Genomic DNA, 57671 nt, shown 5'->3' on the forward strand with positions numbered 1-57671 from the left:
TTGACGACAATAGAGCATTGGAACCACCTGACCCCATTCCGAACTCAGTAGTGAAACGATGCATCGCCGATGGTAGTGTGGCTTGCCCATGCGAGAGTAGGTCATCGTCAAGCGCCTAATACGAAGAACCCCAGCACAATGTGCTGGGGTTTTTTCGTTTCTGTAGGTTGCACGGCGCGTGGGTTTGCGCCGGGCAACAGTCATTCCCGCGTAGGCGGGAATCTAGTCACCACATTCAAAACAGAAAACTAGACACCCGATAAAAGCACTCGGGTGTGACGCTAAGTTGAAACAACAAACTAGACACCCGATAAAAGCACTCGGGTGTGACGCTAAGTTGAAACAACAAACTAGACACCCGATAAAAGCACTCGGGTGTGACGCTAAGTTGAAACAACAAACTAGACACCCGATAAAAACACTCGGGTGTGACGCAGAGACTTTTTTCCCAAACCTACGGTTTGTAAAACCTACACCCAACCAAAAAAATCACCCAAACAAAAAATCTCACACCATCTATGGCAAATCTCCTACAAACATCCGAGCTAATGTCTCTAACGCCGACACCAGCAATCCGACTATAGTTACTCACGTCGACAGGATGATGACACAGGGAAATGATCGAACTGGATGGTTCGCAAAGGAATATAGGAAAGCAAGGATGATTGTCTGCTGGATAGCAGAGTTTAAGGATTAAATAGGGAAAGGAACTGCTAGGACCCGCAGGGTGGATGCCACGAAGGCGCTGCTAGGACGCTTACCGATATGGATGATTGGGTAGAAAGCCAGCATTTTGCTGGTTTTTTTACGTTTGTTGCTCTGCATTTTTCTTGTAAATCTTATCTAGCGAAAAAATGTTGACCACTGCGCTAAATCAACCTTATTGGGCTGGCATCTTTACGTATCTTTGCTTTAATGTTGAGTGAACTTTTGTATTTTCAAGGAATTTGGCATGGGATTCACTCGGTCTGCTGCGTTTGCTCGCCTTTCTTCTCATAAAGATCGCTATACAAAGCCTGGTGCACTTAAATCACTGTTTTCTCAGGATCCCAATCGAGTTGAGCGATATAGCTTTCAAGTAGCGGATATCAATTTTGACTTTAGCAAACACTGGATTGATGCTGACGTGCATACTGAACTTGTCGCGCTTGCCGAGTCGCAAGGCGTAACAAGCAAAATAAAGGCACTATTATCTGGTGAGCAGGTCAACCCAACAGAAAAACGTCCGGCGCTACATACAGCGCTTCGCAGTAAAGAAAAGCTAGATATCACTGTTAACGGTGAGCAAGTATCTGAGGTGATCGCAGACACCCTTGCACAAATGCGTTCGTTCGTTAAATCGGTGCACGAGAATGTGTTTGTTGGCCATACAGGTAAGCCACTGCGCACCATTGTAAACATTGGCATTGGTGGCTCCTATTTAGGCCCTAAGGTTGTATCAGACGCCTTAGCGCCTTATGCCAAAGACGGGTTTGAGATTCGTTATATTGCCAATATTGACCCGAGTGATGCGACGGATGTGCTGAAAACATTAGATCCTGAAACTACCTTATTCGTGATTTGCTCAAAATCATTTTCAACGTTAGAAACACTCGAAAATGCAAAGGCATGTCGTCGTTGGTTTATCGATAATGGCGGCAATGATGAGGCGGTTGCCAAGCACTTCATTGCCGTGACAACTGCTATCGAGAAAGCAACGGCATTTGGTATAGCAAAAGAAAATCTGTTCCCAATGTGGGACTGGGTAGGTGGGCGCTACTCTCTGTGGAGCGCAATTGGCTTACCTCAGGCGCTTTACCTCGGTATGGACGTATTTGAACAACTGCTTGCTGGTGCTTATGAAATGGATGATCATTTTGCTAGTGCACCGCTGGCCGAAAATGTACCCGTGTTATCAGCTCTTCTAGGCGTATGGTATCAAAATGTTCATGGGGCTGGGGCACATGCGGTGCTTACCTACGATGAACGATTAAAAGATTTGCCGAATCATTTACAGCAAGTCGATATGGAATCCAACGGCAAGTCGTCAACCCTATCGGGTCACCCAGTTACCTTTGATACGGGGTCGGTCATTTGGGGTGGTGTTGGAACGAACGGACAACATGCCTATCATCAGCTTTTACACCAGGGTACCCGCTTAATCCCTACCGATTTTATCGTTGCTTGGAAGAGTCACAACGATATAGACAAACAACATCAATGGTTAGTGGCCAACTGCCTGGCACAGGCGCAGGCGATGTTATTAGGACGCGATGAAGAGCAAGTTCGACAAGAGTTGACGGCTAAGGGTCTTGCAGCGGAAGAGGTGGAGGCACTAGTGCCGCACAAGGTCATCCCTGGAAATCGTCCGTCGTCATTGATTAGTTTCGAGCGCTTAACACCAAAAGTGCTTGGCGCTTTGGTGGCCTATTATGAACATCGAATTTTTGTTCAATCCGCTATTTGGGATATTAACGCGTTCGATCAATGGGGCGTTGAGCTAGGTAAAGTGATGGGCGATGAAATTTTCAAGGCATTAGAAGGCAATGAAGCCGAGTTAGATCCTTCTACGAAAGCCGCTGTGGCTGCGTTCCGTCAAGTTCAGTAGTACCAACAGTTATGCGTGGGCTGGACTAGGCCCACGCAGCATCTCTATCTGGGAATCCACCAAAAAAGTTATCCATATGCCGTTGGTGCTTTTCTTCTGTGAGGCCTTCCTCGATCCACATGTGACTGCCTTTAAACGCCACTGTTAGGTGATCTAGATTCTTATGCTGGCAAATCTGCCAGGCGTGTTTTAACGAACGATTTTGAACATGGCACGCAAGTGCTGCCAATACACCCTTATGACTAACAACCAATACTTCGCGGCCATGGAAGTCGCGCACGAGTTTTTGAACGGCACTAACAGCCCGTTTTTGTACCTCACTAAATGACTCACCGCCAGGCGCACGAAAAACATCTGGTCTGTTAGCGTATTGAAACATTGCGATTGGTTGAATGCGCTTTGCTTCTTCAAGTGTTAGCCCCTCAACATCACCAAGGTGTATCTCCATCAAGCCTGGGCTGATCAAACTCTGAACTGGTTTCAGTTTGCTTGTCAGCAAGTTCCTCGTTTCGATTGCACGGCCAGATGTGCTCGCTACCGCAGCAGCAATGTCAAGGTTAGCCAAGCGGCGGGCAGCACGACTTACTTGTAGTTCTGCTGAGTCGAGTAAATGCGCATCACCACGCCCTAGCAGGCGGCCTTGTTTGTGCCAGGTGGTCTCGGCTGACCGGTAAATATGTAGGCGAGTAACTTCTTGCCTTATTGCAGATTTGTAGAAGTTTGGCAAGTTGGACAGGCCGGCGTTGCGTTTTATTGGTGCAAAGTTGCTTACTGCAGCACGCGGTATATTACGAGTGGGTAGTGGGTACTCTTCTCCCGATTCGCAATATGTTTTGCTTAACGAATTTGTGATGACAGCATAATCTAGCTGGACTAGAACGCTCGGCCCAGAAACCTTGTTTAATATACGCATGACTTGGTAGCTATAACAAAAACTACCTAGATCTTTTGACACCGGTTTCCCCGAAGCAGCAAATTCATGCCATTTGCTCATTTCAACAATTAAATAGATGAATTTAGTCATATGTAACACTGTAAGAAAATTGAGTTGTGCGCATTAAATACACAAATGTATCAGTGTTCAACGAGTGAAAAAGAAAGATTTTTGAAATGAGAAGTGAGTCATTATTGTCTTTTCTCTACTGTTACGAGTAGAAAAAAGGCGTCAAGTATGTGACGCCTAATTAGACTTTACGGTCGGAAAAACTCAAGATTATCAATCAGGCGTGTATCGCCTAAAAGCGCTGCTGCTAGTATGACTTGTGCTGAATGGTCACTTGGTTGCAGGGTGGTCTGGTCAACAACATTAAGGTAATCAATCACAAAACCAGCTGCAGAGAGTGTCGCTTTTGCCGCGGCAATAGCCTTCCCTTCATCTGCGCCTTTACTCAGGGCATGGGCAAGTTTTTTGAGGGTGTCGTGCAATAGAGGAGCAGTTTCGTGCTGTTGCTCGGTTAAATACTGATTTCGGCTTGAGCGAGCTAAACCATTGCTTTCGCGACTGGTTTCAACACCTAAAATTTGCACTGGTAAAAATAAGTCGGCGGTCATTTGTCGAATGACAGCGAGTTGTTGATAATCTTTTTGACCAAAGATTGCCACATCAGGCTGAACAATATTGAGCAGCTTGCTGACGACTGTCGCTACGCCGGCAAAATGCCCCGGCCGGCTTGCACCACAGTGAAGTTCAGTGATCTCAGAATTGATGTGCACGCTGAGCGTATTGCCGTTTGGGTACATCTCATCAACAGATGGGGTGAATAGATAATGGCAGCCCCTAGCAACAAGCTTGTCTTGATCGGCCTGTAGGGTGCGTGGGTACTTATCGAAGTCTTCGTTTTCGCCAAACTGGGTTGGGTTGACAAAGATTGAACTAACTACGATGTCGGCCCTGATGCGGGCGGTATCGATGAGGGTAAGGTGTCCCTCGTGTAGGTTACCCATTGTCGGCACAAAGGCAATTGTTTTGCCCTTAGCTTTATGAGCTTTAAGCGCCGCCCGCAGGCGGCTAATGGTTTCAATGGTTTGCATTAAGAGAACTCGTGCTCTGCAGCTGGGAAGCTGCCATTTTTAACGTCGCTAACGAACTTCTGAATCGCTTGTGCTGGCGTATCGCATTCAGCCATGAAGTCTTTGACAAACTTAGGCTTGCGATGGCTACCAAGGCCGAGCATGTCATAGCTGACTAGCACTTGCCCCTGGGTTGCCGTACCAGCGCCAATGCCAATAACCGGTAGGTTGACTTCCTCCACAATACGTTTCGCCAGTGCGCTTGGCACGCACTCGAGCAGTAAAATATCTGCCCCTGCTTCAGCTACAGTGTGGGCATCGGAAATCATTCTTTCGGCGGCATCGCGCTGCCTACCTTGAACCCTAAATCCACCAAACACGTTTACCGATTGTGGTGTTAAGCCCATATGTACGCAGCTAGGTACACCATTGCGACGTAACTGAGTAACGGTATCGGCTAACCAAGCACCACCTTCTAGTTTGACAAGGTTAGCGCCAGCTTGCATTAGCTTACCGGCGTTAATTAGCGCAGTGGCCTCATCTTGGTAGCTCATAAATGGCATGTCGGCCATGACTAGTGCGCCTTGATTGCCATTGGCAACAGCTTGTGTGTGGTAGCACATGTCTTGCATGGTTACCGGCAAGGTGCTCTCTTTGCCTTGTACCACCATGCCGAGACTGTCGCCGACTAATATGATGTCCACACCATTACTAGAAACAAGATCGGCGAATGTTGAATCATAGGCGGTTAAGCAAGTGAAACGCTCGCCTTCAGCAATGCGCTCTTTCAATTTATGCAGGTTGACTGCCATAGTGTCCTCTACCTATGCGCCTATTTGGCGCAAATCGCTTGTGTCAACTGCGGCTAGCCAGCTAGATACTGACTTGCCGGACAACTGCAACTCAGGTGCTAGCTCTGCTAGCGGTTGCAGAACGAAGCCGCGTTGGTAAGCAAACGGGTGTGGGAGTAGCAAACGGGGAAGGGTGGTGCTGAGCTCCCCGTAGACAATAATGTCTAGATCGAGCGTGCGCTCACCCCAATGACGTAGTCGTTGTCGACCATGCTTTTGTTCAAGCTCTTGCAGAGCATCTAGCAACGCCATTGGGCCAAGTGTCGTGTCGATTTCAGCTACGCCATTTACGAAGTCGGGTTGATCTTGTGGACCAACAGGTTTGCTTCGATACCAACTAGACGTTGCCACCAATACGGTTTCGGGGAGTGTAGCAATTTGCTCTACTGCTGTTTTAACTTGCATCAGCGGTTCGCTTAAATTGCTACCCAATCCTATGTAAACCTTGCTTGTCATGCGCTTTTAGGCGGTGTTTTCCGACGCTTACGACGGCGTGGTTTGCGCGGCTGTGTATTACGCATTTTTTCACGCAACTCGGGTGTACCCTGTTGATAAGACGTCCACCATTCACCTAGACCCTTGGTTTCTTCGCCTGCTGACTCACGCAGCACTAAAAAGTCGTAGGCTGCTCTGAACCTTGGGTGTTCAACGAGTTGTTCTGCTCGCTTGCCACCACGTCGAACGAGTCTTGGCTGCATATCCCATATTTCACGCATTGGAATGCCAAAGCGCTTAGGGATGGATACAAATGCTGATTGCTCCGCTTGCGCTTGCTGGGCAGCTTGGTGTAGCGCAGGCACTTCTGGTGTGCCATTGGCTCGAATCGCTGCAGCATTAACTGATACTGCAGGCCACAACAAGGCAGCATACAAAAACGCTGGTGTCACAGGTTTGTTTTGTGCAATACGCTCATCTGTATTGGCGATGGCCTGCTCGATTAAGCGTGCAAATGTGCCACTTTCGTCGTCAGCGATCGCTTGATACGTATGCGGGAAGATGGGCTGTATTAGGCCATAATCAACCAGCATCTGGTAAGTTTTGACACCCTGACCCGACATAAGCAGCTTAATGACTTCGTCAAACATCCTAGCTGCCGGTACGCCTTGCAGTAGGTTAGCGAGTGATTCAAAAGGCGCTTGAGTTGGACCATCAATGGTAAAACCGAGCTTGCCAGCAAATCGCACGGCTCGAAGCATGCGAACCGGATCCTCGCGATAACGCGTTTCGGGGTCGCCGATGATGCGCACCACTCGCTGCTTCATGTCGTTTAGCGCACCGTCAATGGCCGTTACTTCATTAGTTTTTAAGCTGTAGTACAAGGCATTAATGGTAAAGTCACGCCGAAATGCGTCATCTTCCATACTGCCCCAAACATTGTCGCGCAACAGCATGCCATCGTCACTGGTGATCGAATCTGCATCATGGCTACCACGAAAGGTTGCCACTTCAATGATTTCGCGACCAAAGCGCACATGCACCAAACGAAAGCGGCGACCAATGATGCGGGAGTTGCGAAACAAAGACTTCACTTGCTCGGGCGTTGCATTGGTTGCAACGTCAAAGTCTTTAGGGTGTAGACCAAGCATGGTGTCGCGAACGCCACCCCCAACTAAATACGCGTCATAACCACCATCTTGCAGGCGCGAGAGTACCTTGCGTGCGTTGAGTGCTACATCCTTAGTTTGAATGCCGTGTTTATTAGGCCCGATTGTGATTAATTTTTGCTCAGGTGATTTTTTCACCAGACCAAAGATTTTGTTAATCAAGGACTTTGCCATTTTGCCTGCCTTGCTAAAATTCGTCGCAAGTGTAACCAACCCTAACCGATTCGTCAGTAACCTATTGCTTGCAACCTAGGATTTATAGTTATTGTGCTTTCTTCTTTGGTCTTGGTATGCCGTAACGGTTGCGGCGCTCCCACAAGCACTTACGAGAAATGCCCAAGCGTTTAGCGAGCTCTGTTTCACTGAGCTCATTTTGATGTGCCAGTACAAACTGAGTGAAATAGTCGCTCAAACTTAAGTCTTTTTCATCAACCGCTGCTTCGCTGGTGCTCTGCGGTACTGCAACTTGCTCACTAGCGTGTTGAATGCCTAGCAAGTCGGCTGAAATAAAACCATCTTCGGCAAGAATCAGCGCCCGTTGAATCGCATTTTCCAACTCACGAACATTACCTGGCCATTGATAGGCTAGCATCATATCACGGGCGCTTTGGTCAAACTGAACTTCGTCTTCGCCTAAGCGCAAGCAATGTTTTTTAAGTAGATGCTCAGCAATCTCTAACACATCTCGATCTCGTTCACGCAACGGTGGTAGCGCGATTTCTATCACTTGTAGACGGTAATACAAGTCTTCACGAAAACGACCTTCGTCGACCAATTGGCGAAGGTTTCTGTGGGTGGCAGCAACCAAGCGGATGTCCACTTGTCTAGCCGAAACAGAACCGACCCGTCTAACCTCTCGTTCTTGCAGCACTCGCAGCAATCGCGCTTGTGCTTCTAGTGGTAGTTCACCAATTTCATCGAGAAACAAGGTGCCACCTTCAGCCGCTTCAACTAAGCCTGTTCTGGTGGTGTTGGCACCGGTAAAGGCGCCTTTTTCATAACCAAATAGCTCAGCTTCAATCAAGCTTTCAGGAATTGCTGCACAGTTAACCGAGACGATTTCGGCAGAGTTTCTAGCACTAAGTTCATGGATAGCTTTCGCAACTAACTCCTTGCCGGTACCGGACTCTCCTTGCACTAATACTGTCACATCCGCCGGAGCCACTTTGCGCAAGCGTTTGTAGAGCCTCTGCATTGGTTGGCAGCTGCCAACCAGTTGACCAAGCGGACTTTCGTCAAGCTCAACCGAGTCTGTTGCTGGGGAAGCAGTTGCTTGTGGGGCTGCGGCACGCACAGTTGGCTGCTGTTTGATTAGCCGCTTAACGGTTTTAAGCATTTCTTCATGGTCAAACGGCTTGGCAATATACTCCGCTGCGCCTTTTTTCATCGCTTCCACAGCCGAGCGCATCGAGGCGTAGCTCGTCATAATCAGAACCGGTACATCGCCTGCTTGGCTAATCAGGTCTGTACCCTCACCGCCTGGCAGTCGCAAATCACTAACGATTAGATTATAACCAGCAAGGTCCAATGCTTTTGCCTGCTCGATGGAAGCCGCCTCGTCCACCTCAAACCCGTTCCTTGTTAGCAAGCGCTTTAATGCTGCGCGGATGATGTCTTCATCTTCAATCACCGCAACTCGTTGCGTACTCATTCAATACTCTCCCGCTTCAGTGCGCCAGGCAGCCTTATGGTGAACTTGGTTCCCCGCTTAGAAAGCGGGTTCGCTGGGCTATCCACACTGATTTGGCCATAGTGTTCTTCAATGATGGCAAAGGTTAAAAACAGGCCCAAACCCGTGCCTTTACCAACCTCTTTAGTGGTGAAAAATGGGTCAAAGATACGATCTATCACCTCTCCCGGAATCCCGGTTCCTTGGTCTTCGACCGTGACAATGACGGAGTGTTCTTCTTGTTGGCTGCTGATGACGACATCACCACCATTAGGACTGGCGTCGGCAGCGTTGTTTAGTAGGTTAATGAAAACCTGTGATAACCGTTGTGGCTCGCAGCGAATTAGTAGTGAGTCCTCACAGCGGTTGATGAATAATACATTGTTTCGTTGTTTCGACAACGTCACGAGATGAATGGCTTCCTCGATCAGTTTTCGTATGCTGTAGTCTTCTGAGCCGCTACCATGTTGCTCTTGCCCTGCGTGGGCAAAGTTAGTAAGCGACTGCATAATACGGCTAATGCGGCGTGTCTGGTCAATAATTTGCCCAGAAACCTCTTGCACCTCTTGCATGTCTTGCGCGTATTTCATGTCTTGCGCTAAGCAGTCGATATTGGTCACAGGGTTACCAATTTCGTGCGCCACACCCGCCGCGAGGCTGCCAATGCTTGCAAGTCTTTCACTGTGCATTAGTTGGTTTTCTAATACACGAAACTCTGTTTGGTCTTCGATTAGGATGATTGTACCACGGGTGCCGGCTCGGTGGCTTAGCACCGCCGCTTTCTGCAAGTTTAACCAACGCGGTGACTTGTTCACCTCAAGGCGCTTGCGGTAACTTGCCTGTTCATTGCTATCGAGAAACTCGCTAATCACACTTTGCCATGGCTCTGGTAGGTCTTCCACCTCGTGGCCTAAAGCATCATCAATAGCTAAACCTGTAATACTTGCCAGCTCTGGGTTCCACAAAACAATCTCGCCATCATCGTTTAACGAGCAAACCCCTATTGGCATGCTTAGCAAGGTTTCTTTATGATGGCGGCGCAATAAATCAAGTTCGGCGGCCATGCCTGTTAAACGATCATGTAGCCCTTCTAATTCCTGTTCAAACTGGTTTAAGTCGGCAGCCCCTTGGTCAATCGCCTGCCAAGGCAGGTGCTTGTCGATGAGGATACGTGCCGCAGATGGCCCAAGTAAACCAGACAGGTTGGCTTCAATACGCTCGCGCACTTTGCGCAGTGCAAACGGCCTAAACTCTGTTCGCTTAAAGCCTAAGTCTCGCAAGGCTTTGCTGACTTCACGCTCAGCGACTACTTGCCCAAGTGGTTTAGCAAGCAAGTCTTCCATTTCATCAATGCTATCTACCGATAATGTGCGCTTGCGGGGCCTAACTGGCGTGTTGATCACACAGTTTTCAGCTGCCGCTTGTTCGGCGTCATTCGCTGGACGAAAAACTGAAATGGCGATAAAAGTGATTAAGTTAGCGGCTGTAGCAAAGCCTGCTAACCAAAATCTACCTTCATCACTAAACCCTGCGTTCATATAGCTTATCGAGTTAAAAATAAGCAACCGGGCGTCGGTCCAAAGTGGCACGAGTAGGGTTACGAACCAGGTACCTAAGCCGACGGCTAACCCAATAACAAAGGCTCTTGAACTTGCTTGTGGCCACAGCAGTAAGCCAATTAGGCCTGGCAATAGTTGTATTACGCCAACAAAGCTTACAAGCCCTAACCGCGTTAGTGGATGAATTTGTTGTAGCGCTACATAAAAAATATAGGCCAGAGTAATGATGGCAAATAAAATCCAGCGGCGTTGCCAAAGCAGCAAAGCATGAATATCAACTCGATCATGTGGACGATAATATGGCAGTACCAAGTGATTCATTACCATAGAGGTCAACGACAGGGTAAGGGTAATTAGCGCTCCGGATGCTGCCGATAAGCCACCAAGGTATGCCAAGATGCCCAGCCATTTGTCGTTATTGGCAATGCCAATGCCAATAGGAAACTGCTCTGGAAAACTTGGATGCGTTTGGGCTATGCCTGCCCATAAAATAGGCAGTACCGGCAAACTCATTATCAACAAGTAAACCGGAAACCAAACCGCCGCCTTGCGGATGTGAGCAGCCCCGTGTTGACCTTTAAACATGGTTAAAAACACATATGGCATCAGCAGCGGCGACAGCGCAAACATTGCCAGCATCGCCAGCCATGTCAACGGCGACATGCTGTCATATAGCGCCGCCGTTGACCTAGGATTGTTGGCAAGCCATTCATTCATTGGTGCAATGCCACCAAATACCTGCCAAACGGCGTAAATCCCTACCGCTACAAACGCCACTAACTTAAATACCGCCTCGGTTGCCAACGCAAGGCGCAAGCCATCATTTTGCTCATTCGGGTGCGAGTTGCGGGCGCCAAAGAGCATGGTGAAAATGATCAGCACAAAGCAATAAATAAATGCGGTATCGGTGGCGCTAATACCTGGTGTTGGGTCGCCTAAAGTAGGAGGTGGCGAGCCCAGTAGGGTAATGGAAGCGGTGACAGCTTGAATTTGCAGCACCATCAATGGCAGAGTTGCCAGCAGTAATGCAATGGTGGTGGCGAGCCCCGCGGCCTTGCTGTGATAGCGGTAAGCCATGACATCAGCTAGCGATGATAGTTGCTTGTTTCTTACAATGCGTAAAATGGGGTACAGCAATATGCCAGCAAACAAGGCGGCAAGGGTAAAACCAACATAGTAGGTGAGGTAAGTAAGGCCGGCCTCAAAGGCAAACCCTATCGACCCATAAAACGCCCAGCCACTACAATAAACACCGAGCGATAAAACGAAAATGCTGGGTTTGTTGGACAGTTTTTTAAGCGCACTGAAGCGATCAGCCGAGTAAGCAACAGCAAACAGAACAAGTAAATAGCTGCCGCCTAGCAGCAATAGCCACAACGGATTAATGTTCATCGTACGCCTTATGAATAACGAACGGTGATACGGCAAGCACTATCAACCATACCGCATGTAACGCGTAAGGGTGATTTAGTGCTTGTTCGGTCCATGTTTGCCAGTTTGGCGGCAAAATTGCGATAACTAGTACCAAGATTGCAATAAATAAGCTTTTGGTATTCATGTTGGTATCCGCTCAATGATTGGTCAATGTTACCGAAGGAAACACTCAGATCAAAGCATCAATCATGATTCGGTGGTATCAAAGTGTTAGCATATGTGCAGAACCAATAGGAGAAGAACGCCTTGAACCGCTGGATTAGTTACTTAGCAACTGCTGCATACAACACCGCCAACGCGCTGTTTAAGTATTTTGTTGATGTGTTACGTACCATGCTTCGTATGTTGCGCTCGCCAAAAAGTACAATGACACGCATAAAAGACAAGGCGAATCTTGGTTGGGGGGCCATCATCATCGTGTTGGGTGCTATCGCACTGGCGCAGAGTGTTTTTTATAAGCAAGCAGATGTTGACTACATTTTTTACCATTCCGTATTGCCAGATTTGCTACCCGATCAAATTAGTCCTACTTACCGCGATATCCAGTTTGAACTAAGCCTGTCTGAACTGGCGCCTGCAGAGCAAACCCAAGAGCTTCAGGACTATATTTTTGAAGAGGTTGACCGAGAAATTATTACCCGTCCATACGAGGCTTTTAAAGCAAACTACCAAGCAGGCTGGGTGATGATCGCGCTAGCGTGGAGCACTTGGATGATGATTGTGGCGACAGCGTTTAAAGCCCGGTTATTGCGCGCTAAGCGCATCAACAAACCAACCTATTTGCAATGGTTTTGCATGATTGGTTTTGTTATGACGCCGATGGTGCTACAGGCAATTTGGTTTGCGCTTAATGCATTGTTATCCGATGGCTACATTTTAGCCAATGAACTACAGCCCTTAACTTTTAGTAATTATCTACCTGAAGGCATTTTGGCGGGCATTTTGGGCTTGTTCTCTGTCTTTATGATTTGGGTATTAGTGCTCTTAGCTATGTTGTGGCGCTATGTTGCCAAGGTTGGCTGGCTAGAAAGCGTGATTTGGACGCTGGTTCTAGGCTTTTTTATGCTGCCTTTGTCGATTTATATGGGTGGGTAAAAAAGCAACAATTTAACTTGCGACCTAGCCAAAAAGCCGATTAAACTATGGTGGCTTAATAAAGTTAAGCCACCTAGGCACTGGTTACCTCCAGTGAGCTAGGTCAGCACCGAGTAATTACCGTTGCTCGGTCGCGAAGTACTTATCTGTACTGCGCTGGCACTCTGACTTAGTTTCCTCCCTGTTAAAGGCGCGGACCTGGTGGTGTTTAATCTATAACTCTAATAGAGGTAGACATTGCCATGACGGCGAACACCCCAGAAATGCTATCCGGCGGCGAAATGCTCATTCGAGCGATTGCTGAGCACGGAACCGAATATGTTTATGGTTATCCAGGTGGTGCAGTACTGCACATCTATGATGCCATCCACAAACAAGACAAAGTTAAACACGTACTTGTTCGCCACGAGCAGGCGGCTACACACATGGCCGACGCTTATGCACGTGCGACGGGCAAAGCTGGTGTTGTACTGGTGACATCTGGCCCGGGCGCAACGAACGCCGTAACGGGTATCGCGACTGCGTTTATGGACTCCATTCCTATGGTTGTTATCACGGGTCAGGTGATGAGTCACCTAATCGGTGAGGATGCGTTCCAAGAAACCGATATGATGGGGATCTCGCGCCCAATCGTGAAACACAATATGTCAGTGCGCCGAGCAGAAGACATTCCGATGGCTGTGGCTCGGGCTTTCTATATTGCTGAAAGTGGTCGTCCGGGCCCGGTTGTTGTTGATATTCCAAAAGATATGACGGCGCCGAACGAAAAATTCCCTTATGTGTTCCCGAAAGATGTGAGCATGCGCTCATACAATCCGGTGCAAAAAGGCCATACAGGGCAAATTAAAAAGGCTGCTAAAGCCTTGCTTGCCGCGCGTCGACCAATCATCTACGCCGGTGGTGGTGTTATCAGTGATCATGCGTCAGAAGAGTTAACCAAACTTGCTCGCACACTTGGTTGTCCCGTTACCAACACCTTGATGGGCTTAGGCGCTTTCCCTGGTACCGACAAACAATTTGTTGGCATGTTAGGTATGCACGGCAGCTACGAAGCTAACCAAACCATGCACAATGCTGATGTGATTTTAGCCGTTGGCGCACGCTTTGATGACCGCGTAACCAACAATGTGAAGAAGTTCTGCCCGAACGCCACCATTGTTCACATTGATATTGATCCGGCGTCCATTTCTAAAACTGTGTCTGCTCATATTCCAATCGTTGGTCCATGTAAGTCTGTACTGACCGAGATGATTGAAATCGTTGAGAAGAGTGCCAGCAAAATAGACCAAGAGGCTTTGGCTTTATGGTGGAAGCAGATTGACGAGTGGCGTCAAAAGCATGGTGGTCGCTACCGTAAAGACGACAGTGAAAAGCTGAAGCCGCAGCAGGTTATCGAAGCGGCGTGGCGGCAAACCAAGGGTGATGCTTTTGTTACCAGTGATGTTGGTCAGCACCAGATGTTTGCAGCGCAATATTACAAGTTCAACAAGCCAAACCGTTGGATCAACTCAGGTGGATTGGGCACAATGGGTTTTGGTTTGCCAGCAGCAATGGGGGTTAAGCTCAACTTCCCAGAGGAAGAAGTTATTTGTGTAACCGGTGAAGGCTCTATTCAAATGAATATTCAAGAGCTGTCAACTTGTTCGCAATATGGTCTGGGTGTGAAAATTCTTAACCTGAACAATGGTTACCTAGGCATGGTGAAACAGTGGCAAGACATGAACTATGAGTCACGTTACTCACAGTCTTACATGGATAGCTTGCCAGACTTCATTGCACTTGCTGAAGCCTATGGCCACATTGGTATCCGCATTACTAAGCCAGAAGAGTTAGAAGAGAAGCTGGCTGAAGCATTCTCTTATAAAGATCGCTTGGTATTCATTGATGTATTGGTAGAGCCAAAAGAGCACGTTTATCCAATGCAGGTGCCTATGGGTGCAATGAATGACATGTTCTTGAGCAAAACGGAGCGTACATAATGCGTCGGATTATTTCAGTACTAATGGAAAACGAAGCAGGTGCGCTGGCGCGAGTAACTGGCCTATTTGCTCAACGTGGTTACAACATTGAGTCTTTGTCGGTTGCACCAACTGATGATCAAACATTGTCTCGCTTAACGCTGACCACTATTGGTGAAGATCGGGTGATTGAGCAAATTACCAAGCAGCTCAATAAGCTGGTTGAAGTGGTTAAGGTGATTGATCTGACGGAAGGCAATCATATTGAGCGCGAAATCATGATGATCAAGGTGCGTGCCACGGGTGCAACCCGCGAAGAAGTGAAGCGCACTGCTGATATCTTCCGAGGCCAGATCATTGATGTAACGCCATCGACTTATACCATCCAGCTAACCGGTACGGGCGATAAGTTGACTGCATTCATTGAGGCAATCTCGATTGCTACCATTATGGAAGTGGTGCGTTCTGGTGTGTCGGGTATTGCTCGAGGCGAAAAAACGCTAGCGCTGTAAGCTTTAGTTAAGCTAACTAAAAATAGCCCGTTGATTCGTCAATTGGGCTATTTTTTTGCCTATTACAACAGTTTTGCTTGGGTTAGAGGGTGGCACGGCATTTGCTGTTACTGGCCTGTCCAACACACAACTCAAGGAAGCTAACCATGAAACGCCTTATCTTGGCAGTACCTATTATCGCACTTAGCGGCTGTGTGAGTAATGCCGTTGTGCACGGTAGTGGCACTGAAGTCGAAGTCAGTATGTCGTCAGCTGGCATAGAACACATAGAAATTAGTGGCATAGGTGAGCTGACACTTCAGCCAAACGACTCGCAATCGAGCACGCTGCTCATCTCTGGTGACGACAACCTAGTTGAACGCTTGCATATTGAACGCAAAGGTAACCGCCTTATTATTAAACCTAAAAATCGCTTTCCAAATACCTGGGTGCAAAACACGCCGCTAACCTACGCGCTAAATCACAATGTGAAGTCGGTAGAAATTTCTGGCTCGGCAGATTTGGTTGCTGACGATATTGCGCAGCCATCGTTCGAGCTTGATATTTCTGGTTCCAGCACTGCGCAACTGGGGTTGTCGGTTGAGCAATTAGACATTGATATTTCTGGCTCTGGTCGAATTTATGCCGATGGCAGTGCCCAGAACGTTGAGTTAGAAATAAAAGGCTCAGGCCGTTTGTACGCGCCTCGCTTGCAAGGTAGTGAGGCTGATTTGGATGTGGTCGGCTCTGGTCGAGTGGAGATTGGTGAATACTCGCTGTTAGACGTATCCGCTGTTGGGTCGGCAAAGGTCTATTATAGTGGCGAGCCGATGATCAATAGCTCCGCTGTTGGCTCGGCAACGGTAATGCCTATTTATTAAAAAACACCCGCAAGACGCCAATACTGCGGTTTAACAGTATTGGCGCGGGTGTTGTTACATTATGATGTGCCGCTATTAATTACAGCTGTGCTTCGTCCATACATACCATGGGTCTGTAGAGCCTGGCGTATCACCACGAGTCCACCACTTGGCCGTATACACCACACCGTTGTAAGACACGTGATTACCTTGCGTGTAGATCGAGCTGCTGCTCCATGCACTGGCACTTGGACAATCACCAGGTGTAACGATCGGCGAGGTGATCGGCGTTACAATTGGCGTAGGTGTCGGCGTTGTGTTGCCGGCATCATAGCTCACTGACAAGCTCACGCCACTGAAGTCAGTGTAGCCGCGCAACATAATGTTGTAGCTACCTGCTTGTGGGCTAGCAAATTCACACACTTCGCTGTTGCCATTCACATATGGTCGGCAATCCCAGCTTGCTGTGGTAGGTGTGCTGTCTTGTTTAACGTACAAGTCGGCGTCACCTGTGCCACCTGCAATGCGTATGCTTAAGTTCGAAGCGTTCGCTGGCACGACTAGTTCGTAAATGCCGCTATTTGTGCTTCGTGTACCCGATAAGCCGGTTACCGTGCTGCCATTCTGAATTGGCGTCACACTGCTTACTGGTTCATTCACTGTTACACGCTTAGTCGTAGTGTCCGATGCGCCATCGTCATCAGTAACCGTTAGGCTAACTGTGTAAGTCCCCCCTGCAACATAGGTATGGCTTGGGCTAGCCGCGCTAGATGTGCTGCCATCGCCAAACTGCCAGTTGTAGGTGGTGATGGTGCCATCAGCATCACGTGAGGCGTTATTAAAGCTTACTGTTAGCGCTTGCGCTGAGCTAGAGAATGACGCGGTTGGTGCTTGGTTGCTAGGCGTGCTTGAACCACCACTCACATTCGTTGTTGGTAACTGACCATTAAAGTAACCCGAAATTTCTTTCCAAATTTCTTCAATACGCGCGCCCTTGTTTGCTGATGAGCCACCTAGGTGGTGCAACGCGATAACCCGGTTATTAGCTGCATTGATAACCGGTGAACCAGAAGAGCCGCCTTCCGTGTCACAGCTGTACGAAATGTCGGTGGTGCGATAGTAGTCAGAGCCATAAACATTGTTGTCTTTGACGCGGCAAGCACCGTTGTACTGATCGTCGAATAAGCTGATATGTTTCTGCCAGCCTCGAGGGTGGTGCACAATATACAGCTCGCTACCATTGGCAGGGCGGTTCGCATCTAAACCAAAATGACCAAACGGCTTCGCCGCATTTAGGTTCTTCACTGTGAAGAGCGTGAAGTCCAATGGATCATTTGTAGCGATCACCTGGTCAACCGCTAGGCGTACTTGTGGACCCGTTGCATTGCGCTCGTAGTTAAACACAATCTCAGAGCCGTTTGCTTCTGATTGGTTGGCAATACAGTGGTTGTTGGTCATGAAGTACTCACCACCGCCAACTTTCCACGCCGTACAAACCGAGTTATTCATGTACAACTTACCAACTGGTGTACGATGCGTGTAGGCTTGGTTTTCACGCGTACCACTAGCCGCATTAGCATAAGTGTAAGCATGCTGATAATCAGGGCCGCCAACAGTTTTAAGCGGGTTAATGACCGCAAAATCTTCGCTATCCGGGTTTGGGTAGCCAAAATCATAGGCTGCAACATTCACTCTTGCCGCTTGGCTAGACTCACCCACTAAACGCAGTGTAAGTTGATCGGCAAAGAAAATTGTTGTCGCAAATCGACCCTGCTCATTCAAACTGGCGGTGTGATCGTATTGCACGACCGTTTGACCAACCACTTCACCGTGCTCGTTGCGAATTTCATCGTTAGCACGAACTTCAAGTGCCATGCCTTGTGGAATACTTAGCTCATTGAAGTGAACTCGCAAATAACTTGCACCTGGTTCCGCAATAATGATCTCGGGCCGTTCAATTGATAGCGACTCTGGTGTCGCACCTTCGCTTACTTTGCCGTTTAGGCTTAGCGCGATATCAGCTTCAACTGTTTGGCCTACCACCATAGGAGCCGGCTTGGCTTGTACGTCTGGTGTTGGTTCTACCTGAGGTTGTTCTATTGGCGAAATGTTGATCTGACATGCCGCTAAGGGCATGGTCGCAATCGCCAAGGCTAGTAGTTTTTTCATTTTTATATGCCTTTCCGTTTTGCATGTTAGCCTCAACAGTCTTGACGTCTTCTTGGTTTTAGTCTGTGATCTATGCACACATGCTTGGCTGTATGTAAGAAAATCAGTTAAACCCCGCATGGTTACTGGGATAGAGAGATTGTTAGGTAGGTTTTGAAAATGTTTTTTTTGTGTAGTGAGCGAGCAAAGAAAAGCCGGCGGTTCATTCGAACAGCCGGCAAAAAAAATTCGATCGGTGATTGGAGAGAGACCGTATCAAATCTTGGGGAATCACTACCAAAGTAGTGTTGCTCGCTAGTGTCTGAGAAACACACCAAGGTTACAAGTGTGTAACAGCAGAAAAGTAAAACTATTATTGCGCCCTGTGAACCAATCGGTACCATAGGCAGCGAAATCTTGTCGGGGAACTCACTGTAAATGTGAGTTGAGACCAAAGATGTGTGATTGATCGAAAGCGCCAATGTTAAAAAAGGGCGTTTTCCGGCACACATAAGGGACCCGTTGAACCTGATCAGGCTAAGACCTGCGTAGGGAACAAGAGACCTGTCGTGTATTCGTCTGCTTGCGCATTCCTGCGCCCAAGCCCTGTCTCTTGTTCTCCAAACTTATAAGCGGAGAAAGAACGGAGCTGCCGATTTTTCTATTCGCAATACAGCCGCTTTTTAATCGAGGTGGTGTGGTGATCGTTTCGAGGCCGTCACCTGCAGGACGCAGGTGTCGAGCATACAGGGATGTACTTGCTGCGTGCCGAAGAAATGATTGCCGCACCACCTCGGGTATCGGCTATTGGTTGCGAATAGAAACACGCGCTCCCGTTTGGAGAGCACAATGAAAAAAACTTTTGATGATCAGCAGCAAGTCGATTCGCTGCGCGCGCGAGCTATTCCTGGCTCAAAGAAAATTTATGTTGATGGCCCAACGCCAGATGTAAAAGTGGGTATGCGTGAAGTTGAGCTAACGCCAACGCGTTTGGCTGACGGCTCGACTGAAGAAAACCCACCGGTCCGCATTTATGACTGCGGCGGTGTGTGGACCGACGAAAACAAAGCGCTAGACGTTCGTGATGGTATCGAACGTATGCGCCAAGCTTGGATTGAAGCGCGCGATGACGTTGAAGAGCTAGAAGACTTCACCAGTATTTATTCGCGCCAGCGTGCGGTGAACCTAACGACTGAAAACAAGCGTTTTAACCACTACCACAAGCCATTGCGTGCTAAGCCGGGTAAAAACGTTACTCAGATGCACTATGCCAAAAAAGGCATCATCACGCCTGAGATGGAATACATCGCCATCCGCGAAAACCTAGCACTAAGCCAAGAGCTGGTTGAAGCACGTAAACAAAACGGCATGGGCGAGCCATTTGGTGCCAACTTGCCAGATTTCATCACGCCTGAGTTTGTGCGCCAAGAAGTGGCCGAAGGCCGCGCGGTGATTCCAAACAACATCAACCACCCAGAAACCGAACCAATGATCATTGGCCGTAACTTCCGCGTGAAGGTAAACGCCAACATCGGTAACTCGGCGGTAACGTCAAGCATTGAAGAAGAAGTTGAAAAACTAGTGTGGTCAACACGCTGGGGTGCCGACACAGTGATGGACCTGTCGACAGGTAAAGACATTCACGAAACTCGCGAATGGATTATGCGCAACAGTCCAGTGCCAATCGGTACTGTACCTATTTACCAAGCACTAGAAAAAGTAGACGGTGTGCCAGAAGATCTAACGTGGGAGCTGTTCCGCGATACGCTAATCGAGCAAGCCGAGCAGGGCGTTGACTACTTCACTATTCACGCCGGTGTATTGCTACGCTACGTTCCTATGACGGCCAAGCGCCTGACCGGTATTGTATCGCGTGGTGGTTCAATCATGGCGAAATGGTGTTTGGCGCACCACGAAGAAAGCTTCTTATACACTCACTTCGAAGAAATCTGTGAAATCTTGGCGCAGTACGATGTGACCATTTCACTAGGTGATGGCCTGCGCCCTGGTTGTATTCAAGATGCCAACGACGAAGCACAGTTTGCTGAACTTCGCACGCTAGGTGAGTTAACCAAGATCGCTTGGAAGCACGACGTACAGGTGATCATCGAAGGCCCAGGGCATGTGCCAATGCACAAGATCAAAGAGAACATGGAAGAGCAGCTTAAGCATTGCCATGAAGCGCCTTTCTACACCTTGGGCCCATTAATCACTGATATTTCACCTGGTTACGACCACTTTGCTTCTGGCATTGGTGCGGCGCAAATCGGTTGGTATGGCTGTGCGATGCTTTGCTACGTAACGCCAAAAGAGCACCTGGGTCTACCTGATCGCGAAGACGTGAAACAAGGTTTGATGGCCTACAAGATTGCAGCCCACGCAGCTGACTTGGCGAAAGGTCACCCAGCCGCAAAAATTCGTGACGATGCACTATCAAAAGCTCGTTTTGAATTCCGTTGGGAAGATCAGTTCAACCTATCGTTGGATCCAGAGACGGCTCGTTCATTCCACGATGCCACCTTGCCACAAGATGGTGCGAAAACAGCGCACTTCTGCTCAATGTGTGGTCCTAAATTCTGTTCGATGAAGATCACTGAAGACATCCGTGAAGAAGCGGCGCGTCAAGAAGCGATGAAAGAGAAGTCGCAAGAGTTTAAAGAGACAGGTAGTGAGATCTACCATGAAGCTTAATGGCTCAACGGTTGCCATTATTGGAGCTGGCCTTTTAGGCCGGCTCTTTGCTTGGCGACTTTCAGAGGCTGGCGCTGTGGTGTCAGTATTTGAAAAGGACAGTGAACAAGCCAATACAGCAGCAGCATTTACCGCAGCTGGCATGGTCTCGCCACTGTCAGAAGTCGCCGTCGGCGGCAAAAAACTGTTTGATTTGGGTGAACGTAGTTTAACCCTGTGGCAGCAGTGGTTAGGTGAGGATGCCGAGCAAGTTGAATGGCAAGCCAATGGCAGTTTGATACTGGCACACGGTCAAGATTTGCCATTATTGCAACAGTTTACCCGTGATGCCGAATACCAAGGTGTCGGCCAAGATCATTGGCAAAGATTAACGCCCATTGAGTTGGCCAACATTGAGCCACAACTCAACAATCGGTTTGCCAACGCCATTTATGCCAAAGGCGAAGCCGCGCTCAATGGCCGTAAGCTGTTGCCTTGGTTAGCGAATAAACTAAGCCAAGTAAACTGGCATTGGTCGACACCAATCAATGACCTTGAAGCCCTGCAAGCTGACTTCGATCTAGTTATCGACTGCCGTGGTAAAGGGGCTAAAGGTATTCGTGGTGTACGCGGCGAAGTCATGCATGTGCATGCACCAGATGTAACGTTAAAGCATCCACTTAGATTGATGCACCCGCGCTACCATATTTATGTGGTACCACGCGAAAATCATCACTTTGTTATTGGTGCGACCGAGCTTGAAAGTGAAGACCGCGGCGCAATGACCGTGCGTTCAACACTAGAGCTAGCCAGCGCGCTGTACAGCATACATCCAGGCTTTGGCGAAGGCCGAATCGTTGAAATGGACGCCAACCTGCGCCCAGCAACACCAGATAATATGCCAGTCGTCAGCCAACAAGATAACCTGCTAACCGTCAACGGCCTATACCGCCACGGCTACCTACTAGCCCCAGCAGTGATAGCAGATGTGCTATCAATGGTGACCGAACTACAGCAACCTTGGTTTTACAAAGAGGCATTATGAGTCAAGTTTCACTAAATGGAGAGTGGCAGCCATTAGAAAACGAAGTGCCACTGGTTGAAGCACTCGCGCTATGGGGATATGGCGAAGCGAAAGTTGCGGTGGCTGTGAATGGTCAGTTTGTTGCTCGCAGTCAGCACGGTGAAGTAACCGTTAAAGCGGGTGATCAGGTTGATGTGGTGGCGCCGGTGACGGGAGGTTAATGTGAAGGTTCTCGATTTAGACATTCCTGGTCGTTTATGGCTAGGTACGGCGCGTTATAGTTCACCTATGGTACTGGCGGATGCCTTAGCGGTTGATGGCATTGGTTTTGTGACGGTGAGTTTGCGCCGCCAAAACCCGGGTGACCGCTCAGGTGATCAGTTTTGGGATTTGGTTAAAAAGGCTAACAAGCCTGTTTTGCCAAATACCGCTGGCTGTCATTCGGCTGAAGAAGCGATCAACCTAGCCTTAATGGCACGTGAGATTTTTGCAACGCCGTGGATCAAACTAGAAGTGATTGGCGATGATTATACGCTGGCGCCAGATCCTTTTGCTTTGGTCGAAGCGGCGACCGAGTTGACTAAACAAGGCTTTCATGTGTTGCCTTACTGCACCGATGATCTGATTTTGGGTCAAAAGCTATTGGATGCCGGCTGTCCAGCGCTTATGCCTTGGGGCGCACCAATTGGTACGGGTGGTGGTTTAGCTAACCCTCGTGCCTTGGCGGCCTATCGTAATAAGTTCCATCATGTGCCTTGTATTGTAGATGCAGGCATTGGCGCACCGAGTCAGGCGTGTGAAGCGATGGAAATGGGCTTTGATGCGGTACTGCTTAACACTGCTGTCGCCAAAGCGGGCGATCCTGTGTTGATGGCAAAAGCCTTCAGCAATGCCATTCAAGCCGGCAATGATGCCTATCGCGCTGGTTTAATGACCCCATCAGATGTCGCCGTACCATCAACACCTGTGGTGGGTATGCCCTTTTGGCATCAGGAGCCAGTATGAGTTTATTGAGCATTACCGCAACCGATAGCCAATGTATCAGTGGTGTGTCGGCGGATAGTCGTGTTGCCCAGGCACTAGGTATCGCTCATCAGCAGGCGATTACTGCTGTGACGGCACAGGGGCTAGATAGGGCGGTTGAAAGTTTTGCTATACCTGCTCACAAGGTCGCAGCTCAGATCGCTCGTGCAAATGCGAAAGCCGTTCGTTTAGGTGTAGTTGCATCTCGAGCACAAGCCAAAATGCTGCGCGCCGAACTGGCCAAACTCGATGCGATTAAAGTCTGGGACCCTGTGTTGTTTGCTTCGGCTGGTGGTGAGCTGACTGCGATTGAGCATGGTGATGCCATTGCGCTAGCGCAGCAGTGTGATTTGATCACGCCAAACATCGATGAAGCCCAGTGGTTAGCTCAGCAATCTATTGCCAACGAAGCAGATATGCTCGCGGCAGCGAAAAAAATCAGCAGCTGGAAAATACGTGGTGTGCTGATTAAAGCCGGCCACCTAGCGGGAGAAGTGAATAAAGACCTGCTGTTATTAGATGGCGAGCATTACTGGTTGGAGCAACCAAAACTCGCGAACTCCGCTCGCGCAACGGGCTGCACACTTGCTGCTTATATCGCTGCATTTTGTGCCTATGGTGAGCCGCTAAAAGACGCGGTCGCTTTGGCCAACGCGGCCTTGTTTTCCGGTTTGAAACAAACCACACATGCGTCGCTGCCAGTCAAAGTGATTGGTTGGCCGAACCAGCTAGATGATTTTGCCTGTATCTATCGCGAGCAAAAACCCAACACGAATTTTGTAAGCATTGAGCAAGCTTTGGGGTTATATCCTGTAGTTGACTCAGTTGAATGGGTATCGAAGCTGGCTAAGGCTGGTGTAAAAACCATACAGCTGCGCATCAAAGATGTGCCTGAAGACGTTATTGAACAAGCAGTGATCGACTGCGTGCAAATACAGCAGCAATATGATCTACGCTTGTTCATCAACGATTATTGGCAGTTAGCGATAAAGCACAAGGCTTATGGTGTGCATCTCGGTCAAGAAGACATTCAAGAGGCAACCTTGTCGCAAATAGCTGATGCTGGTGTTCATTTGGGCATTTCTACCCATGGTGAGTTGGAATGGGGCATTGCTAGAGCCTATCAACCAAGTTATTTGGCGATTGGCGCAATTTATCCCACAGACACCAAAGAAGTGGTTGTGGTAGGGGAAGAACGTTTGCAACGCTGGGTGCATTTGCTGTCCAAACGCCACCGTTTAACGGCAATTGGTGGTATTAACCTAAGCAATTTAGCGACGGTGCTATCAACATCGATCGACTCGGTTGCAGTGGTCTCGGCGATTACCAAAGCAGAAGACTGGCAGCAAGCAGTCTTGGAATTGCAAGCTATGCTTAAGGAAGCTTGTTAGTACATAACTAGTGCAATTGCCTAGTGCGGTACAACTATTTAGGTACAACTATTTAGGTACAACTATTTAGGTACAACGAGCAAATAATTGGTTTTGTAGAGAAGGATAACCAATGCTGGCACGACGAACGATAATGTACATCGCGATTACCATCTTAGTCGTTGTGCTAACGATCATTCTAACCACTGCATTTCCAATCATGCCACTATCAGCAACCACTGAGCTGCCGGCGTTCCTTATTGTGCTGTTTATGATGCTCGAGGTTTATCAGCGAACCGGAAAGATTAGAGCGCTGCTCGGCTGGATGCTAATCGCAATTGGCATCGTGTTCGATTTTGCCGACGAGTTTATCGTTGGCGAGTTTTATTGGTTTATCTTTGATGAAATTTTCGTACAGGTAGGCTTGGCCATTGTGTGTTTGTACTTCTTGTCGACAATCAGCAAATTAAACCAAAGTATTTCGCTACTGGATGAAGAAGTTCTGCATAGTAAAACTTTGCAAAGCAAGCTCACGCTATTGGCCTATCATGACCAGTTGACTGGTTTGCTCAATCGGCGGGCGTTTTTTGAACGCTTCGAGCTGTTCAGAAAAAACAGTACGACACCTTATTTGGTCTATATCGACCTTGATAACTTTAAACAAGTGAATGACCGCTTAGGCCACAACATCGGTGATGAAGTGTTGATTCGCTTTGCTGGCATGCTTCGGCTAGGCACGCGCGATAATCCGCACGCTTTCCGATTCGGCGGTGATGAGTTTGTAGTGTTGTGTGAACAGAAAGAGATCGCAACAATAGAAACAGTTTTAAGCGAAAACTTTCCTCAGCTTGAGCATTACCAACTTGGTTATTCCTTAGGCTACGTTGCCATCGCGAGTGGTGTGTCTGCTGACAAAATGCTGTCTTTAGCGGACGAGCAAATGTATGAGCGTAAGAACCTGAAGCGGCGCAATGCCCGAAGCAAAGGGCGCTAGCTCCCACTGCTGCATTAAAAAACAAACTACTGACAATTATGTCAAGTCGACGTCTTTACATTTCTCTGCTTTAATGATCCTTGTCTAACACCATAAGTTAGAAGGAAGAATAATAATAGCTAAGGAGAAGTGCATGACGACGATTGACCGTTCGTTTGCAACCAAACAATTAACGGCTGATGATATTTTGGCAAATGCCAAAGCGTTACAGCCCTATTTAACCGAGCAAAACGCTCGCATTGAATCTAGTCGACGCGTTCCTCGTGATGTAGCAGACAGGCTGCTGGCTGAGGGCATGTATCGAATTTCTATGCCAAAAAGCTGGGGTGGGCCTGAGCTGACCTCAATGCAACAAGTAGAAGTGATTGAGCTGCTTTCTATGGCGAGCCCAGCTATTGGCTGGACGGTAATGATTGGCAGCGATTCAGGTATCTATTCTGGTTACCTTGAAGAAAGTGCTGCCCGCCAGCTTTACCCAAGGTTAGATATGATCCAAGCCGGTTGGGTATACCCAGTTGGCAGAGCGGTTAAAGTTGACGGTGGTTACCGTGTGAGTGGTCGCTGGATGTTTGGCAGTGGTATTCATAATGCAGATAACATTTGTGGTGGTTGTTACCTGTACAATGAAGACGGCTCGCAAATACTTGATGCAAAAGGTAAGCCAGTTTGGCGCATCATGGTGGCGCCAGCGAAACACTTCCAAATATTAGATACCTGGCATACCACAGGCATGCGTGGCACCGGCAGCAATGACTACATGGTCAATGACCTATTTGTGCCTGAAGCACATAGCTTTAGCTTTGACGAGCCAGCCCAGCGCGATGGAGTATTGTGGCAAGCGAATGATACTTTTTTGCGCAAAATGGTCGGCATTCCACTAGGGAGTTGCCGAGCGGTGCTAGAAGAAGTGAAGTCTATGATGCATGGCCGTGTTGATTATATTGAAGGTACTCGCTTTAAAAACAAGCCGCTTGTGCAGCAGGCGGTTGGCGAGTGTGAAATCAGATTAAATGCCGTACGTGCGCATGTCTATACGTCGCTGACAGATCAATGGCAGACGCTGGCCAATGGCGACAAGCTTAGCAAAGCGCAACGAGCCGACGTATGGGGAGCAAGGTTGCATGCCTTCCAAGAAACTCGAGCCATCATTCAAAAGCTTTATGATGTGGTGGGTGGCAGTGCAGTTTACTGTGAGAAAAGCCGGCTAGATCAAGCCCTAAGAGACGCCAATACTTGGTGCCAACACATTGTTGGCCAGCAAAAAGGTTACCAAGCTTTGGGAGCGTTATTAATGAATGCGCGCCCAGTAGACGGTTTCCCAATGCTTTAACGGCTTTGCAACTAACAAAAGCCTGCCGCTTGGAGAATGCTGTTCACATTATGTAATGTTGGTTTGGATCATTTGCTTTTTCGACACGGCGCAATTGAGTGTATTACCAAAGCATCCATGCGTAGGCTTCCAGCCAGTGCGTCCATGCACTGTCGTTCAAGCCTAAAAACGCATTTAATGCGTTTTTTGCAAATGCAACGACTTTCACCCCTGTAGCCTCGACACCCGCTCCCTGCGGGTGTCGGTCTTAAAGCAAACAATCCAACCCAACAAGTGCTTGCTTAAATGAACAGCATTCTGCCGTTTGGCAGGTTTTTTTTTAGGTAATATTGATAAGAGTTATCAATTAAATTACAGTTTGCGTCCTACCTTGATGGCTCTGTTACGAGCATAATCTAGTTACTACAGGTTTCCGATCAGGATTTATAATGACGCAAAGCATGTTGTCTCTCTCTGGTGTTTCGCTTGGCTATGATGGTGAGCTAGTGGTACACGACGTTACGTTGCAGATGCAACCGGGAGAATTGGGGTGCTTATTGGGGCCTAGCGGTTGTGGTAAGTCTACGCTTTTACGCGCCATTGCAGGCTTTGAGCCACTAAGCGGTGGTGAAATTAAACTGCAAGATAAAGTTGTTTCAAATCCGCGCGTGCACGTTGCAGCGGAAAAGCGTGGCATTGCCATGGTGTTTCAGGATTTGGCGCTATTCCCTCATCTCAATATTGCTGACAACATTGCTTTTGGTATTAAAAAATGGCCAAAATCAGAGCAGAAGGCGCGCATTGAGCGCTTACTCGAGTTGGTTGGCCTATCTGGCTACGAAAAGCGTTACCCGCATGAACTTTCGGGTGGTCAGCAGCAGCGTATAGCATTGGTGCGAGCGCTGGCGCCAAAGCCAGTTATGATCTTGCTCGATGAGCCTTTTTCAAGCCTAGATTCAGAGCTTAGAGAAGAGTTGGCAGAGCAGGTACGCGAAGTACTAAAAGCTGAGCAGGTCAGTGCGTTAATGGTAACACACGATCAAATGGAAGCGTTCGCCATGGCCGATAAGGTAGCCGTGATGAATCAAGGCCGGTTACATCAGTTCGACTCCGCCTTTGAGCTTTACCACCAGCCAAAAACGCGTTTTGTGGCAAACTTTGTTGGCCAAGGCAGCTTTATAAACGCCAAGGTCATTGACGATTATCGCATTGAAACGGGAGTGGGGTTGCTTGGTGCTACCACTCCGCATGGCTTCACAGCTGGCCAAAACGTAGATTTGTTACTGCGCCCAGATGATGTGCTGCATGATGATGCCAGTGATCGTTTAGCCAAAGTGAAGCGCAAGCGTTTTCGTGGCTCACATTTTTTGTATAGCGTCCTACTGAACAATGGTGAAGAAGTGTATTGCCATGCTTCATCACACCACAATCACGCCATTGGCGAGTTCATTGGTGTAGTGCCAGCAGTCGAGCATCTAGTTTTATTTCCTAGTGATGGAACAGGTCAATAATGATTGGGTCATGGTCTGAATAACGCGTTGCATCGAGTGGCGCGTTGACCGCCTGATAACTCCGCCAAGGTGCCTCATCAGCATTGATGTGCCATATGTGTGTAACCGCCGTCCAGTTATCTAGGTTGCGGGAAAATACATGGTCCAATGCTCCAAACCGGCCACGGTAGTGGTAGGTATAGTCACTCTCTGTTAGCAGGGTCTGCCATCCATGCTCAACTAGGTATTGCCAAGCTGGATCGCCGTAGTAACTATTTAAATCTCCTGCCACCAATACGTCAGCTTCGTTTTTTAGCCATGCGCTTACCGCCTGCGCGGCATTAAATCGTGCCGTTTTACCACAGTCATCATGGTTGCAGCGCTTAGACTTCCAATGTTGTGCCGACAGCAAGAGGCTGCCGCCTTGGCGGCTAGTGAAGCGTTGCGCCATTGGCACTCGGTTGCGCGTATCTAGGTCAGTCAAGTAGATCGCCGATCCAGTTAGCGCAATTGTGCTTGGCTTGTAAAGAATGTTAACAGCGATGGCATCCTCACCAGTGCGTTGGCGACTATTGACCAACTGTAACCCAGTAGCACTGGCTAATTCAGACAACGCACTATTGGCTGTATGAAAATCATTTTCGGCTTCACTCACGACTAGAATATCTGGCTGTAGTTGGTTGATCGCTTTGCTGGTTTTGGCTAGTTGGCGTTGCCACTGCTCGCTTGTATTAGGTCCACGCGAGCTTGAAAAGCTGCCTTGTTCACCATTAAAAAAATTAAATAAATTACTAACGACCAGCCGAATCGCACCCTGGGGTTTATCTGGTGCAGGTGGGCGCGGATTGCCAACTAATTCGACGGCTTGGGCAAACAATCGATACTCGCCGAATCGGTGAACTAGTATGGCGGGTGAGTTGGCTAACGATTGCTGTAGTCGCACATTGAGTTGCCAATCAGATAACTCCGGCCTGGTACTAAATTGGTTGTCGTCTAACCAATAGCCATTGCTCAGCTCAACGCTGCCATAGCGACTAAGTTGATATAGATTGCTAACGCTACCGGCGCTTAGCACGCGCATCGACTCTTGTGATTCTGCTTGCGAGATATCCCTGAGTGGTTGAGGGGCAGGCAATGCACGCTGCCCTATTAATTGAATTAAGTTAGGGCGAGTGATCTGAGTTTGTCCATCATATTCATCAACCGTGCCACGAATACGAACCAAATCACCGGTGTTTACCTGATGGCCACGGCGTCCCGTATAGACAAAAACAGCTTCTGATGTATTTGGGTTATTGTCGGCCTGCTCGCTTTGGATAAAAAAGCCAGACACTGCATCGACGGTTTGTGTGACAACGCCTTCAATGGTGACTTGTTGGCCAAGGTAGGGAGAGGTGTGGCCTGAACCTTGGACGTCAGCGATGCTCAGGCTGTAGGTTGGGCCAGTGATTAGGCACAATAAAAAAACGATGCTTCTCATGGTTCTCCTTCACCACGGCGATGCAAACTGGTCGTTCAACTTGCAGTGCCTGAATGTCTGCTAATCGGTGGGGGGCACTGTCAACCGGCGCTAGCCACTGTTGACGCGTTAAAATGCAATAGCACTCATTGGCAAGACTAGTCCGCTGAGCTTCGGTTATCCATTGGATTGTGTCAAACATACGGCCTTTGGCGATGGCAATCGCTTGCTCTGGTTGTGGCAAGCCCTGATTGGCCAGTAACTGCTTTGCCACATCTTGCTCAAATAGCTTGAGTTGTTTGTGCTGCATTTGTGCAGATTTTTTTGCCCAGCTGTCTTTCGCATTTGGGCCAAGCCAGCTGTTTTGCCACTGCAAATAAAATTTACAAGCCAGCTCTACATGAAATACTTTGCCACAATAGTCGAGTAAAAAATCTGCCTCGCCTATGGTTTGTTTACCATCAATGACTTGCAAGCCATGGTTAATGATTTGGGTGCTAGGGCAGTGCAACCAATAATAGTGCCAAAGTTGCTCAAAATAATGCCCAAGGCGGCGAGCGATCGGTTGTTGCAAGGTTTGCGTGAATCGCGTTTCGTCGTCTTGCAGCTGTTGGCAAAGCCAGTCGAGTAAACCATTGTCTAGCGGCCAATCATATAGCCAAGGCTCATTGGTTAGATTGCTACTACTGATTGCCCAGCGTAAATCGTTTGCTATGGTCATAGTAGGTCTCTTTCGATGTCTGGTACGTACATTCCTCGAGTTTGAGGAGTTACTATGAAATTTTATTCCACATTACCCATTACCGCGCTATTGGCGTTAACCATTGTGCAGCTAGCTATGTACTGGCAAGTTATTCCGCCGGGGCTAGAGATGCTTGAGGCATTGCAAGGGGCAATGGGGCAGTGGTTTATGCCATTGATCTTTTTGGTGATCCTAGCAGAGTCTATTATTTACGTCGGCTTCTATTTTCCGGGGCAGTTTTTCGCCGTTGTACTGGTTATCTTATCAAACCCTAGTGTGGTCGATATTATATGGCTTACCGTGTCTATGGTGGCCGCTGCCACACTCGGCAGTTTGATCAACTATCAACTGGGCAAGGCTATCAAGTCGCAGCCGCACGAAGATCGACAATTTAAATTGCGCAATTTGTTGCTTGCCATGATTCACATGAACGCGCTGGCGTTTTTTATGTTTAACCAAGGCGCTGAGCGCCGGTCAATTAAAATAGTATGGTTGGCGGGGTTGATAAACCTCCCTTACTACCTGCTGTTGATCACAGGTACCGCATTGTTGAGTGAGCAAATCATGCAGGTGGCTGAATCGCCTCGGCTAATTTTTGTGGCACTAGGTGTTTGGTTGGCGGTAGCAATCACGCTAGACGTGCGCGGGCTATTGCAGCGCCGTAAATCCGGCCAAAGTGAAGCTGGAAGGTAAGGGTTTTTAGTTAAACTTATTGGCTACCCATACTGCTAGCCTGGGTAGCCAAGCTCGTTAGCTAGTCTTCATTTGGTTTGACCAGAGGTCGAATAGCTAGGTTAACTAAAAAACCTATTAGCAAGCCAATAGGGAGCATGATTGGCGCCAAGTGCATCACGGTGTTTAACCAAATGCTGGTAAATCCCTCTAGGGCGCCTATTTGCTGATAGATGCTGACGGCAGGCATCAACAAAATCATCAAGCTCATCGTGAGTATGCCAGCCACCAAGCTAGCCAGTCTGGTAGGTATAAATTTCATTGCACATCCTTAGCATTAATTTTTCTTTGCCTGTTCACTATAGCGCCAGACTAAACGCCGTTAAAGAGCAAATTGATCAAAAAATACATCAATGATTTAGGAATTTTTGGTCGCTGCCGACTAGTCTTACTCTGTTAGTAGGCAAAGTCGGAGAACGACATGACATTAAAAGCAAAGGCCCTGATGGTCACCGTGATCGTCTTTCTGGCGCTGCTGGTGTTGACCGTTGCGGGGTTAACAGCTATCCGCAGCGCTGGTACACAAGACAACTACACGCGCATTACCCAGTTATTTAGCAGCACCTATAATACTGTGGTGCAGCTCGAAAAGGCTGCTGCGAGTGGCAGCCTAACTGATGAACAAGCGCAGCAAATTGCTATTCAAGTGCTGCGCGAAAACAAATATAGCGACAACGAGTACGTGTATGTGGCTGATGCTGATATGACGTTTTTAGCAACGCCACTCGACCCACAGCTACATGGCACCAGTTTTCATGATTTTCTTGATCCGGCGGGCAATAGTGTAGGGCAGATACTAATAGATGCTGTAAGAGCGCAGCCAAACGGTATTGCTGAGTATGAATGGCAGTCGGAGCGCGATGGGGTCATTGTTGATCTAACCTCAATTGCACAACGCTCCCCTCGCTGGGGCTGGTACGTTGGTACAGGTATTAGTCATGCCGAAATTGATAAACGTTACTGGCAAACCGCAAGCTGGTTGCTGGTGCTCGACATTGTGGCCTTAATCGTCGTAGTCGCTTTTTTATTCTTTGCCTTCCGTTCCGTGTTTAAAAGCTTGGGTGGCGAGCCGACCACAGTGCAAGAGATTGTGGCGCGTATTTCCGGTGGTGATTTAACTGAGCATAAAAACGAAAGTGGCACGGTTGAGCCGGGTAGTATTTTGGCGTCAACTTATGAGATGCGTGACTCGTTGCGCAGTATGCTCGGGCAAATCAGCGATAGCGTGACCACGTTGCGCCACGAAGTAGAGCAAGCAGATGACCGAGCTGTGCGCGTTAAGTCAGTTGCTGATACACAAAGCGAAGAAACCAATATGGTTGCCACAGCCGTGACGGAAATGTCGTCGTCAGCAGAAACGGTTGCGGGTAGTGCCGACAATGCTGCTCGCTCAACGCAAAAGGCCGACGAAGACGGGCGCCGAGCTCGGGAAATTATGAACTCTGCTGTTTCATCTATTGACCAGCTCGCAGATAAGATTCGCGAAGCCAATACAGTGATTGGCTCGTTGGCCTCTGATGTGGATGCCATCGTGTCGGTATTAGATGTGATTCGCGGTATTGCCGAGCAAACGAACTTATTAGCCCTGAACGCTGCTATTGAAGCAGCTCGCGCTGGTGAACAAGGTCGTGGCTTTGCTGTGGTTGCCGATGAAGTGCGCAACCTAGCACAGCGCACCCAAGAAAGTACCGCCGAAATTCAATCGATGATTGAGCGCTTGGAGCAAGGTTCTCGCAATGCGATCAACTCGATGGAGCAAAGCTTAAGCTCTAGTGATTCAACCGTGAACGAAACCAAAGAAGGGGCCGATGCACTGGTTGAAGTGGTAAATGCATTAAGTACCATTAGTGAAATGAACCACCAAATTGCTGGTGCAGCCAGCGAGCAGACAACAGTTGCCAACGACATTGCCGAGCGCATTAACCGGATTGCCGACACTGCCGGCGATACCCGTGAGCTATCGACAAGTAACCAAGAAGCATCGGTGAGCTTGCGCAAGCTATCGGATGCGCTAGATCAGCAACTACGTCGTTTTCGTATTAATTAAATAGTTTTTGCATAAACACCGCATCTAACCAGCGGTCGAACTTGTAAGCAACTTGATTAAGCCGGCCTTGCTCTGTAAAGCCGGCTTTTTTATGCATGGCAATGCTCGCCGTATTATCGGCATCGATCACGCCAATCAGGGTATGTACCTGGCTATTTTGAGCCCAGTCCATAATGCCACTTAGAAGCTGTTTGCCAAGGCCTTGACCACGAGCGCTGGCATCCACATACAATGAATGCTCGAACGTGCGGGCCGTTGCCTGTTGTGGGCGAAACCTTGAAGCCGTAGCAAAGCCGAGCAGCTCCCCAGATGAGCTCTCTAGCCCAATGATCGGAAGGTTTGCTGCTAGTTTTGCATCGAACCAAGCTTGCATGTCTTCTGGCGTTTTCTCAACCAAATCATACAAGGCGGTGCCATAGCGGATTTGCTCGTTTAATAACCGGCTAATCGTTGCTAAATGGCGATCCGCCTCACAGGTAACCCACTTAGCCAATGCTTAGCCCTTGTGCACGTTTTGCCATAAGAATGCCGCCGTGCTGTGCATCGAACTTGGGTTGCACAAAATATGGCTGCAAACTAGCTGGGAGCATGCTTGCAACACGTTGGCCAATAGAGCCCATTAGGGCAATCTGCGTTGCGCCACGGCGGATTAATGCATTGAGCAGCATTTCGCAATCAGCAAGGTGGCGCTCAATTAGGGTTTTGGCAAGTGGATCACCTGCATCGGCTAGGTCAAAGCAAGGGCGGGCAAACTGGCCATAGTCGGTTGGGCGAGCGGTTTTAGAGAAGCGTACGACGGCCTCAATATCATGATCGAAATGTGCCATAACCTGTTCGCTTAGCTGGCTGGCTGGAATAATGTCCTCTGCAGCTAATAAGGTGTGTCGTACGACCTCCAAGCCGAGCGTGGCACCGCCGCCATGATCGGATATAGGGAACTCATGGCCACCAACCGTGGTGACTTGTTCATTTTGCCAAAGCAACCCACATGAACCCGTGCCAAAAATCATAATAGCACCGTCTTGCCCGTCGAAGGCTCCTAAGACAGCGCCAAAGGCGTCTGTGTCTAGGGTAATGGAGGCAAAAGGATGGCTAAGCTGTAAAAAGGCTTTGGCGTATTCCGATTGCTCGGCGCCTGCCAGCGCCAACCCTGCGTGGGTTTGGTGGAGTACATCGGTGGATAAGCCAGCCTCTTGGCATGCCAACTCCGCCGCTTCAATAACGGCTGCTAGGGCATTCTCAACGCCCAGCATAACGTTTGCTGAGCCCGCCTTGCCATTTCCTAATACATTGCCTTGCTCGTCGACTAAGCGAGCGCGGCAGCTGGTGCCACCGCCATCCACTCCTAGCCAGTATTGGCTCATAACGACGCCTCCAAGCTAATGGCATAAAGGAACCACGCCGCATGCGGAATCCACTGTTCACCCCAGCGCCAGTTTTGCAGCATGTCTTCAGTTTCTTCAAGGCCAATATCGTTTTCGTTATACAGGCTTGAAGTAATACCGTTACAGATACCACCAGTGTGGCCTGGCCAATCTTTCAGATAGAATGGGTTGTTACGACCATAGCCTTGTAGCATACAAGCATCGTACGGATTGCGACCTAGAATCCAGTCGGTTTGGCGGAACGCAAGCTGGCGCCATTGCGTTTTATTTTCCTCACTGCTCGGCAGTGTTTCTGCTGCAAGTAGCCAAGCAGATGCCATAGAGCCCAGGCGGGCATTTTCACCTTGCCACCAGTAACCAGATTCGTTTTCGTGTGGGAAGAAGAACTTATCCGTTTTTTCGCTATTCACTGGGCGGCAGTAATGGCGTGGATAATCAAATGGATTATTTACCTTGTAGGCAATGCTGTGCCAGTAGCCTAAGTGGCGCTCTATTGCATGTTGAAGAGGCGCTAGCTCGTCTGTTTGCGCAACAAACTGGTAGTAGTTGAGCAATGCAACCACTGGTAAACCTTCATCTGATGCATGCGAGTATGGGCGCTCGCCAGCGTTGTCGGAAGCCAGCCAGCCGTCAAAGTTTTCATCGCTGCTCAGGCGTGCCAAAAGCTGCTGGGTGCGCTTGCTAGCAGCCTTTCGGTATACCGCCTCACTGGTCGTGCGATACAGCTCAATAGCGGCCATGAGCGCACAGTAATCATCAATAATGTTTTCCTCACCATTGTCTAGGTAAGAAAGATTGTTCGCTTCTAGGTGCTCGAAGCCTTTTATTGCCGTGGTTAAGTATTGATCTCGGGTGAACTCACCATCACCGTAGCGGGCAGCTTTGGCGAGTGCGGCAATGGCCATGCCACCACCTTGGCGATAGCCAGCTTGATAGGTGTCGTATTTATGGCCTTGCTGCGTCTCGTATGCACAAATCTCGCGCTGAGTTTTGTCTTTGCTCCATTTATCGAAGACGGTCATGTAAAAGTACCCAGCAGGGTCTTGCATGCGCACTAGGAAATCGGTTCCAAACAATGCCTCGGCCAGTGTATCGGCTTGGCGCTCGTGTCCTTGTGAACGGTCGTATGCTTCAAAAAGACTCCAGGTAACGAGTGGAATCTGCTGCGGGTTCATAAAGTTGGCAAACGACAAGTGCGATAAATATTTCGACCAGTCGCCTGATGCGTCGTACCAGCCGCCGTGCACATCGACGCGCTCGTCGCGATCACCAACGAAAGGCGCTTGTTTGTCCCACTCGTCTTGTTCGTCGGCGCATCGGTTTTGGCCATAGTAGTCCAAAATTGGGCCAAGTAAGCGCTTGTGATAAAGGTTGTGGGCAACCGGAAAACGATCACTTACTAGGCCTAATTGCGGAACATGAATTTGGTAGTCACCCTCGGTAGTGAGCCCACTAAAATCGGCTACGTAATAGTGAAAGTCTTTCCACTGATCTACTGGGCCTTTTTCTTCGGCTGTAGTGGTAAGCACAATGTCAGATGTACCCGCATTGATGATTTCCACTGTTAGCGACTGGCCCGCACTGGCATTGATTACCAGCGTTTTAGGTGCGTTAGGTTGGTAACCAAGATGGTTAAATAACAAAGTTGGCATATTAATCCTTAGCAAGTCCTACTGAGTGGCGCACCACTAGTGTGGGTTCTAGCGCGGCGATCTTTTCGACCGGCTGGTTTCTCATAAGTTTTAAAAGTCGTTTGCCTGCATGCTGGCCTAGCTCTTGAAGAGGCTGGCGCACGGTAGTGAGGCGAGGGTATAAATGACGAGCAAAAAACGAGTCGTCGAACCCAATAATTGAAACCGTGTCACCCAAAGCAATATTGGCTTCACGTAGCGTGCTGATCACCCCCGCCGCTATATCATCATCGCCGGCCATTATGGCACTAGGTAGTCCAGCTTTTAATAAGCGCTCGGCACATGCAATGCCATACTCTTCGCTGTACTCGCCGTACTCAATGGCAATGTTCGACCAATCTAAACCGAACGACTCGACTGCTCGGCGATACCCTTTCACGCGCTCTATGGTATCTGGGTTGAACTCGCCCCCAGCTAGAATAACAATGTCGCGGTGGTTCATCGACAGTAAGTAGCGCATGGCCACATATCCGCCATGGTCATTGTCGACAGTCAGCGTGTCATGAGTCTTTGAGTTGGCATGGCCAACCAATACCGTTGGTTCTGGTAACGTTTCCAATCTGCGAGCCAGAAAATCCGACAGAGGGTGGTTTAACAATAAAATCAACCCATCACAGCGTCGATCTAGCAGAGATTCGATCGCGGTTGCTTCCGATTCGGCTGTTGTGCCACCCGGCGCGAACATCATGGTATAACCAGTGCCAGCAAGCTCTTCATTTAAGCCTGTGACAAAAGGGTTAAAAAATGCTGATGAAGGTGTGGGAACGACTACGCCAATAAGGCTAGCTTTACTTGACTTAAGCGCTCGCGCAGCGGGGTTTGGTCGATAGTCTAACTGCTTGATGGCAGCTTCAACTTTAGCTTTGGTATCGCCTGCAACTAGGGAGGAGTTAGACAGTACGCGCGATACAGTGGACTTCGACACGCCTGCTAATTTTGCAACTTCGGAGATATTAGCCATATTTGCTCTTTGAAACCGATTTCACTGAGCTAATATACTAGAAAACTTAACACTGTTTTGCAAGTGAGCACAAGCAGTAATGTATGTACCTGCTTGCGCTCAATCAACTTGTCGCCTTGATTAACGTTCTAAGAGCTCAAGTTTGCCCTCTTTACCATTCCACTCATCGGCGTCTGGTAGTGGGTCTTTTTGCGCATCAATGGTTGGCCAAACTTGCGCAAGTTCTGCGTTTAGTTCAATCATATGCTCTTGGTCTGCTGGCACTTCATCTTCCGACAAAATGGCATCCGCAGGACACTCAGGTTCACATAGCTGGCAGTCGATGCACTCATCAGGATCAATTACTAAGAAGTTTGGACCTTCTTTAAAGCAATCTACTGGGCATACTTCTACACAGTCTGTGTATTTACATTTAATACAGTTTTCTAATACTACAAATGCCATTCCTATACTCCACTCTCTTGCCCTCGAGTTGGCGGGTATTCTAGGTACGCAAAGCAGTCACGGCAAGCTCAAAACTGTGTGATTTCACTAATCTTTAGAATAAATATCGCTTAATTCATAACTTTTGGCGCAATTCATACAATAATTCCAATGCTTGCCGTGGGGTTATTTCATCGGGATTTATTCCCTCTAACTCGCTTATTAATGGATGCGGTGTGGCAGCAAATAAGTCAAATTGTTGTGGTGCTTTTGACGCACTTGCTGGCTCGATTTGGCTTGGCTTTATTTGATGATCGGGTTGTTCAAGCGTGTGCAGCATAGACTGAGCGCGCTCAATAACTCGCTGCGGCACACCCGCCAATTTGGCCACTTGCAAACCGTAACTTTGGTTCGCTGCGCCGTCTTGAACCTTATGCAAAAAGACAATGTTGTCATTGTGCTCAGTGGCAGATAAGTGAACATTTACTACCGAGCCAACCTCGCTAGCAAGCTGGGTCATCTCAAAATAGTGCGTGGCAAATAGCGTCATTGACTTTGCCTGTGTTGCAAGGTGAAAAGCAGCCGACCAAGCTAAACTTAGACCGTCAAACGTAGAGGTTCCTCGGCCTACTTCATCCATCAGCACAAGGCTTTGCTCGGTTGCATTATTAAGGATGTTCGCCGTTTCGGTCATTTCGACCATGAAGGTTGAGCGCCCACTTGCCAAGTCGTCCGATGCCCCCATACGGGTGAATATTCGATCAACTGGGCCAATAATGGCTTCATCTGCTGGTACATCAGAGCCAATATGCGCCAATAAAACAATCAATGCTGCTTGGCGCATATAGGTCGATTTACCGCCCATATTTGGGCCGGTAATAATTAACATTTGTCTATCTTTATCTAAATGCAAATCATTAGCGACAAATGGGTCGGTTAACATATCTTCTATGACCGGATGTCGACCCTCTTTGATAATAATTCCTGTTTCGCTTGCTAATACCGGTTGGCGCCAATTTAATTGATCACTGCGTTGGCTAAGTGTGCTTAATACATCGACCTCGGCAATCGCTTGTGCAATAGGGGTAAGTGTTGGTAAATCTTCGGCTAAATCGGCCACTAGTTGCTCATAAAGCAGCTTTTCGCGAGCTAGGGCTTTCGCTTGGCTGCTCAGCGCTTCTTCCTCGAACTCCTTCAACTCTGGGGTGATAAAGCGCTCAGCGTTCTTCAGCGTCTGGCGGCGCACATACTCCGTTGGGGCATCTTTCGATTGCGCTTTGCTGATTTCAATATAGAAACCATGCACTCGGTTGTAGCCAACTTTTAAGGTGCTTATGCCTGTGCGCTCACGCTCGCGTTGTTCCATATCGGCCAAAAAGGCATCCGACTTGTCGCTCAATCCACGAAGTCGGTCGAGCTCATCATCGTAGCCTTCGGCAATTACACCACCATCACGAATCACTACAGGTGGGTTGTCGACAATGGCTGCATCCAAGCGTGCTTGCCAATCTGGCTGCAGGGCAATGCGTTGATCCAAGCTCGCTAGGTAGTCGCTGTCTAGCGAACTGTCGGCAAGGGTTTGCTTGAGCTCTGGCAGCGCTGTAATGGCTAACCCTAGTTTCAGTAAATCACGTGGGCGAGCGCTGCGCAGCGCTACGCGGGTAAGAATACGTTCAATATCACCGATGTTAGCCAGTGACTCGCGTGTCGCTTCAAAGCGAAAATCTCGGTTAAATGCTTGTACAGCGCTTTGTCTAGCGAGTAGTTGCGCTCGATCGCGCAATGGTCGGTGTAGCCAACGGCGCAATAAACGGCTACCCATCGCTGTTTGGCAGCGGTCCAATAAACTTAGAAGTGTTAGTTCGCTGCCACCTTGCTGATTGATGTCGAGTTCTAAGTTTCGCCGACTCGCGGCATCAATTTGCACTGCATCATCTGACGTTTCTGTCGTGAGGGCCTGAATATGTGGTAGGGCACCGCGCTGTGTGTCTTGTGCATAACTTAGCAAACAACCAGCCGCCGCGATGGCTGCGGGCATGTCGCTGCAACCAAAACCAGATAAATCGCGCGTGCCAAACTGATCATTCAATAAGCGCGTGGCACTGTCTATTTCAAACAGCCAAGGGCCTTGCATGCGCACCGCAGGGTGGTTTTTCACCACAGGCGGCAGCACCATGTCGTCATTAACAAGTAGTTCGGCTGGGTTAAGGCGGGCTAGCTCATTGGTCAATGCGGTTTCGTCGGCCAGCTGCTGGACAATAAAACGGCCGGTAGAAATATCCAAACTTGCTAAGCCAAATTGCTTGCCATCATGATGGATTGCACTAAGTAAGTTGTCTTGGCGCTCGTTGAGAAATGCCTCATCCGATAGCGTACCAGGTGTTAGTACACGTACTACTTCACGCTTAACTGGGCCTTTGCTTGTAGCAGGGTCGCCAACTTGTTCGCACACTGCCACCGACACGCCTGCGCGCACCAAGCGCGCAATATAGTTTTCCGCCGAATGGTAAGGGATACCCGCCATTGGGATGGGTTCGCCACCACTTTTACCGCGTGCGGTAAGGGTGATATCTAATAATTGCGCGGCCCGCTTGGCATCGTCGTAAAACAACTCGTAAAAGTCACCCATACGGTAAAACAGTAAATGCTCTTTTTGCTCAGCCTTTATAGCTAAGTACTGTTGCATCATTGGCGTATGCGTAGTGGCTTGCGACATGTTTAACCCCTTCCTCATTGAACCGGCGAATTTATCATGCCTAGTGAGCACTCGTCATTACTCGCGTCTGCACAACCTCATCACCAGCGGCATTATCACACCGTCATTGCCGCAGTCTGCTATCGAGAATCTAGCTAGCGGTTTAGAAAGTGGATACCTCCCAGCTGGCGCGAAAATATTGGGCTGGGTTAAGTGCCACATTCGCAGGGGCTGGGTAATTCAGCCGCGAACACGCCCGTAAATACATCCATGTAGGGCTCGACAGGCAACGTCCTGTTGCCTGACGGTTCGCTATTGAACCACCCATCCCCTTAGCTTAGTGAGACACTACTATCCGCCCAAATTTTTCGCGACTTGATTGACGTAGCTAAGTCGCTCGAATTACAAATTCAATACCACATCATCCCACCGTCATTCCTCAGGTAGGTCGGCAAACCCACAAAGCAATCCACCCCTCGCCAGTACTGTAAAACCCAAGTAACCTAATCCTAGTTTCTAACTTTGAGCCATTATTTATGGAGCGACCATGACTCAACTGATTGAGCAAGCAGAAAAACTTGCTAATTTATTAACGGCTAACCACCAAACCATGGTGACAGCCGAGAGCTGCACTGGTGGTCTAGTCGCCACCACGCTCACTGAGCTTGCTGGTAGCTCGGCTTGGTTTTTAGGTGCTTGGGTGACCTATGCCAACGAAGCCAAATCGGGGTGGCTAGGTGTGGATGCCAATGTAATTAAGTCAGACGGCGCGGTCAGTCAGCCGGTTGTGGCGCAAATGTGTGCTGGCGCCCTAGCCAATAGTGACGCTGATTGGGCGATCGCCATTTCTGGTGTCGCAGGCCCGGGTGGGGGCACAGCAGAAAAGCCAGTCGGTACTGTATGGATTGCAGTATTAGGCCGAGGCAAAGAAGTCATTGCGGAAAAATTTTTGTTTGCAGGCGATCGCGCCAAAGTGCGCCAGCAAGCGGCTTTGCAAGCGATGACAATGCTCGTTGCGCAACTTAGCAACAAATAATTTCGATCTGATACTTGGCGAACGAAAAAATAGTCGCTACTATGCTGTTATTATTTACAGTATTTCATTGAGGGCAGACCATGGATGCAAATAAAGAAAAGGCACTAGCCGCGGCGCTTGGCCAAATTGAACGTCAGTTCGGTAAAGGTTCAGTTATGCGTATGGGCGACCAGAAGTCGCTAGATATCGAAACGGTATCAACGGGCTCGCTAAGCCTTGATATTGCCCTAGGTGCCGGTGGTCTTCCAAAAGGTCGTATCGTAGAGATCTACGGCCCAGAATCCTCGGGTAAAACAACGCTAACGCTGCAAGCCATTGCCGAAGCGCAAAAAACAGGCGGCACTTGTGCATTTATCGATGCCGAGCACGCTCTAGACCCTGTATATGCTCGCAAGCTAGGTGTAAATGTTGACGACCTTCTAGTTTCTCAGCCTGACACAGGTGAGCAAGCACTAGAAATCGCTGACATGCTAGTGCGCTCAAACTCTGTAGACGTACTTGTCATCGACTCGGTTGCAGCGCTAGTACCTAAAGCGGAAATCGAAGGTGAAATGGGTGACTCGCACGTAGGCCTACAAGCACGCTTGATGTCACAAGCACTACGTAAGCTCACCGCAAACGTAAAAGCAGCGAACACACTAGTGATCTTCATTAACCAGATTCGTATGAAGATTGGTGTCATGTTCGGCTCACCAGAAACCACAACCGGTGGCAACGCACTGAAGTTTTACTCATCTGTTCGTCTAGACATTCGCCGTACTGGTACGATCAAAGATGGTGACGAAGCAGTGGGTAACGAGACGCGTGTGAAAGTTGTGAAGAACAAGATTGCACCGCCGTTCAAACAAGCAGAATTCCAAATCATGTACGGTAAAGGTATCTACCGTAACGCCGAGATTGTCGACCTAGGTGTAAACCTTGGCTTAGTCGACAAGTCAGGTGCTTGGTACAGCTACAAAGGCAACAAGATTGGCCAAGGTAAAGCCAATGCTTGTAAGTTCTTGGAAGAGAACAAAGAGATTGGTAGCGAAATTGAACTAGCCATTCGCAAGCACTACATGCCTGAGCAATACGCTGAGCAACCAGCTGAAGAAAAAGCAGGCAAGGCTGAAAAGGCTAAGTAACCCTTTTTGAGGGATATCGCACTAAAATTTTCCCCAGTAAGCGCCTCAGCGATCAGCCATCGTTGGGGCGCTTTTTTGTTTAGCAGGATGTTTTAACGGGATAGGTTAATGCAAACAGAAAAAAGCGCTTTTGAAGTAGGTGTCGATTTACTCTCTCGCCGTGAGCACTCACAAACCGAGCTTCGCCAGAAAATCGGCCAAAAAGGTTATGAAAGCGACGACATAGAAGCCGCCATTGAGCGCTTAGTTGAGCTTGGCTATCAAAGCGACGAGCGATTTTGTGAGCAGTTTATTCGCGCCAAAGTCTCGCGTGGCGACGGGCCAATGAAAATCCGCTCGGCACTCAGCCAGCGTGGCATCAAAGCGCAACTCGCCCAACCCATCTTTGCCGAACAAGACTGGTATGAAATCGCCCTGGAGGTTTCACGCAAACGCGCCGAGCAAGCCCGAGACTTTAAACAACAACAAAAATTCACCCGCTGGCTAGTTGGCCGCGGCTTTGACTTTGATACCGTGCGTAAGGTGATTAGTTATTGGCAGCGCAATGAAGAGTTCTAATTTCTTAATGCTTGGTGGCTCGTTCGTAGGTCGATAAATAACGCTGCGAAGCAGGGTTTTTGGCGACAATGCCCTAAAATAATTAGCGCTTTCTCTGCAGTATTGATTGCTCATCACCTGTGGTTGATCTAAAAATTGTACAATGTTTTGTACTTTTAAAGGTCTTTTATGAGCCGTATTCGTTTTGATCAAGATATCCAGCCACTATCTGAGTTTCGAGCTGGCGTTACTTCTTTCATCAAGCAAATTAATGAGACTCGTCGCCCGCTGGTGATCACTCAGCGTGGTAAAGGGGTTGCTGTAGTGCTTGATGTGGCAGAGTACGAAGCCATGCAAGAGAAAATCGAGTTGTTAGAAGAGATGCGCACAGCAGAAGCTCAGCTATCGTCAGGCTTAGGTGTAGCTAGTGACGACGCGCGAGCGCAAGTGCTAGGGCGCATTAAGAAGTGAAAGTCGTTTGGTCTCCATTAGCGCTTGAAAAGCTTGGTGATGTGGCAGAGTTTATATCGCTAGATAGCCCATCTGCTGCAGAAAAGTGGGTAAACGACGTTTTTTGATAAAACCGAACGACTTGCCAGTATGCCTTAAATGGGGCGCTTTGTTCCAGAATTACCCAATACAAACTTTCGCGAAATCATCTTTGGTCATTATCGTATTATCTACAGCATTGGTCGCGAAGTTCGAGTACTAACCGTTCGGAATTGTCGTCAAATGCTGTCGGATGGTGATGTTTAGGCGGAGTGGTTTGCAAAATTCTTGCTGTTCGTAGGTCGCTAAATAACGCTGCGAAGCAGGGTTTTTGGCGACAAGTGCACTGTTAGCGAGCCCCTATTAATTATCAGCTAAAGTTCTAACATTGGCGATTGCTTGACTAGCCGTCCGAGTCTTCCCTGTATCGATCTGCCGCTGTCCAAGTGCAAGCATCTTCAGCAGCATCATGGTTTCTATCTCTTGCGCGCAATTTTTTGAGGTTTCAGACTTTCTATCACCGTTTTGGGTGACAACTTGTAGCTCAGATTTTAAGAATGTACTCATAATATTTTCTCGTGTAGGAGTTTTTGCCGCGTAGAGCCAAGCTTTTTCCACTCTTTCAGTGCGCTCTTCTTAAAATTGAGCTTATAAGTCATCGATGTTAACCGAAATGCTCTCTTCTGACTCCCTCTCTTTGGCAATGGCTAAAAGTTCCAAATCTTCCAGCCTATCCATCATCATTTCGTAGGCTTCTGCAGGTACGCAATAAAAAGCGGGTTCATTTCGGTTTACTACCGCGACAGGTTCACCGTATGCACTGGTAGCCACTTTCATTGGATTTGCCTTTAGCTCGGTAATACTTGCAGCGACATCAGCTAGAATTCTAATGGTCATTTAAAAGCCCTCTTATTAGGTCTTTATAGTGGTTATTTCAGCGTCTGTCAGTCTGGTTCACAAGTCGCCAAATACTCCGCCACAGCGTCGTTTTTATGGTGAGTAATTACTTGGCAGGCTGATGATTTGGTTTGTTCTACCGCATTGGCAGTGGCAATCGCGGTATCGGCAATTGTGAACATGGGTAGGTCATTAAGGTTGTCACCAAAGCAGGTAGTGCTGTTCATGCCGGTTAGTGCCTTTAACTTTATTCGCCGCCTTATTGTAGATTTTGATAGTGGTAACAATCGTTTTGATCAACAAGGCGAGGCTTTGTTTGTCGTATTGGATGGCAGGCGCCTGGTTGCTATTGGTGGGGTGAATATCGATCCGTTTGAGTCAGCTAGTGGTGTCGGTCGAGTTCGGCGGGTTTATGTGTTGCCAGAATACCGGGGCAGCGGAGTGGGGCGGCTGCTAATGGATGCGATTGAAACCCATGCGGCTCAGCACTTTAGCCAGTTGAACTTATACACAGATACGGTTGATGCCGCTCTGTTTTATCAACGGCTTGGTTATGCAGCGGTGTCGCTTGCTGGGGTTAGTCATCAAAAACGGCTTATGGAGCCTGTGACATAAGAAAATATACAAACCCTGCCATAACTACTCCCAACCCAAGCAATGTGAACCGCAGGGCTCGGCTTTGCTTTAATGATTTCGCCAGCTCAGTTAGAAGCAATATACCTGTCGCTTCTTTGATGGTGGTTCGCAGCAGGCCTTTGGTCACCGGCTTTTGTTGCTCTTCTGGTGTCATTGATATCCATTTGGGAAGGTGCAATCGTTACTATATCTAGCCGGTTGATTTCTGTGTATTACTAGTGGTTAATGCATATGCGACAGTATTCGGCAGGCTGGCCTGTTCGACTAGCCGAAAGCGACCAGCGGTTACCGCAACTGGCAAAACACCGACGAAAGCGTACGCGAGTTTGCTGCGCGGGTTCAGATTGAGCAGGTTCGCTACAATGAAAATAATGGCCGAGCCAAAAATCACTTCGATGGTTTTGTTGTGCGCACCAAGGATGTTTTAAACGAGAATGGCAAGCTCAATACCACGATTAAAGAGTGGAAATAATATGGACAAAAAACTCAAAAAAATAATTGATACGCAAGCTGCGGACATGAATGAGCGTCTTTATCAAATGCACAATGAGTACGCTAAGTCACTCAAGGCTGAAGCGCATAGTGTACCTGGCTTGGTGGGTAGAGAGTATGCAACAACTGCAGCGCTTACCGCTCAGCTGTCAGAAAGCTTATTTAAAGTAGCTGCTGCTAAAGGGCCCTGTGCTGAAGGTATACAAGAATTTGTCTCTGGTTTGCTTACGACCTTTGTTGCCGACCAAACTGAACGTTTGAATGACCCTAAGTATCATGAAGCAATCCAAGATGAGTTTTTAGTCAATCATTGGTTGTTGGCGCTGTACTTTGGTTATCAAAAGGCCGAGGTATTTTACCGGGAAAAACTAAAAGCATTTTTAGCCGAGCCACTAGAAAACAGTCAGTTTAGTTTTCCCGAGCAATACGACCCTATCTACTTCGCCTTTGTGCATAACATGCTGGCCAGTGTCGGCAATCAACAACTCACCCTGGTGCAGCCTGGTTTTGCCTATGATGAGTTTTTCAGCCAACAGGTGCCGCTAGACGCCCTGCAAAAGCTGATGGACATTCACGTGCAGCGCGCGTCAAAGGGGAAAGGGGCCAAAGATCCTCTGGAGTACAACCCATGGACTGCCTTCCCGCTAGAAGTACTTGCTTGGTACAGAGTGGCACAGCTCGCTGGCGTAGAGGTGAAATTAGATGACAGCTACGCCAGTCAGTATATACAGGTGCCTTTTGAGCTAAAAATTACCAACAAAGATTGCCTGCACTTATTGGGTGATGTATCGGAATTGATCGGCTTCGATGTGGTGGAGCGGTATTTGTAGGATTGCTGGCAGGGTGGATTGTTGGCCAAACCTCTGGTTTGTCCAACCTACGCCCATTATTTGATTCGTCAGCTAGATGGGGGATGACGGTGTGGTGCCTGATTTGTCGGCAAACATGGTGCAAAAACACGCACCATGATTTACCGACCTACTTCCCGCGTTCGCGGGTAATGACGAGGTTTTGCCTTTGCCAGCAATAACGTGGCGCGATTTCTCGTCCGGTCGCGAAAAACGTGGGCGTGTGCTGGCGATGGATTAGGGATGTACCCGCGCCGTGTCCGCAACCCGATGCCTACCTGCTTTGACCGGTGTCGTCGCAGACGCCAGCCCATGTTTTCGCGCCGTCTCTGCCAAAGCTCCACAATTTCACGCCCGGCGCCAACTGCGGCGCTTCCACCTATGGGCAATGCCGTGTAATATCTTGCACCCATATAAATAGAGCAAAATTTATAGGATATTTCCGATGAAAAGCGCTGAGATTCGCCGCCGGTTTTTAGATTATTTCGTGACTAAAGGTCATACCGAGGTAGAAAGCGCCTCGCTGATTCCGCACAACGACCCTACATTGATGTTCACTGCTGCGGGCATGGTGCCATTTAAAGATTGTTTCTTGGGTGCGGAAAAGCGTGCCTACACGCGTGCAACCACGGCGCAGCGCTGTGTTCGTGCTGGTGGTAAGCACAACGACCTAGAGAACGTTGGTTACACTGCGCGCCACCATACATTCTTCGAAATGTTGGGTAACTTTAGCTTTGGCGACTACTTCAAGCGCGAAGCGATTCAGTTTGCTTGGGAATTCCTAACCAAAGAACTTGGTCTACCAGAAGAAAAACTTTGGGTAACGGTTCATATCTCGGATGACGAAGCCGAGAGGATTTGGAAAGAAGAGATTGGTGTATCACCAGAGCGTTTCTCTAAGCTAGACGAAGATAACTTCTGGTCTGCTGGTGATGTTGGCCCTTGTGGTCCATCTACTGAGATTTTTTACGATCACGGTGCCGATGTGGCCGGTGGTCCTCCGGGTTCTCCTGATGAAGATGGCGATCGTTACATCGAAATCTGGAACCTTGTATTCATGCAGTACGATCGTGACGAAGCGGGTAACAAGAACCCACTACCAAATCCGTCGATCGATACCGGCATGGGTCTAGAGCGTTTGGCAGCGGTACTGCAAAACGTTCACTCGAACTATGAAATTGATCTTTTTGTTAACCTAATTAAAGCTGCCAGCGAAGTAACGGGCTGCACCGACCTTGAAAACCGTTCTCTGCGCGTTATTGCTGACCATATCCGCTCATGTGCGTTCTTGATCGCTGATGGCGTATTGCCGTCAAACGAAGGCCGTGGTTATGTATTGCGCCGCATCATTCGCCGTGCGCTACGCCATGGTAACAAGCTGGGTGCTCCGGCGATTTTCTTTAGCAAGCTAGTTGACGCGCTAATCGCTGAAATGGGCGAAGCATATCCAGTGCTTAAAGAGCAGCGCGATAACGTTGTGCGTGCACTACACGCCGAAGAAGAGCAGTTTGGCCGCACGTTAGCCAACGGTATGAAGCTTCTTGAAGCAGAAATGCAAGCAGCTGAAGGCAAACAGATTGATGGCGAAACGGTATTCAAGCTATACGACACCTACGGCTTCCCTGCTGACTTAACCGCTGACGTAGCACGCGAAAATGGTTTCAGCATTGATGAAGCTGGTTTTGAAGCAGCAATGGACGAGCAGCGCCAACGTGCGCGTGAAGCGTCTAACTTCAAAGCGGGTGCCAAGGTTGACCTATCTGCAGCCGATGCGACTAAGTTCGACGGCTACGACACGCTAAGCCAGCAAGCTAAGGTTGTGGCGCTATTTAAAGAAGGCGCTGCGGTTGAATCACTAGCGGCGGGCGAAGCAGGCCGTTTGGTACTAGACCAAACACCTTTCTACGCTGAGTCTGGTGGTCAGTGTGGCGATACTGGTTTTATCTTTGATGAAGCCAATAACGTTCGTGTTACCGACTGCCAAAAGCAAGGCGATATTCACCTGCACAGCATCGAAGTGCTTAAGGGTGATATCAAAGTTGGTCAGGCGGTTAGCACCTCGGTTGATGCTGACGAGCGTGAGGCCATTGCTCGTCATCACTCTGCAACACACTTAGCGCATGCTGCGCTGCGCCAAATTTTGGGTGCCCATGTTGAGCAAAAAGGTTCTATGGTAACAGCGGACCGTTTGCGCTTTGACTTCGCTCACAATGAAGCAATGACCGTTGAGCAAATCGAAGCCGTAGAGGCCTTGGTTAACCAACAGATTGTTGCCAATGGTGAAGTAAGCACCAAGTTAATGAGCATGGACGAAGCAAAAGAGTCTGGTGCCATGATGCTTTTTGGTGAGAAGTACGGCGATGAAGTACGTGTGTTAGCGATGGGTGAAGATCGCTTCTCAGTAGAGCTATGTGGTGGTACGCACGTTAAGCGCACCGGCGATATTGGCTACTTCCGCATTATTAGTGAAGGTGGTATTGCCGCCGGTATTCGCCGTATTGAAGCGGTAACAGGTCCTGCGGCAGCGACTTACATCAACGACAACCGTCGTGCGTTGAACACCATTGGCGCTACACTGAAAGCAGCGCCGGAAATGGCGGCTGAAAAAGTGGTTGCGTTAACGAAGAAAACTCGCGAGCTAGAAAAGCAGCTAGAGCAGCTACAGCAGAAGCTGGCCGCGAGTGCTGGCGCCGACCTAGCAAGCAGCGCGCAAGAAATTAACGGTATCAAGCTAGTTGCTGCGAAAGTGGAAGCCCAAGGTGGTGCACTACGTGACATGGTTGACCAGCTAAAAGATAAGCTAGGCAGTGGTGTTGTGCTGCTAGCAGCTGACAACGATGGCAAAGTAAGCCTAGCGGCTGGCGTAACCAAAGATTTGATCGGAAAAATTAAAGCCGGTGACTTAGTTAAACAAGCAGCTGAAAAAGTAGATGGACGTGGCGGCGGTAAGCCAGACTTCGCCCAAGCGGGTGGTAAAAACCCAACTGGCATCGATGATGCCCTGCAAGTAGCGGTAAGCTTGTTGTCATAATAAATCCGGCAAGATAGTTCGGTGGCGGGCTGGATGCTCGCCACATTTGTAAGAAGAGTGGTCGCAAGTACTTTTTCGACACGCCGCAAGTACTTCCCTGTAGGCTCGGCACCCGCTCCCTGCGGGTGACGGTCTCAAAGCACTAGCCACCACCCTTCTGCGATGTGGCGAGCATTCAGCCCGGTCAAAAAGTTGAATAAGGAAGCCCGATGGCATTACTGGTTCAAAAATTTGGTGGTACATCGGTTGGTAGTGTTGAGCGCATCAATGCGGTGGCCGATCGTTTGGTGAAGCACCAGAAAGCTGGTGACCAAGTGGTAGTTGTTGTCTCAGCAATGAGTGGCGAGACTAATCGATTGGTGGCGCTGGCTAATGAGATTAGTGAGCAGCCAACGGCGCGTGAAATGGATGTGCTGTTGTCGACCGGTGAGCAAGTAACCATTGCGCTGTTGTCTATGGCGCTGCACCAGCGAGGTGTGGATGCAATCTCGATGACGGGCTCGCAAGTGCGCATCCTAACCGATAGCGCGTTTAGTAAGGCGCGTATCAAGAGTATCGATGAGCAAACAATCCACCAGCACCTAGATAATAACCAAATTGTTGTGGTAGCAGGTTTTCAAGGGGTAGATGAGCAGGGCAATATAACCACGCTCGGGCGTGGTGGCTCGGATACCACTGCCGTCGCCCTCGCTGCTGCGATTAACGCCGACGAATGTCAGATCTATACAGATGTGGATGGCGTGTACACCACAGACCCGCGCGTAGAGCCTAAGGCGCGGCGCATGGAGAAGATAACTTTCGAAGAAATGCTTGAGCTGGCTAGCTTGGGCTCGAAAGTGTTGCAAATTCGCTCAGTTGAGTTCGCTGGCAAGTATAATGTACCGTTGCGTGTGCTGTCGTCGTTTGAAGATGGCCCAGGTACCTTGATTACCATAGATAACGAGGATGTTATGGAGCAGCCGTTAATATCAGGTATTGCCTTTAGTCGTGATGAAGCCAAGTTAACTATGGTTGGCGTGCCAGACATTCCTGGTGTGGCTTCGCGCATTCTTGGGCCAATTAGCGCACAAAATATTGAAGTCGATATGATTGTGCAAAATATTGGTAGCGATCAAACCACCGACTTCACCTTTACCGTAAGCAAAGGTGAATTCGCTAAAGCTAAGCGTGTGCTAGATCAACTCTGCGCGGAATTAGGCGCACGCGAGGTGATTGGTGACGACGAAATTGCTAAAGTCTCATTGGTTGGCGTAGGAATGCGCAGCCATGCGGGTGTGGCATCAAAAATGTTTGATGCATTAGCGGCAGAAAGTATTAATATTCAAATGATTTCTACATCTGAGATCAAGATCTCAGTTGTGGTAGCATTGAAGTATTGCGAACTTGCAGTACGTGCTTTGCATTCTGCTTTTGCATTAGACGAATCAACTAGCTAGTCTAAGAGATAGGAAACACCCTCTTAGCGCAAGGATCGCTAATTTGGCATGCTAGGACGAAGTAAGAAGAAAATAATTTAGGAGTTAGGCTAAATGCTTATTTTGACACGCCGAGTTGGCGAAACCCTGATGGTCGGTGACGACGTTACCGTTACTGTATTGGGTGTAAAAGGCAACCAGGTGCGTATTGGTGTGAATGCGCCGAAGGATGTTGCGGTACACCGCGAAGAAATTTATCAGCGCATTCAGCGTGAAATGAATGGCGACGACGACGACCAAGGTTATTAAGTCGTTTTAGAAATCGGCGCTAATTCTTTGAATTTTCTAAGTTTTTTCCCTTTACAATAGAAAATATATAAGTATCATAAGCGCCGTGTTTGGAGAGGTGGCCGAGTGGCTGAAGGCGCACCCCTGCTAAGGGTGTATAGGAGAAATCCTATCGAGGGTTCGAATCCCTCTCTCTCCGCCACGCAAAGCGCCCGTAGCTCAGCTGGATAGAGTACCTGGCTACGAACCAGGCGGTCGCACGTTCGAATCGTGCCGGGCGCGCCATTTTAACTCTTCTGATGGTTAAAGTTGGTACTTGCAAATCTCAATCAGAATCTAAGCGCCCGTAGCTCAGCTGGATAGAGTACCTGGCTACGAACCAGGCGGTCGCACGTTCGAATCGTGCCGGGCGCGCCATTTTCTAACTCTCCTGATGGTTTAGAAAATTCCCACTTTAGCAACACCTGTTGTCATCAGACTTACGCGCCCGTAGCTCAGCTGGATAGAGTACCTGGCTACGAACCAGGCGGTCGCACGTTCGAATCGTGCCGGGCGCGCCATTTTCTAACTCTCCTGATGGTTTAGAAAATTCCCACTTTAGCAACACCTGTTGTCATCAGACTTACGCACCCGTAGCTCAGCTGGATAGAGTACCTGGCTACGAACCAGGCGGTCGCACGTTCGAATCGTGCCGGGTGCGCCATCTTCCTTTTTATCTTGTCTAATTTTTATTTCAAAATCATTTATTTTTATGATGGTTTATTCATATTTTTAAGTTTTCTTTAAACTTTTATACAGAAGAGCTAAGAATTGTCTGATCGTCCGCTTGTCCGGCTTGAACGCTCACTTCGTGGCTAATCCAGTCTAGGAAGCATTGAATGCGAGCTTGCTTGCGGGTTTGTGATAAATAATAAGCGGCGAAGGTAAGTTGTTGATCAAAGCAATGAGTATGCGCCTGCACTAGGTCGCCTTTAGCAATTAAGTCCTGTACGAGTTGATGCACACCAAAGCACACTCCGTGGCCAGCACATACGGCCGATAGGGCATTGTCTAGGCTGATCACCTGCAGCTGGCTAGGGTTGGCGAGGCACATGTCGATGCCTAGCTGTTTGAACCAGTTTTCCCAGCTAAAGTGTCGCTCGTTCTCTCGCTCTATTAGCCAGTAGTTAAGCAGTGTTTCTGGGCTAGTGATTTGTTTACCAATGAATGGCGAAGCAACTGGGTAGACAGGGCCAGTAAATAGATTGTGTTCAATTAGATTGCGCGTGTCGTCTGTTGCTAAGCAAATCTCGACATCTATTTCACCGCTTCCTAGTTGGCTGCGCGACTCGCTCGACATTCGCCGCGATGAAGTATGTAGCTGAATGGATATGTCGGGATGGGCCAGACTAAAGCGCCACATGCGTGGCATCAGCCAGCGAGAAGCAAAGGATGGCGACGATGAAACCCTAAGCTCGCCGGCAATGGGTTGTGGCTGTAATTGTGCAATGGCGCTGCTAATTTGCTCGATGGCTGGTTGGCATTGGCTCGCTAGTAGCTCTCCGGCTTGGGTTAGGGCCATGCTGCGGCCTTGGCGGTAAAATAGTGGTTGGCCAAGGTGTGTTTCTAATGTTCGCATCTGCTGACTAATCGCTGCCTGCGTAATGCATAGTTTTTCAGCCGCCTGAGTGTAGCTTTTACACTGCGCAGCCACTAAAAAAGTATGGATATAGGGAAGGTAGCGGGCAGTCTTTATCATAAGAATTACTTATAGTAGTCATCAGTTTTGATCGTTCGAAGTCTACTATTAATGCACCCATAATGCCTAGCGTTCAGTAGCACAATGAGAATGCATAAGGAAACGTTATGATGATTGCAATTTACTGGCAGCTTCCGCTTAAGCTCGCGATTAAGGTTAAGCATACCGCAAGGCCTGCAAAACAAACGGTTAAGCCTAGTGATTTGAGGTCATTGCCGCCCCATCTTCAACGCGATGTGGGCGTGCAAGATGGGACAGCAGTGCGCAGCCGAGAGTTAACCGATTAAGCGTTGAATGTCTTGGTAGTGGCGCAGGGGCTTTATTTGACTATATAGTGGTTCAAGTGTGCTTTGATGCTGCACCATATGGCTTAGCCACTGTTTGATGCGCCCGGCAATATAGCGTTCGGGCATTTGATTGGCGAGCAGGCGGTCTATCATTTTTTGCAGCAATGCCAATAATTGCTCGTTGCTTAAATTGCTCGTGCTGCGGTCGCGAATTTGATTCACCAGTAATGGGTTGCGGACCGCGCCGCGGCCAATCATTACGTCGCTGCAGCCGCTTAACTGTCGACAGTTATCATAGTCCTCAGGTGTCCATATATCGCCATTGGCCACAACATTGCAGTTGACGGATTTTCGAACATCATTGATGCGTTGCCAGTATACCGGTGGTTTGTAGCCCTGAGTCTTAGTTCGAGCATGCACGGTAATGGTATCGACACCAGCGCGATCTAGATGCTGCGCAATCACTTCGGCGTTTTGATCATCATCGAACCCCAAACGCATTTTTGCCGTTACCTTATGTTGAGGATCAACCGTATCACGCACACGTGCTGCCACTTCGTACATCACCTCAGGTGTTTTTAATAGTACCGCGCCACCACATGATTTATTAACGGTTTTAGACGGGCAGCCAAAATTTAAGTCGATGCCTTGACTTCCTAAAGAAATGGCTTTTTTGGCATTTCGTGCCATGATTTCTGGGTGGTTGCCTAACAATTGAATGCGCACCGGTGTGCCGTTTTCGGTTCGTGCTTGATTAAACAATTCTGGGCAGTTGCGGCGGAAGACTTTCGCGGGCAAAACAAGGTCTACGACGCGCACGAATTCGCTAACGAGCATGTCAAACTGTGAGGTCTCGCTCAAAATTTGCCTTAAAGTATAGTCGGCAAGGCCCTCCATTGGGGCTAAATAAATCATGCTCATTATCTTGAAAGTGCTCTAAAGTTGTTAAGTTCGGTTAAGTTCTTTGATTTTGTAGGCATCGGCATTGATTATGCCATTAAATATAGTGTCTCGTTTTTGTTCTTGAACTGCATAGCTGGCTTGCTGTATCGTAGTTAGGAATTTTGCTTAGAAAAAATGTAACGTCAACGTTCCGTTTTGGCGGGTCTTGATGTGACCGGAGAAAGTTATGAACGAGCTATTTTCCGATGCCTTTAACCTAATGGCATTAGGTATGGGCACCGTATTTGTGTTTTTAACCGTATTGGTTGTGGCAACAACTATCATGTCGAAAATCATTCGTTTGTTGCCAGAAAAACAAGAACCAGCAAGGCCTGTTGCCCGCCAGGCAACAGCGCCCGCCGCTGAATTAGACAAAGTGGCCGCGGTTGCAGCAGCAGTATACGCCACTCGCAATCGATAGTCTCTCCAATTACTTGTATAGAAAAGGCATACCTTTATGAGCGAAAATAACAAGCCACTCGGCATTACAGATGTCGTACTGCGTGATGCCCACCAATCACTGTTTGCCACGCGTTTACGCCTGGACGACATGCTGCCAATCGCTGCCAAGCTTGACCAAGTAGGCTACTGGTCAATTGAATCTTGGGGTGGGGCAACCTTTGATTCATGCATCCGCTTTTTGGGTGAGGACCCATGGGAGCGCATTCGTGAACTGAAAAAGGCGATGCCAAATACCAAGCAGCAGATGTTGTTGCGCGGCCAAAACCTGCTTGGCTACCGTCACTATGCCGACGATGTGGTAGACAAGTTTGTTGAACGTGCCGCGGAAAATGGCGTTGATGTTTTCCGTGTATTTGACGCAATGAATGACCCTCGCAACCTAAAGCGTGCACTAGAGGCGGTGAAAAAACAGGGTAAACATGCTCAAGGTACACTTTCATATACAACTAGTCCGGTTCACACGCTCGACAACTGGTTGTCGTTAGCAAAAGAAATCGAAGACTTAGGCGCTGACTCACTTGCTATCAAAGATATGGCTGGCATTTTAACGCCTTATGATGCCTACGAGTTGGTGTCGCGCCTGAAAGCTGAAACCGATCTTGAGATCCAGCTACATGCTCATGCAACGGCTGGCTTGTCTTCGATGTCGATCATGAAAGCAGTCGAAGCTGGCGTTGATCGTGTTGATACCGCTATTTCTTCAATGTCACAAACCTATGGTCATAGTCCTACCGAGTCTATCGTCGCAGCCTTAAAGGGCACTGAACGAGATACCAATCTAAACATTGACTTGCTTGAAGAAATTGCTGGCTACTTCCGCAATGTGCGGAAAAAGTACGCCAAGTTTGAAGGCGCATTGCGTGGTGTCGACTCACGTATTCTGGTCGCACAAGTGCCAGGTGGCATGTTAACCAATATGGAAAACCAGCTAAAAGAGCAGGGTGCGGGCGATAAGTTCGACGAAGTGCTAGCTGAAATTCCTCGTGTGCGGGAAGACCTTGGCTTTATTCCACTGGTTACGCCTACCTCACAAATTGTTGGTACGCAGGCGGTGCTGAATGTACTAACCGGTGAGCGCTACAAGTCTATTTCGAAAGAAACGGCTGGTATTCTGAAAGGCGAATACGGTGCAGCACCATCTGAGTTCAACAAAGAATTGCAAGCACGAGTACTAGATGGTGGTGAAGCCATTACTTGTCGCCCAGGTGATTTGCTAGATCCAGAAATGGACAAGCTAACAAACGAAGTAAAAGAGTTGGCGAGCAAAGAAGGTTTTTCGCTTGCAGCAGCTGAAGTAGATGACGTGTTAACGTACGCGCTGTTCCCGCAAATTGGTTTGAAATACTTGAAAAACCGCGGTGATGCCTCAGCCTTTGAACCTGCACCGACTGGTGAAGAAGTGACAGCCAAGCCTGCTGCCACGGGTAGTGATGTTTATACGGTCAACATTGAAGGCAAAGATTATGTTGCCCAAGTTGAACAAGATGGCTCAATTGCGGTCACTATTAATGGCAAGCGTTATGCCACGAGCATTGCTGAAGGCGGTGATGTTAATGTCCAGCCAGCGCCATCTGGGTCTGGCGAGCCTGTGCCTGCCCCACTCGCAGGTAATATCTTCAAAGTATTTGTTCAGCCAGGTGAGCAGGTTGAAGAAGGGCAAACCATTATGGTGCTTGAAGCCATGAAGATGGAAACAGAAGTGAGTGCGCCTCGAGCGGGCACCGTTCAGTCTGTTGCGGTCAAAGAGGGTGATTCAGTTGCCGTCGGCGATACGCTGTTGACGTTGTAAGAGGTGTAGTGTGGAAAAGTTAATGACAATTTGGACCGATTCAGGGTTTTATAATCTTGAACTGGGTCAGGCGCTGATGATGTTCATCGGTATTATTCTTCTTTATCTCGCCATAGGTAAGAAGTTTGAGCCACTACTACTGGTACCAATTGGTTTTGGCACCATTTTGGTGAACATCCCAGGTGCAAACTTTATTGACGCACCTATTTATGCCGCTGATGGCGCAATGCTAGAGGCAGGCGGTATGATGTACTACATCTACTCGGTGGGGATTAAGTCGGGAATCTTTCCGCTGCTGATCTTCTTGGGTGTGGGTGCGATGACCGACTTTGGGCCGCTATTGGCAAACCCAAAAACCTTGTTCCTAGGGGCAGCAGCGCAGTTTGGTATCTTCGGTACTGTATTAGGCGCAGTGGCACTGAATGCAACGGGTTTATTTGAATTTTCTGTTATGGAAGCGGCGGCGATCGGTATTATTGGTGGGGCAGATGGACCAACGTCCATTTTCGTGGCCAGTAAGCTTGCTGATCATTTGCTGGCACCTATCGCGGTAGCAGCATACTCATACATGGCGTTGGTGCCGCTGATTCAGCCGCCAATTATGAAGGCGTTAACGAACTCTGAAGAGCGTAAAATTCAGATGGTTCAGCTTCGCCCAGTGAGCAAAACCGAAAAAATCGTCTTCCCTATTGTTGTGCTGATCGCTGTGGCAATGTTCTTGCCGGCTGCGGCGCCGCTTCTTGGTATGTTCTGTTTAGGCAACCTAATGAAAGAATGTGGTGTTGTAGATCGTTTAAGTGATACGGCTCAGAATGCCTTGATCAACACAGTAACCATCTTCCTTGGCTTGGCTGTGGGCTCACAAATGAGTGCAGCAACCTTCTTGTCTGCTGAAACGCTAGGTATCATTATTCTAGGTTTGGTGGCCTTTATGGTTGGTACGGCGACAGGTGTATTAATGGCTAAGTTTATGAACTTGTTCCTCAAGCAGCCGCTTAACCCATTGATTGGTTCGGCGGGTGTATCTGCTGTACCAATGGCAGCGCGTGTATCGAACAAGGTTGGTTTGGAAGCTAACAACCAAAACTTCCTGCTCATGCATGCCATGGGTCCAAACGTAGCAGGTGTAATTGGTTCTGCTGTGGCAGCTGGTGTAATGATTAGCTACTTTAGCTAAAGGTTACTAATGCATGCCAAAAGCCTCGCTAGATAGCGGGGCTTTTTATTGTTTGTTTGAAAGCCCTTTGAAGCTAAGTTACTGAAAAAATTGAAAAAAATGCTACAAAGGGTTTGACAGAGGGGAAAATATCGTTAGAATGCGCAGCACACTTCAGCGAGTGCTGCTGAAAGTGGGTGTGTAGCTCAGTTGGGAGAGCATC

Annotated in this window: 53 protein-coding genes, 6 tRNA genes, 1 rRNA gene and 1 riboswitch (1 of these 61 running past the window's edge); of the genes, 37 read left to right on the plus strand and 23 right to left on the minus strand. The window is 48.6% G+C overall.

The window, feature by feature from the left end; translation table 11 throughout:
- Positions 1 to 113, plus strand: a 5S ribosomal RNA gene (rrf, locus tag DUW71_RS10970).
- Between the two features lie 839 nt (positions 114 to 952).
- Positions 953 to 2587, plus strand: coding sequence for a glucose-6-phosphate isomerase (pgi, locus tag DUW71_RS10980; RefSeq protein WP_119395312.1), 1635 nt, complete (start codon positions 953 to 955; stop codon positions 2585 to 2587).
- Between the two features lie 25 nt (positions 2588 to 2612).
- On the opposite strand, the gene DUW71_RS10985 is transcribed toward pgi, so the two are convergent.
- The 8 genes from DUW71_RS10985 to DUW71_RS17580 all read right to left on the minus strand — a co-directional run bounded on the left by DUW71_RS10985 (position 2613) and on the right by DUW71_RS17580 (position 11838).
- Complete coding sequence (locus DUW71_RS10985; RefSeq protein WP_119395313.1) at positions 2613 to 3611, minus strand: histidine phosphatase family protein; 999 nt, start codon at positions 3609 to 3611, stop codon at positions 2613 to 2615.
- 167 nt (positions 3612 to 3778) lie between these two features.
- Positions 3779 to 4618: a pantoate--beta-alanine ligase gene (gene panC, locus DUW71_RS10990; RefSeq protein ID WP_119395314.1), complete on the minus strand. Its 840-nt coding sequence runs from the start codon at positions 4616 to 4618 to the stop codon at positions 3779 to 3781.
- Positions 4618 to 5409 carry a 3-methyl-2-oxobutanoate hydroxymethyltransferase gene (gene panB / locus DUW71_RS10995; RefSeq protein WP_119395315.1) on the minus strand — a complete coding sequence of 264 codons (792 nt, stop codon included), beginning with the start codon at positions 5407 to 5409 and terminating at the stop codon, positions 4618 to 4620. The genes panC and panB overlap by 1 nt, the downstream gene beginning before the upstream one ends.
- A gap of 12 nt (positions 5410 to 5421) precedes the next feature.
- On the minus strand, positions 5422 to 5904 hold the full coding sequence (gene folK / locus DUW71_RS11000) for a 2-amino-4-hydroxy-6-hydroxymethyldihydropteridine diphosphokinase (protein WP_119395316.1): 483 nt from the start codon (positions 5902 to 5904) through the stop codon (positions 5422 to 5424).
- Positions 5901 to 7226: a polynucleotide adenylyltransferase PcnB gene (gene pcnB, locus DUW71_RS11005; protein WP_119395317.1), complete on the minus strand. Its 1326-nt coding sequence runs from the start codon at positions 7224 to 7226 to the stop codon at positions 5901 to 5903. The genes folK and pcnB overlap by 4 nt, the downstream gene beginning before the upstream one ends.
- Before the next feature lie 88 nt (positions 7227 to 7314).
- Entirely contained in the window at positions 7315 to 8703 is a 1389-nt protein-coding gene (locus DUW71_RS11010) for a sigma-54-dependent transcriptional regulator (RefSeq protein WP_119395318.1), read from the minus strand.
- Positions 8700 to 11672, minus strand: coding sequence for a sensor histidine kinase (locus DUW71_RS11015; protein WP_119395319.1), 2973 nt, complete (start codon positions 11670 to 11672; stop codon positions 8700 to 8702). The genes DUW71_RS11010 and DUW71_RS11015 overlap by 4 nt, the downstream gene beginning before the upstream one ends.
- Positions 11662 to 11838, minus strand: a complete 177-nt coding sequence (locus DUW71_RS17580; protein ID WP_158584012.1) for a hypothetical protein — start codon at positions 11836 to 11838, stop codon at positions 11662 to 11664. The genes DUW71_RS11015 and DUW71_RS17580 overlap by 11 nt, the downstream gene beginning before the upstream one ends.
- Before the next feature lie 122 nt (positions 11839 to 11960).
- Between DUW71_RS17580 and DUW71_RS11020 the strand changes: the two genes are divergently transcribed.
- From DUW71_RS11020 to DUW71_RS11035, 4 genes are all read left to right on the plus strand, one after another.
- The gene (locus DUW71_RS11020) at positions 11961 to 12809 is read left to right on the plus strand and encodes a YIP1 family protein (protein WP_119395320.1); all 849 of its coding nucleotides are present in this window, start codon (positions 11961 to 11963) and stop codon (positions 12807 to 12809) included.
- Between the two features lie 242 nt (positions 12810 to 13051).
- Positions 13052 to 14788, plus strand: a complete 1737-nt coding sequence (locus DUW71_RS11025) for an acetolactate synthase 3 large subunit (protein ID WP_119395321.1) — start codon at positions 13052 to 13054, stop codon at positions 14786 to 14788.
- Positions 14788 to 15279 carry an acetolactate synthase small subunit gene (ilvN, locus tag DUW71_RS11030; protein ID WP_119395322.1) on the plus strand — a complete coding sequence of 164 codons (492 nt, stop codon included), beginning with the start codon at positions 14788 to 14790 and terminating at the stop codon, positions 15277 to 15279. The genes DUW71_RS11025 and ilvN overlap by 1 nt, the downstream gene beginning before the upstream one ends.
- A gap of 146 nt (positions 15280 to 15425) precedes the next feature.
- Positions 15426 to 16139 (plus strand): head GIN domain-containing protein, encoded by a 714-nt coding sequence (locus DUW71_RS11035; RefSeq protein WP_119395323.1) that lies wholly within the window; start codon positions 15426 to 15428, stop codon positions 16137 to 16139.
- 75 nt (positions 16140 to 16214) lie between these two features.
- Here the strand turns inward: DUW71_RS11035 and DUW71_RS11040 are convergent, their stop codons facing one another.
- A complete protein-coding gene (locus DUW71_RS11040; protein ID WP_158584014.1) occupies positions 16215 to 18287 on the minus strand; it encodes a PKD domain-containing protein in 2073 nt (690 codons plus the stop codon).
- Between the two features lie 390 nt (positions 18288 to 18677).
- Positions 18678 to 18838, plus strand: a riboswitch (TPP riboswitch).
- Between the two features lie 277 nt (positions 18839 to 19115).
- On the opposite strand from DUW71_RS11040, the gene thiC reads away from it, so the two are divergent.
- From thiC to DUW71_RS11080, 8 genes are all read left to right on the plus strand, one after another.
- Positions 19116 to 20957, plus strand: a complete 1842-nt coding sequence (thiC, locus tag DUW71_RS11045; RefSeq protein WP_119395325.1) for a phosphomethylpyrimidine synthase ThiC — start codon at positions 19116 to 19118, stop codon at positions 20955 to 20957.
- Positions 20947 to 21981: an FAD-dependent oxidoreductase gene (locus tag DUW71_RS11050; protein WP_119395326.1), complete on the plus strand. Its 1035-nt coding sequence runs from the start codon at positions 20947 to 20949 to the stop codon at positions 21979 to 21981. Before thiC ends, DUW71_RS11050 begins: the two co-directional genes overlap by 11 nt.
- Positions 21978 to 22181 carry a sulfur carrier protein ThiS gene (thiS, locus tag DUW71_RS11055; RefSeq protein WP_119395327.1) on the plus strand — a complete coding sequence of 68 codons (204 nt, stop codon included), beginning with the start codon at positions 21978 to 21980 and terminating at the stop codon, positions 22179 to 22181. The genes DUW71_RS11050 and thiS overlap by 4 nt, the downstream gene beginning before the upstream one ends.
- 1 nt (position 22182) lies before the next feature.
- Positions 22183 to 22965: a thiazole synthase gene (locus DUW71_RS11060; protein WP_119395328.1), complete on the plus strand. Its 783-nt coding sequence runs from the start codon at positions 22183 to 22185 to the stop codon at positions 22963 to 22965.
- Positions 22962 to 24374 (plus strand): thiamine phosphate synthase, encoded by a 1413-nt coding sequence (gene thiE, locus DUW71_RS11065; protein WP_119395329.1) that lies wholly within the window; start codon positions 22962 to 22964, stop codon positions 24372 to 24374. The genes DUW71_RS11060 and thiE overlap by 4 nt, the downstream gene beginning before the upstream one ends.
- A 112-nt stretch (positions 24375 to 24486) precedes the next feature.
- A complete protein-coding gene (locus DUW71_RS11070) occupies positions 24487 to 25347 on the plus strand; it encodes a GGDEF domain-containing protein (RefSeq protein ID WP_119395330.1) in 861 nt (286 codons plus the stop codon).
- A 133-nt stretch (positions 25348 to 25480) separates the two neighbouring features.
- Entirely contained in the window at positions 25481 to 26677 is a 1197-nt protein-coding gene (locus DUW71_RS11075; protein WP_119395331.1) for an acyl-CoA dehydrogenase family protein, read from the plus strand.
- A gap of 428 nt (positions 26678 to 27105) precedes the next feature.
- Positions 27106 to 28167, plus strand: a complete 1062-nt coding sequence (locus DUW71_RS11080) for an ABC transporter ATP-binding protein (RefSeq protein ID WP_199671207.1) — start codon at positions 27106 to 27108, stop codon at positions 28165 to 28167.
- Here DUW71_RS11080 and DUW71_RS11085 read toward each other — a convergent pair.
- Together DUW71_RS11085 and DUW71_RS11090 are read right to left on the minus strand one after the other, a co-directional pair.
- On the minus strand, positions 28145 to 29626 hold the full coding sequence (locus tag DUW71_RS11085) for an endonuclease/exonuclease/phosphatase family protein (RefSeq protein WP_119395332.1): 1482 nt from the start codon (positions 29624 to 29626) through the stop codon (positions 28145 to 28147). The genes DUW71_RS11080 and DUW71_RS11085 overlap by 23 nt on opposite strands.
- Complete coding sequence (locus DUW71_RS11090) at positions 29562 to 30326, minus strand: DUF1853 family protein (RefSeq protein ID WP_119395333.1); 765 nt, start codon at positions 30324 to 30326, stop codon at positions 29562 to 29564. The genes DUW71_RS11085 and DUW71_RS11090 overlap by 65 nt, the downstream gene beginning before the upstream one ends.
- Before the next feature lie 54 nt (positions 30327 to 30380).
- On the opposite strand from DUW71_RS11090, the gene DUW71_RS11095 reads away from it, so the two are divergent.
- On the plus strand, positions 30381 to 31040 hold the full coding sequence (locus tag DUW71_RS11095) for an SNARE-associated domain-containing protein (protein WP_119395334.1): 660 nt from the start codon (positions 30381 to 30383) through the stop codon (positions 31038 to 31040).
- Between the two features lie 61 nt (positions 31041 to 31101).
- Here DUW71_RS11095 and DUW71_RS11100 read toward each other — a convergent pair whose 3' ends face one another.
- Positions 31102 to 31341: a DUF2798 domain-containing protein gene (locus DUW71_RS11100; RefSeq protein WP_119395335.1), complete on the minus strand. Its 240-nt coding sequence runs from the start codon at positions 31339 to 31341 to the stop codon at positions 31102 to 31104.
- Between the two features lie 159 nt (positions 31342 to 31500).
- On the opposite strand from DUW71_RS11100, the gene DUW71_RS11105 reads away from it, so the two are divergent.
- Entirely contained in the window at positions 31501 to 33126 is a 1626-nt protein-coding gene (locus DUW71_RS11105) for a methyl-accepting chemotaxis protein (protein ID WP_119395336.1), read from the plus strand.
- On the opposite strand, the gene DUW71_RS11110 is transcribed toward DUW71_RS11105, so the two are convergent.
- The 6 genes from DUW71_RS11110 to mutS all read right to left on the minus strand — a co-directional run bounded on the left by DUW71_RS11110 (position 33119) and on the right by mutS (position 40302).
- The gene (locus DUW71_RS11110; protein ID WP_199671208.1) at positions 33119 to 33619 is read right to left on the minus strand and encodes a GNAT family N-acetyltransferase; all 501 of its coding nucleotides are present in this window, start codon (positions 33617 to 33619) and stop codon (positions 33119 to 33121) included. The two genes, DUW71_RS11105 and DUW71_RS11110, sit on opposite strands and share 8 nt — an antisense overlap.
- Positions 33612 to 34490, minus strand: coding sequence for a BadF/BadG/BcrA/BcrD ATPase family protein (locus DUW71_RS11115; protein ID WP_119395337.1), 879 nt, complete (start codon positions 34488 to 34490; stop codon positions 33612 to 33614). Before DUW71_RS11115 ends, DUW71_RS11110 begins: the two co-directional genes overlap by 8 nt.
- Positions 34487 to 36163, minus strand: coding sequence for a glycoside hydrolase family 9 protein (locus tag DUW71_RS11120; protein ID WP_119395338.1), 1677 nt, complete (start codon positions 36161 to 36163; stop codon positions 34487 to 34489). The genes DUW71_RS11115 and DUW71_RS11120 overlap by 4 nt, the downstream gene beginning before the upstream one ends.
- 1 nt (position 36164) lies before the next feature.
- Entirely contained in the window at positions 36165 to 37163 is a 999-nt protein-coding gene (locus tag DUW71_RS11125) for a LacI family DNA-binding transcriptional regulator (protein ID WP_119395339.1), read from the minus strand.
- 120 nt (positions 37164 to 37283) lie between these two features.
- Positions 37284 to 37607, minus strand: a complete 324-nt coding sequence (gene fdxA, locus DUW71_RS11130) for a ferredoxin FdxA (protein ID WP_119395340.1) — start codon at positions 37605 to 37607, stop codon at positions 37284 to 37286.
- A 115-nt stretch (positions 37608 to 37722) separates the two neighbouring features.
- Positions 37723 to 40302 carry a DNA mismatch repair protein MutS gene (gene mutS, locus DUW71_RS11135; protein WP_119395341.1) on the minus strand — a complete coding sequence of 860 codons (2580 nt, stop codon included), beginning with the start codon at positions 40300 to 40302 and terminating at the stop codon, positions 37723 to 37725.
- A 526-nt stretch (positions 40303 to 40828) separates the two neighbouring features.
- On the opposite strand from mutS, the gene DUW71_RS11140 reads away from it, so the two are divergent.
- From DUW71_RS11140 to DUW71_RS17825, 6 genes are all read left to right on the plus strand, one after another.
- The gene (locus tag DUW71_RS11140; protein WP_119395342.1) at positions 40829 to 41317 is read left to right on the plus strand and encodes a CinA family protein; all 489 of its coding nucleotides are present in this window, start codon (positions 40829 to 40831) and stop codon (positions 41315 to 41317) included.
- An 80-nt stretch (positions 41318 to 41397) separates the two neighbouring features.
- Positions 41398 to 42441 carry a recombinase RecA gene (gene recA / locus DUW71_RS11145; protein WP_119395343.1) on the plus strand — a complete coding sequence of 348 codons (1044 nt, stop codon included), beginning with the start codon at positions 41398 to 41400 and terminating at the stop codon, positions 42439 to 42441.
- A 108-nt stretch (positions 42442 to 42549) separates the two neighbouring features.
- On the plus strand, positions 42550 to 42999 hold the full coding sequence (locus tag DUW71_RS11150) for a regulatory protein RecX (RefSeq protein ID WP_119395344.1): 450 nt from the start codon (positions 42550 to 42552) through the stop codon (positions 42997 to 42999).
- Between the two features lie 168 nt (positions 43000 to 43167).
- Positions 43168 to 43449, plus strand: a complete 282-nt coding sequence (locus tag DUW71_RS11155) for a type II toxin-antitoxin system Phd/YefM family antitoxin (RefSeq protein WP_119395345.1) — start codon at positions 43168 to 43170, stop codon at positions 43447 to 43449.
- On the plus strand, positions 43446 to 43556 hold the full coding sequence (locus tag DUW71_RS17820; protein WP_233546110.1) for a type II toxin-antitoxin system RelE/ParE family toxin: 111 nt from the start codon (positions 43446 to 43448) through the stop codon (positions 43554 to 43556). Before DUW71_RS11155 ends, DUW71_RS17820 begins: the two co-directional genes overlap by 4 nt.
- Positions 43557 to 43587: 31 nt before the next feature.
- Positions 43588 to 43734: a type II toxin-antitoxin system RelE/ParE family toxin gene (locus tag DUW71_RS17825; RefSeq protein ID WP_233546112.1), complete on the plus strand. Its 147-nt coding sequence runs from the start codon at positions 43588 to 43590 to the stop codon at positions 43732 to 43734.
- Positions 43735 to 43830: 96 nt separating this feature from the next.
- On the opposite strand, the gene DUW71_RS11165 is transcribed toward DUW71_RS17825, so the two are convergent.
- From DUW71_RS11165 to DUW71_RS11180, 3 genes are read right to left on the minus strand one after another with little or no spacing between them, the layout of a single operon-like run.
- Complete coding sequence (locus DUW71_RS11165) at positions 43831 to 44085, minus strand: antitoxin, Phd family protein (protein ID WP_199671209.1); 255 nt, start codon at positions 44083 to 44085, stop codon at positions 43831 to 43833.
- Between the two features lie 30 nt (positions 44086 to 44115).
- Positions 44116 to 44364 (minus strand): type II toxin-antitoxin system Phd/YefM family antitoxin, encoded by a 249-nt coding sequence (locus DUW71_RS11175; protein ID WP_119395347.1) that lies wholly within the window; start codon positions 44362 to 44364, stop codon positions 44116 to 44118.
- Positions 44365 to 44411: 47 nt separating this feature from the next.
- Positions 44412 to 44591: an HAD hydrolase family protein gene (locus tag DUW71_RS11180; RefSeq protein ID WP_119395348.1), complete on the minus strand. Its 180-nt coding sequence runs from the start codon at positions 44589 to 44591 to the stop codon at positions 44412 to 44414.
- Here DUW71_RS11180 and DUW71_RS11185 point away from each other — a divergent pair.
- The 10 genes from DUW71_RS11185 (at position 44590) to DUW71_RS11240 (ending at position 51777) form a co-directional block, all read left to right on the plus strand.
- Entirely contained in the window at positions 44590 to 44979 is a 390-nt protein-coding gene (locus tag DUW71_RS11185; RefSeq protein WP_158584016.1) for a GNAT family N-acetyltransferase, read from the plus strand. The two genes, DUW71_RS11180 and DUW71_RS11185, sit on opposite strands and share 2 nt — an antisense overlap.
- A gap of 494 nt (positions 44980 to 45473) precedes the next feature.
- Positions 45474 to 46322 carry a hypothetical protein gene (locus tag DUW71_RS11200; RefSeq protein ID WP_119395352.1) on the plus strand — a complete coding sequence of 283 codons (849 nt, stop codon included), beginning with the start codon at positions 45474 to 45476 and terminating at the stop codon, positions 46320 to 46322.
- A gap of 463 nt (positions 46323 to 46785) precedes the next feature.
- Positions 46786 to 49371: an alanine--tRNA ligase gene (gene alaS / locus DUW71_RS11205; protein WP_119395353.1), complete on the plus strand. Its 2586-nt coding sequence runs from the start codon at positions 46786 to 46788 to the stop codon at positions 49369 to 49371.
- A gap of 209 nt (positions 49372 to 49580) precedes the next feature.
- On the plus strand, positions 49581 to 50807 hold the full coding sequence (locus DUW71_RS11210) for an aspartate kinase (RefSeq protein WP_119395354.1): 1227 nt from the start codon (positions 49581 to 49583) through the stop codon (positions 50805 to 50807).
- A 93-nt stretch (positions 50808 to 50900) separates the two neighbouring features.
- Positions 50901 to 51095, plus strand: a complete 195-nt coding sequence (csrA, locus tag DUW71_RS11215; protein WP_119395355.1) for a carbon storage regulator CsrA — start codon at positions 50901 to 50903, stop codon at positions 51093 to 51095.
- Between the two features lie 91 nt (positions 51096 to 51186).
- Positions 51187 to 51276: transfer RNA gene (locus DUW71_RS11220), tRNA-Ser, on the plus strand.
- Positions 51277 to 51282: 6 nt separating this feature from the next.
- Positions 51283 to 51359 (plus strand) — tRNA-Arg (locus tag DUW71_RS11225).
- A 55-nt stretch (positions 51360 to 51414) separates the two neighbouring features.
- Positions 51415 to 51491: transfer RNA gene (locus DUW71_RS11230), tRNA-Arg, on the plus strand.
- Between the two features lie 66 nt (positions 51492 to 51557).
- Positions 51558 to 51634 (plus strand) — tRNA-Arg (locus DUW71_RS11235).
- Between the two features lie 66 nt (positions 51635 to 51700).
- A tRNA-Arg gene (locus DUW71_RS11240) sits at positions 51701 to 51777 on the plus strand.
- Between the two features lie 87 nt (positions 51778 to 51864).
- Here the strand turns inward: DUW71_RS11240 and DUW71_RS11245 are convergent.
- Positions 51865 to 52812, minus strand: a complete 948-nt coding sequence (locus tag DUW71_RS11245) for a LysR family transcriptional regulator (protein WP_119395356.1) — start codon at positions 52810 to 52812, stop codon at positions 51865 to 51867.
- Between the two features lie 107 nt (positions 52813 to 52919).
- Here DUW71_RS11245 and DUW71_RS11250 point away from each other — a divergent pair, with 107 nt between their 5' ends.
- Complete coding sequence (locus tag DUW71_RS11250; protein WP_119395357.1) at positions 52920 to 53099, plus strand: hypothetical protein; 180 nt, start codon at positions 52920 to 52922, stop codon at positions 53097 to 53099.
- Here DUW71_RS11250 and DUW71_RS11255 read toward each other — a convergent pair.
- Positions 53088 to 54014, minus strand: a complete 927-nt coding sequence (locus DUW71_RS11255) for a tRNA dihydrouridine synthase (RefSeq protein WP_158584018.1) — start codon at positions 54012 to 54014, stop codon at positions 53088 to 53090. The two genes, DUW71_RS11250 and DUW71_RS11255, sit on opposite strands and share 12 nt — an antisense overlap.
- Before the next feature lie 214 nt (positions 54015 to 54228).
- On the opposite strand from DUW71_RS11255, the gene DUW71_RS11260 reads away from it, so the two are divergent.
- The 4 genes from DUW71_RS11260 to DUW71_RS11275 form a co-directional block, all read left to right on the plus strand.
- Positions 54229 to 54462, plus strand: a complete 234-nt coding sequence (locus DUW71_RS11260; RefSeq protein ID WP_119395359.1) for an OadG family transporter subunit — start codon at positions 54229 to 54231, stop codon at positions 54460 to 54462.
- 36 nt (positions 54463 to 54498) lie between these two features.
- Entirely contained in the window at positions 54499 to 56292 is a 1794-nt protein-coding gene (oadA, locus tag DUW71_RS11265; RefSeq protein ID WP_119395360.1) for a sodium-extruding oxaloacetate decarboxylase subunit alpha, read from the plus strand.
- Positions 56293 to 56302: 10 nt separating this feature from the next.
- On the plus strand, positions 56303 to 57469 hold the full coding sequence (locus tag DUW71_RS11270; protein WP_119395361.1) for a sodium ion-translocating decarboxylase subunit beta: 1167 nt from the start codon (positions 56303 to 56305) through the stop codon (positions 57467 to 57469).
- 174 nt (positions 57470 to 57643) lie between these two features.
- Positions 57644 to 57671 (plus strand) — tRNA-Val (locus DUW71_RS11275); it runs 48 nt beyond the window's last position.

The organism is Salinibius halmophilus, assembly GCF_003577475.1.
GTDB lineage: Bacteria > Pseudomonadota > Gammaproteobacteria > Pseudomonadales > Natronospirillaceae > Salinibius > Salinibius halmophilus.

Coding starts and splice junctions, on each gene's coding strand:
- DUW71_RS11260 (WP_119395359.1), top strand. CDS start 54,229: ATGAACGAGCTATTTTCCGATGCCTTTAACCTAATGGCATTAGGTATG.
- DUW71_RS11180 (WP_119395348.1), bottom strand. CDS start 44,591: ATGAACAGCACTACCTGCTTTGGTGACAACCTTAATGACCTACCCATG.
- DUW71_RS11050 (WP_119395326.1), top strand. CDS start 20,947: ATGAAGCTTAATGGCTCAACGGTTGCCATTATTGGAGCTGGCCTTTTA.
- DUW71_RS11200 (WP_119395352.1), top strand. CDS start 45,474: ATGGACAAAAAACTCAAAAAAATAATTGATACGCAAGCTGCGGACATG.
- DUW71_RS17825 (WP_233546112.1), top strand. CDS start 43,588: ATGGGGCGCTTTGTTCCAGAATTACCCAATACAAACTTTCGCGAAATC.
- pgi (WP_119395312.1), top strand. CDS start 953: ATGGGATTCACTCGGTCTGCTGCGTTTGCTCGCCTTTCTTCTCATAAA.
- oadA (WP_119395360.1), top strand. CDS start 54,499: ATGAGCGAAAATAACAAGCCACTCGGCATTACAGATGTCGTACTGCGT.
- DUW71_RS11255 (WP_158584018.1), bottom strand. CDS start 54,014: ATGATTTATTTAGCCCCAATGGAGGGCCTTGCCGACTATACTTTAAGG.
- DUW71_RS17580 (WP_158584012.1), bottom strand. CDS start 11,838: ATGAATACCAAAAGCTTATTTATTGCAATCTTGGTACTAGTTATCGCA.
- DUW71_RS11125 (WP_119395339.1), bottom strand. CDS start 37,163: ATGGCTAATATCTCCGAAGTTGCAAAATTAGCAGGCGTGTCGAAGTCC.
- thiS (WP_119395327.1), top strand. CDS start 21,978: ATGAGTCAAGTTTCACTAAATGGAGAGTGGCAGCCATTAGAAAACGAA.
- recA (WP_119395343.1), top strand. CDS start 41,398: ATGGATGCAAATAAAGAAAAGGCACTAGCCGCGGCGCTTGGCCAAATT.
- DUW71_RS11105 (WP_119395336.1), top strand. CDS start 31,501: ATGACATTAAAAGCAAAGGCCCTGATGGTCACCGTGATCGTCTTTCTG.
- panC (WP_119395314.1), bottom strand. CDS start 4,618: ATGCAAACCATTGAAACCATTAGCCGCCTGCGGGCGGCGCTTAAAGCT.
- thiE (WP_119395329.1), top strand. CDS start 22,962: ATGAGTTTATTGAGCATTACCGCAACCGATAGCCAATGTATCAGTGGT.
- DUW71_RS11090 (WP_119395333.1), bottom strand. CDS start 30,326: ATGACCATAGCAAACGATTTACGCTGGGCAATCAGTAGTAGCAATCTA.
- DUW71_RS11070 (WP_119395330.1), top strand. CDS start 24,487: ATGCTGGCACGACGAACGATAATGTACATCGCGATTACCATCTTAGTC.
- DUW71_RS11085 (WP_119395332.1), bottom strand. CDS start 29,626: ATGAGAAGCATCGTTTTTTTATTGTGCCTAATCACTGGCCCAACCTAC.
- alaS (WP_119395353.1), top strand. CDS start 46,786: ATGAAAAGCGCTGAGATTCGCCGCCGGTTTTTAGATTATTTCGTGACT.
- panB (WP_119395315.1), bottom strand. CDS start 5,409: ATGGCAGTCAACCTGCATAAATTGAAAGAGCGCATTGCTGAAGGCGAG.
- DUW71_RS11035 (WP_119395323.1), top strand. CDS start 15,426: ATGAAACGCCTTATCTTGGCAGTACCTATTATCGCACTTAGCGGCTGT.
- DUW71_RS11010 (WP_119395318.1), bottom strand. CDS start 8,703: ATGAGTACGCAACGAGTTGCGGTGATTGAAGATGAAGACATCATCCGC.
- pcnB (WP_119395317.1), bottom strand. CDS start 7,226: ATGGCAAAGTCCTTGATTAACAAAATCTTTGGTCTGGTGAAAAAATCA.
- DUW71_RS11210 (WP_119395354.1), top strand. CDS start 49,581: ATGGCATTACTGGTTCAAAAATTTGGTGGTACATCGGTTGGTAGTGTT.
- DUW71_RS11250 (WP_119395357.1), top strand. CDS start 52,920: ATGATGATTGCAATTTACTGGCAGCTTCCGCTTAAGCTCGCGATTAAG.
- mutS (WP_119395341.1), bottom strand. CDS start 40,302: ATGTCGCAAGCCACTACGCATACGCCAATGATGCAACAGTACTTAGCT.
- csrA (WP_119395355.1), top strand. CDS start 50,901: ATGCTTATTTTGACACGCCGAGTTGGCGAAACCCTGATGGTCGGTGAC.
- DUW71_RS11120 (WP_119395338.1), bottom strand. CDS start 36,163: ATGCCAACTTTGTTATTTAACCATCTTGGTTACCAACCTAACGCACCT.
- DUW71_RS11075 (WP_119395331.1), top strand. CDS start 25,481: ATGACGACGATTGACCGTTCGTTTGCAACCAAACAATTAACGGCTGAT.
- DUW71_RS11025 (WP_119395321.1), top strand. CDS start 13,052: ATGACGGCGAACACCCCAGAAATGCTATCCGGCGGCGAAATGCTCATT.
- DUW71_RS11015 (WP_119395319.1), bottom strand. CDS start 11,672: ATGAACATTAATCCGTTGTGGCTATTGCTGCTAGGCGGCAGCTATTTA.
- folK (WP_119395316.1), bottom strand. CDS start 5,904: ATGACAAGCAAGGTTTACATAGGATTGGGTAGCAATTTAAGCGAACCG.
- DUW71_RS11185 (WP_158584016.1), top strand. CDS start 44,590: ATGCCGGTTAGTGCCTTTAACTTTATTCGCCGCCTTATTGTAGATTTT.
- DUW71_RS11100 (WP_119395335.1), bottom strand. CDS start 31,341: ATGAAATTTATACCTACCAGACTGGCTAGCTTGGTGGCTGGCATACTC.
- DUW71_RS11245 (WP_119395356.1), bottom strand. CDS start 52,812: ATGATAAAGACTGCCCGCTACCTTCCCTATATCCATACTTTTTTAGTG.
- DUW71_RS11155 (WP_119395345.1), top strand. CDS start 43,168: ATGAGCCGTATTCGTTTTGATCAAGATATCCAGCCACTATCTGAGTTT.
- DUW71_RS11175 (WP_119395347.1), bottom strand. CDS start 44,364: ATGACCATTAGAATTCTAGCTGATGTCGCTGCAAGTATTACCGAGCTA.
- thiC (WP_119395325.1), top strand. CDS start 19,116: ATGAAAAAAACTTTTGATGATCAGCAGCAAGTCGATTCGCTGCGCGCG.
- fdxA (WP_119395340.1), bottom strand. CDS start 37,607: ATGGCATTTGTAGTATTAGAAAACTGTATTAAATGTAAATACACAGAC.
- DUW71_RS11040 (WP_158584014.1), bottom strand. CDS start 18,287: ATGAAAAAACTACTAGCCTTGGCGATTGCGACCATGCCCTTAGCGGCA.
- ilvN (WP_119395322.1), top strand. CDS start 14,788: ATGCGTCGGATTATTTCAGTACTAATGGAAAACGAAGCAGGTGCGCTG.
- DUW71_RS11150 (WP_119395344.1), top strand. CDS start 42,550: ATGCAAACAGAAAAAAGCGCTTTTGAAGTAGGTGTCGATTTACTCTCT.
- DUW71_RS11095 (WP_119395334.1), top strand. CDS start 30,381: ATGAAATTTTATTCCACATTACCCATTACCGCGCTATTGGCGTTAACC.
- DUW71_RS10985 (WP_119395313.1), bottom strand. CDS start 3,611: ATGACTAAATTCATCTATTTAATTGTTGAAATGAGCAAATGGCATGAA.
- DUW71_RS11080 (WP_199671207.1), top strand. CDS start 27,106: ATGACGCAAAGCATGTTGTCTCTCTCTGGTGTTTCGCTTGGCTATGAT.
- DUW71_RS11140 (WP_119395342.1), top strand. CDS start 40,829: ATGACTCAACTGATTGAGCAAGCAGAAAAACTTGCTAATTTATTAACG.
- DUW71_RS11115 (WP_119395337.1), bottom strand. CDS start 34,490: ATGAGCCAATACTGGCTAGGAGTGGATGGCGGTGGCACCAGCTGCCGC.